Here is a 57,671-nt window from a genome sequence, read left to right as displayed (position 1 = left end):
GATATTGAGCATCCGCTTCTGGTTCTTTCTTTGGATCTCTCCGTTCCCTTCCCCTGTGTAAAATCCGAGAGTGTAAACCCCTTTTCGCGGGTATTCCACCATCACCACTTGCTTAAAAGTCGCCTTATCATGGGTGAAAGTATTTGTGATCTGTTGAACCGTCGAATAAATGTTCCGTGCCAGAGGGATCCGTGAGAAAAAAAACTCCGTAAAACGGAGCATCTGTCTTCCAATCAAACTGCGGGCCAACATCCCGATTAAAACGAGAATTCCCAGCGTGAGCAGAGTGCCCACCCCAGGAATGTGGGTTTGAAAGCGAATCCCCCAGATCACCAACGGAAACTGTACCACTCCCAACCACTGGAGAAGCTTCGCCGTCGCCACTCCTAAAGTCGGATCGATAATTGCAAAAATAAGTTTCAAAATGTAGAGTGTTGCCACTGTGGGGAGAAGGGCAATCACTCCCAGGATGAGATATGTACGGATCCGTTTCCACATCCGATTGGACCTCTCCTTTCAACTCACATCAGAAAAAAACCGGCAACAGCGATGACCACCCCTAGAATCACTCCCAGAAAGACCGCCTGCTTCCGGGTTTTCATCCGTAATCGAGTGCCCAGGAGCAGGAAGTACAACAACAACACCAGAATGATCACCAGCCAGTTCGCTGTCATCATGATCAGAGAAACCGCAATCAAACTGGCCAGTGACATGGTCATGCTAGGCTCCCATTCCGGCTTGTCACTCCGGATCAAAACCCCTTTCAAAGAAAGAGTGAGGAAAAAATCAAACACGATCAAGGCCGCCAACCCAATGTTGAGAGGGTGGGAAGCTCGCTCCAAGGAATGGAGAGAGAAGATATCCAAGTAGGGATAGAAGATGCTGAGCCCGACCACCACCGCCATTCCCGCAGACAGAAGCACGGCTCCCGCCGCTACATCCTTCGCCACCTTGGCCAGGGGATGGAAATCTCGGGTTACCAGATCGATTACCGCTTCGACAGCTGTGTTAAACAATTCGGCGACGATCACCAGCAGGATGCAAACAAAGAGAAGCAGCACCTCCACTTTGGTGAGGGGAAGCCACAAACTGAACAACAGCACACCGAGAGCCACCAGAAAATGAATCCGCATGTTTTGCTGGGTGATGAGGGTGTATTTGAGACCTTCCAGGGCGTAGCGGAAACTGGCCAACAATGAGGACTTCCGCATCTTAAATCACCCCTGCCTTGTCAATCCGACGCGGGACAGGATGGCCTCCTGTCGGGAAAACATCTCCTCTTCTTCTTCATCTGTGCCGTGATCATATCCGAGCAGGTGCAAAAAACCGTGTACCGCCAGGAAGCCCAGTTCCCGTTCCAATGAGTGACCATACTCTTCAGCTTGTTCTTTCGCCTGGGGAAGCGAGATGACAATATCTCCGAGAGGAAGGGGTTCCCCTTCCGGGGATTCCCAAGCTTCCCCCGGTTCCCACTGGGGAAAAGAAAGTACATCCGTCGGCCGATCCACCTGTCGGAACTCCCGGTTCAGACGGTGTATCTCCTCATGATCCACAATCGTCACCGCCACCTCGGCAGGCGGCGTCTGTTCCATTTCAGCCGCCTGCATGAGACAACGCTCCACCCAAGGCAACCATCGCACTTCGGTGAGATGGGGGCGAACCACGAATTCTACACGCAAATTCATGCCGGCTTCACCCCTTTTCCTTGATCCTCCGGATACTCAATTCGGGAGTGAAAAATCCCCTGCAGGGTTTCACAGATGGAACGAGCAATCAGATCCAATTCCTTAAATGTCAGATCACATTCATCAAATTGGCCGTCTTCCAGCCGATCTTGGATAATCTTTCGCACCATGTTCTCCACCCGTTCCGGACTGGGCCGGGCCAGCGAGCGAACCGCCGCTTCCACACAATCGGCGATGCCTACAATGGCCGCCTCCTTAAACTGAGCCTTGGGACCGGGATACCGGTAGTCCGCCTCCAACACTTGAGCTCCATCACTCTGTTCCCGTGCCTTGTGATAGAAATATTTGATCAGGGTAGTCCCGTGGTGTTGGGCGGCAATATCACAGATCGGCGTGGGAATATTATGCTCCCGGAGCATCTCACAGCCATCCTTGGCATGAGAGATGATGATGCTCTTACTCAGGTTGGGAGATATTTTATCATGGGGATTCTCCGCCATCTGGTTTTCGATGAAAAACTGGGGTCGTTTAGTCTTCCCCACATCATGATAATAAGCACCCACCCGACAGAGCAGACCATTGGCCCCGACCGCTTCCGCAGCGGCTTCCGCCAGATTGCCCACAATCACCGAGTGATGATAAGTCCCCGGCGTCTCAATCAGCAATTTACGCAATAACGGATGGTTGGGATTGGACAACTCCAACAGCCGTAAGGGAGATAGCATATCAAAAACCGTTTCAAAGTGTTGTAAAAATCCAATCGTCAACACCGCGGAAAAAATTCCGCTGGCCGCTCCAAATCCGAGGGACTGAAGCAGAATCCATCCATCTCCATCCACCGGAACCAGGGCATACAATGCTGTGATGGTAAGAACACTGGCTCCTGATGAAAAAAGCCCGGCGCGAAAGATGGAAAGACGTCCCCGAACTCCGGATAAAGCAAAGGCGCCGACTGCACCGCTCACAAAAGAGACCAAACCGTAGCGGAAGTCAAACAGAACATGGCTGCCTTCGTTAAAATACATCCCCGAGAACACCCCGAACAGGATGGCACACCACAAGGCCAACTTTAAATCCATCAGGAGGGCGATCAGCATCGTCCCCAGGGCCGCCGGGGCCATATAACCTACCGTACTCCATTCCAGATTCTGCCCCAAGCTGATCATCTTCATCCCCAGCATGGTCAGCAGAAACACCGATAAAAGCATCGTGGTCTTCACATTGTCACGATATACATCTGGACGGAACCAGCGGACGAAAAAAGCGAGTAATCCCAGGATCACCGCGATCAGCAGAGCCAAGCCGAGATAGGGGACCGGATCGGTATACCTTCCCAAAAAACCGAGCTCCTCCAATTTCCGATACTGATCCTTCGTCACCACATCGCCAGCGGCGACAATGACGTCTCCTTTTCGGATCGGAATCGGCTCCACACTCTCTCGAGCTACATCCTTCAGTTTTTCGGTCCGATTTTTATCATAAATTTCATTGGGGATGATCATCTGTCGGGTCAATTCGCGCACGACGTAACGGGCCGGACTGCCCAAAGAGGAGGTGACCAAACCTCGATCCACCCGGTCCCTCTCTTTTTCCAGTTCATTTTTGCGAACCCCGTCGGCCAGGACCTCCTGCACCATTTCCCGGCTGAGGATTCTCATCTCCGTCCATTCGCCGTCTTTGACTTGGACCAACCTTTGATAAAATTCCTCGGACAAACCGTAAGGAAGCACGTCTTTGAGGTTGGCGATTTTCTCCTTGTCACTCTTGCCCTTCTCGGAGAGTTGCTTTTGTACCTCATTGAAAATCGTTTCCAACCTTTTGACTTGCCGATCCGCCAACTGTTCATCGACTCGGTATTGTTTTCCCACGGATTGAGCCGCTTTTTCCCGCACTTTCTCAGTCGCTTCCTGATCCACCTTCGTCACCGGGGAGACGATGGACTCCTTGGCCACCTTCCCGGGGGAAATATCATTATACTGTTGTGGGAGAACCTGTCCCATCAACAGAAGGTAGCAAAAGGCACCTAAGCCTAAATACAGCAAAAGCCGGATTCGCCGACTCGTCTTCCAACGCTCCGACAGACGGAAGCGTTTTAGAAGAGTAAATCCGGACTTTGGCTTTTTCTCTTCGTTCGCCATAGGATCGACTCCTCATCGTCGAATGATCATTCTGTTTCGGCGTAGGCATCGATCACCTTCTGAACCAGTGTATGACGGACCACATCCGATTGGGTCAAACGGACAAACTGAATTTCTTCCACTGGCTTCAGAACCCGCTCCGCTTCCCTCAGTCCGGATTGCTTCCCCTTGGGAAGGTCCACCTGGGTCACATCGCCGGTCACCACCATTTTGGATCCAAAACCCAACCGGGTGAGGAACATCTTCATCTGCTCATGGGTGCTGTTTTGAGCTTCATCTAGGATGACAAAGGAATCCTCCAAGGTTCTCCCCCGCATGTACGCCAGCGGAGCCACCTCAATCAGGCCCCGTTCCATCAGTTTGCCCACCTGCTCCACCCCGAGCATGGTATAGAGACTGTCATACAACGGACGCAGGTATGGATCTACCTTTTCCTGAAGATCGCCGGGCAGAAATCCCAGATTTTCCCCGGCTTCTACAGCGGGGCGGGTCAAAACAATCCGCTTGACCTGATTGGATTTCAAAGCGGTAACCGCCAACACCACCGCCAAAAAGGTTTTTCCGGTACCGGCGGGGCCAATGCCAAACACGATATCCGACTTTTGAATCGCGGTGATGTAGTGACGTTGGCCCAAGGTTTTGACCCGGACCGGCTTTCCTTTGTAAGTCACTCCGATCTGTTCGTCATAGAGTTCCAAAAGTTCATCAGCCAGTCCATCACGGGCCAAGCGCTCTGCGTAGATCAGGTCCCGCTCCGTCAATTTGATCCCGCGGCGCACCAATGTTAATAGCACGCGAAACAGGTGGCCCAACACTTCCAGCTCCTCAGGGGAGCCGGAGATCGCCACCTCTTCCCCGCGGGAAATGATCTTGGCCGGAGTCTGGTCCTGAATCATCCGCAAAAATCCATCCTGCGGCCCGAACAGTTCTAGTGCTTCATTCGCATCCTGCAACCGGATTTTGATGGTTTTCTCCTGTTGTTGCAAATGGCTTCAATCCCCTTGCAATATCGGTTGTGAAACAGCAATGTTCTCCACTACATCATAGTGTATCGTTATAATCACTTTACCATCAACCACGCGGGGGTGCAAAATTTTTTCCCCTAAAATCCGCCCATCCTCTCCCATTTTTGTTATGAGATCCTCTCGTGCTCGTTCTTTTCCAAGTGCGACCGCCTGTTTGACGCCCAGTTTTTTCCGAACCCATTTCATCTCCAAGCGCTCTTCTTCCACCCACCCGAAGGGAAGACGCCAATTGCGGATTTGAAGAGCATGAGTGGTCTGGATGGTTTCATAACTTTGGAATGATTCCGGGAACAAAAAGGGGATGCGGATCATTCGGGAGCCAACGTATGGATACCAGGCCTTCTCTCGGTTTCCAGTATACACTTTTCGTTTTTGCTGCAAGGGAACCGTCACTGTGGAGTCATACCAGACTTCTCCCATCACTTTTCCTTTGGCTCCCACCAGTTTGCCCGAATCAGGTTCCTCCGGATTTCCGTACCAACCGGAGACCAGTAGTTGCCCCTTTTTCACCGATTCATTCACTTCCACTACTGGTCGGCCCCGTTCCACATTCATATCGTAAATCATAGCGTTCCGTCGGGCTACGAGCTGGATCGGTCCTCGTTCCCCCTTTCCTTCCTCCTCATCCACCCGTTTTTTTTCCACGACGGTGACCACCACCCGGGTCCCTTCCATTCGGAATCCCACCCAGGATACTTGAGGCAGTCGGGATTGCAAACGGTATTGCATTTCCTCATGGGAAGGCACCCGGCTTTTCAACTGTCCGATGAATACCCCTTCTTCTTGTAGGATTGCAATGATTTCTTTGGAGGGTACTGTCTCGTTTCCTTCCACTTCCACAGACCAGATTATTGAAGTCAAAGAAAAAATCAGCAGGATGAACAGAAGAAATCCCCACAAGAAAAATTGTCTTCTGCGCAGGCGCATCCACCAAAAAGGAGGCCCTTTTTTTTCAAGTATCCGTGATTTGGTTCCGGTTCTCTTTAAAATGGGTTTCAACTGAAAGTAATCCCCTACAGGGAGGGTTAACCGGATGCAATCTTGGGAAACCCAAGTAATCTGGCTGATCTGAATTCCTTGGTTCAGCGCATTATTGATGAAGTTTGTAAGAGCCGGACCTGTCAACTCCACACGCAGGCTTCCCTGGATTTTTTGCGGCCATTGAATTTTTCGTTGCAAAGGTCCACTCCCCTTCAGCCCAGATACTTCACCTCTGAGATTTCCCCCTCTACCCATACTTCGTCTGAGTAAATCGCATGGATGACCAACTTTTTGCCGCGGATGGCCAACAATCCCTTCTGAGTTCGCATCCGCAGCTCCTCCTCACTGAAATGTTCCACGCCTTGATGGTTTTCCACGTGAACTCGATAGGGCCCGACCCAGGTCACCCGCGGCAGATTCCCCGCCACATCCCGGGGTAAATCCAGCCAATCTGCAGCCACTCTCTTCATCTTGCTGCCCAGTTTCCCCATGGCACATGCCCTCCATCTTCTAAAATAGCCATATGCCCGCCGAATCAAGAATATGAGACAAGTCCGAAAAAAATGGAGTCGATGAAGTTTATGAGAGATCCGCACTTGTCGTGTACGTCCTCATAAAAAAACGATGCGGCTTTCAACCGCATCATCAAGGATCACTCTGGATGATTCCTTTTTCCGATTATTCGCCTGATTGTTGCTGTTGGGCTTGACTGACCAATCGTTTCGTGATCTCTCCTCCCACAGAACCATTGGCCCGAGCTGAGGTCGATTCCCCCAGCTGAACACCAAATTCCGAGGCGATCTCTTCTTTGTACTGTTGCAACACGGCAGCCGAGCCAGGTACCAACAGTCGGTTGCTACTACGGGTGCGCCCCATTCATGCTCACCTCCTTATAAGTCCTAGTCTGTTTGGAATGGAGGAAAGCATGAGGCATACTTGTTTCCAAGGAAAGTGGAACCAAGAAGGACTGCTCGGCAGGATGTGGTTTTATCACAGGTGGGCGTGTGGATCAGCCCTATTTCAAGTGACGAGATCCTGTGCTACCACGATTCGATGCCATCCAACAAAGGAGCGTTGACTATCCTCTCCGCATCTGACCATCAGGCAAGGGGAAAAACTGACGGTAGCCACACCTGCTGAATGGGGTTCTTCTATTGTTTGATTCCCTTCGACGAACTCGTCAGTATTATACTTATTTTGGTTAATCAACACGCCTGGTTTGACGGCTGTTTCGACCATCAAGTAAAGCGCCGACATCCATTCTAGACTGTTTTGCTAGTAGCAAACAAGTTCGGGAAATCAAGCACTAATGGTGTAGAGCCTTTAAATTATCGACAGGCGTCCTGTAGTCATATTCAGCAAAGTTATTATCTTTTTGATTATGAAGATGAGGTGCTTGCCGATATCGGCAAAGCATTCGGCATCAGTAAAAAATACAGATCGCTGGGATATTAGGGGAGATCAAAATAGTCTAACTATAACCTACAACTTTTTTTACAAACAAAAACAGCCGTGGACCCCTGCCATCATGCAGGTTCACGGCTGTCATTGTTTCACACTGCATCCTAACTTGCACCCATACCACCATCGACACGATATTGACCGCCGGTGATAAACTTGCTTTCATCGGAAGCCAAGAATAACACGAGGTTAGTAATATCCTCCGTTTCACCATACCGATTTAATGGAATGGAAGCCGTCTGTTCCTCCTTGGCAGCTTCAGCATTTTCCGGATTAAAGCCTTTTTCAAGGGAGCGCATCATTCTTGTGTTTACTGGAGCCGGGTGAATAGAATTGACTCGAACATTAGTTGAGGCCGCCTCGAGAGCAGCAACTTTTGTAAGCCCCACAACGCCGTGTTTGGATGTGACGTAAGGTGCAACACCCGGGGATCCAGCGAGGCCGGCCACAGAAGAAGTGTTGATAATGCTTCCGTTTTTGTTATTCATCATGACAGGTAAAACATGTTTTAACCCTAGGAACACGCCTCGAACATTTACGTTAAGGACCTGGTCAAAGTCCTCCACCTTTTGTTCCGTGATGGGAGCTACTTTACCTTCAATCCCTGCGTTATTGAAGAACACATCGATCGTACCGAATTGATCCAACGTCTTTTGTACATAGTTTTTTACATCTGATTCGTTGGAAACGTCGGCTTTGATTGCCACTACCTCACCAAAGGATTCAAGTTCCGATTTTGCTTCGTTAAGAGCCTCCTCGTTCACATCAACGAGTGAAACCTTTGCCCCTTCTTTTAAAAATCGCTTGGCCGTTTCCTTCCCAATGCCACCACTTCCACCGGTAATCACAGCTACTTTTCCATCTAATTGTCCCATAATAAACCTCCCAATTGGCAACTTCGTCTCCATTTCAGGAACCCATAGCTTCTCTGATTCTTGCGCCACACTGCCTTACCCTTTAGTTTAGGCATGCCTTCCTTAGTAAGACTAGCCTTTTGTATCTATTTCTATTCTCCCTCTTTATCGTAAGGTCTGTCAAACATTTTAAAAATTCATAATATAATCATTATTTTTCGGCAAACAGCTTCGGTAAAGTTTTATTTTAAAGTTATTCATAAGAATAGGTAAGGGTTTGACATTATCGCCCCCTTTTCCCCCTCGTTCACACCGTACATGAGACTTTCACCTCATACGGCGTTCCAACTAATCCAATTCGGTTTAATCATCGACACTTTATGTGTCTCAATTCTTCCGTTTCAATAAGTCGGTGCCACCCATGGGTGGTGATTCGCTTTTAGTCTTACGAGAACCTTATTAACCGATAAAGAATTGCCTTACATCAGCGCTGTCGATTAGCCAAATATTTGAAGCAGAATACCCTACTTTTCGATCTTCTGCAATCCCTCTATAGCTGTGATGAATGGGCCGAGTTGGCCCGGGTTAATGAATACCAGGATGCCGCACGTAAATTTTCCTCCTATGACTTGTGGGTCGCGGCTGCCATCGGACAATGGACAGGATTCCGGTATAGCTAAAAACAACTTCCAATCTGCACCGGACTTCCTTCAGTGGATCATTCCACCTTGGCGAAGAAAGCGAGAGAAGTACCTTTTGAGATGATGCAAGAGGTCCTCCGTACCCTCATTCAGCGACCCTTTCGATTCCGTTTCCCATTGAAGCCCTCGATTCTACTACGATCACGGTCAGAAAGGGGCGACTCCCTTGGGCTTATTTTCGAAGAGATTAAGTGGGGGTGAAGTTACACGTCCGGCTCAATACAGCGGATCCATCCCTGTTACAAGCAGAGGCTTCCACGGCCCGGATACACGATTCTCTGCGGCCCAAGCCCTGTTGCAAGAGCCCCACCACGTGGTGGTTCAAGATCGAAGATACATTCATGGCAAACGGTTAGAAAAGAGGGATGACCAGCGGGTCTTCTTTGTTGTGCGTTTACGCAAAAATATGAAAATCACTCACGTACAACCCTTGACTCACCCCAACGTCCCCTGTATTTCAGGACATCGCGGCCACTCTTCAAGGGATCTCCCGTCCGTCTCGGATCGTTTCCTTTCACAATGATCAAGGAAAGGCCATCCACATCGTGACGAATCTGATCTGTGTAGATCCGAGGTGATTGCCGATCTGTACCATTCCCGCTGGCAAGTGGAGGTTTTTCCTTGTTGGCTTAAGCAACACCTGAATGTCTCGACTCTGTTTTGGACGACGGAGAATGCGGTTTATGACCAACTGTTTGGTTCCTGTATTGCCTATGTTTTGCTTCATATGTTTTATAACTGGAAGAAACCCCGTCGCTTCCAATCTGTTTCCATGCTGGATTTCATGCGTGATCTATGGAACTTTCAACTTCACCCGGAATGGGTGCTTTCCTTGTTCGATTTGTTACGAGCATCCCATCATCTTTATGGCTAATCGACAGGCTTGTTATGATGCCTTCGTACCTCTTATTTATTTCCTCCTCCTTGTATTTTCTCGCGCTGTTACAGCGATTTTGATCTAAATCCGGAACAACCATATTTCTGATAATTGGTAATCGAGTGCCTCCTCGGGAGGTTGTGAAAAAATCAGGCGTGTTGATGAGCCATATTTTAGGTTGGAAATCAGGTCGGGATGGTGGGACGGTGAAGAGCCTTTGCGTTCTTTGCAAGAGATCGTAGCCGTCCCACCATCCCTGTCCCCACAAGCGATATTTTACGATGAGGCAATGGGAGAGCGAAAGGATCATTTCGTTCCCATCATCCATTTTGTGGTTAATCAACAGCACTGTGAAAAAATACCCTTTTTTGCTCAAAAGCAGTTCATTCCAGACTCAGGCGGGTTTATTGTTGTAATGCCCTCTAACCCTTTTCCCGGCGCAACTGTTCTTCAATCAGGCCTACTTTCCGGTTGATCTCTTTCATCAACCGGAGGTGTTCAGCCATCATCTGTTTGACCGCTTCCGGAAGCATTTGTGTCTGGGCAGGCATCGGTGTCTGCATACTCCGCTGAAAATGTTGTTGAAAATAGGGATACAATCCTCTCCCCCCTCTCCAAATTGTACGGGATCAGTCTATGCAAAAAACACCTGCCGTGAGAGGGAGCATTCATAAAAAGCACAAAAAAGCCCTTTCCTTCGGGAAAGGGCTCGATCAAGTTATCTGCCGAGAGGACCTCGTCTGTTTCCCCCACGGCGGAACCGCGGGCCATCCAAAACTTCTTTCATGATGATCGCCTGCTTCATACTTCTCTGATTGATATCAGAGATGAGCGGGTGGGATGGGACGGTTTTCTTTTTGACGGGTATCGGTGGATCCGATTCTATCCGGATCGTGGGAGTGCCACTCTTCTCCTCTGGAATGAGTCGCTCCTTGGCTTCGATGATAGAAGGTCCCTTTTCCATCTGTTGCTTCCGCTTCCGAGGTTCATCTGGAGAGGTCGGAGACTCAGGTGAGCGACGGGCCTCCTCGCCTTTGTCGCCTCCTCGCCGAAACAGACGTGACAGCCCAGCCAAGACCAAGTAGATCAACAGGACGGTCACAATTCCATTGGAAAACAGGATCTCCAAAAGCTCCATCAGAACACCTCCTCCCGGTGATCACCCCAATGGCGACCGATCAATTCTCTTCCTCGTCCCCTTTGGAAATGGACTTGCGCATATCTGTGTCAGCTGCGATGTTCTGTAGATTGTAATAGTCCATCACACCCAGTTTTCCGCTTCGGAGCGCTTCAGCCATTGCCATCGGCACTTCTGCCTCCGCTTCCACCACTTTGGCACGCATCTCTTCGACCCGGGCGCTCATCTCTTGCTCTTCAGCCACGGCCATCGCCCGCCGTTCTTCAGCTTTTGCCTGAGCGATTTTCTTGTCGGCTTCCGCTTGGTCGGTTTGCAGTGTAGCCCCGATGTTTTTACCCACATCCACATCGGCGATATCGATGGACAAAATCTCGAAGGCGGTACCGGCATCCAATCCCTTCTCCAATACAGTGTTGGAGATCAAATCGGGGTTTTCCAGCACCTCTTTGTGACTGTTGGCGGAACCGTTGGTAGTGACGATCCCCTCACCCACCCGGGCGATGATCGTCTCTTCACCAGCACCCCCGACGAGACGATCGATATTAGCCCGCACGGTCACTCGGGCGATTACTTTTACTTCGATTCCGTCTTTAGCGACGGCGGACACCACCGGAGTCTCAATCACTTTCGGGTTGACGCTCATCTGAACGGCTTCCAGCACATCCCGGCCAGCCAGATCGATGGCAGCAGCCCGTTCAAACATCAGGTCGATATCCGCCCGTTGGGCAGCGATCAGAGCGTCGACGACGCGGTCCACATTCCCACCGGCTAGGTAGTGAGTTTCCAGCATCTCAATGGTGACATCCAGCCCAGCCTTACGCGCCTTGATTAGCGGGTTGACAATCCGAGAAGGGACAATACGCCGCAGACGCATCCCAATCAGGGTGGTGAGTCCCACATAAACCCCTGACGCCATCGCGGAAATCCACAACATCACCGGTACAAAGGTGAACAGGATCGAAAGAGCAACAATGGCGATCACTGCAATAAACAAGATCCCTATTAACTCCATGAACATCCTCCTTAGAACTGATTATCGGGACTCGGGCTCCGTCCCCTTTTCTGACTCAGAAAGCACCCGCACCACCACGCGATGTCCCTCAACATCCACCACTTTCACCGGCGTGTGTGGCGGGATGAATCCTCCTTCACTCACTACGTCTACCCGTGATCCTTCGATGGCTGCGGTTCCCGAGGGACGAAGGGGGCTGAGCGCTTTTCCTTGTTTGCCCATCAACTCCCGGTATCCCGGTTGGGTCACATATCCTGTAGCATTCTCCTGGACCGAGTGGAGGACGAGTCGTTTCAAGCCTCCCCTGAGACCAAAATGACGGATCGCGATGATCACCCCCACCACCGTCAACAGCAAGACAATCACGAGAGTCGCCAAACCGAATACCAGATCGGCGGCAGCGGTCACGACCGCCACGGCTAGGGACACTAAGCCAAGGATACCAAAGATACCGAACCCAGGAACAAAAATTTCAATCAATAAGAGAATGAGACCCGCAGCAAACAGGACAAAGTTTTCTACTCCGGCCAGTCCAGCTAGATAGTGACCGAAGAAATAGAGGCCAAAGGCGCTGAGCCCGATCAAGCCGGGCAGGCCAAATCCAGGGGTAAAAATTTCAATGGCCAGACCGGCCAAGCCTATCAAGAACAAGACCGGAATCACATAGGGGCTTGTAACGAATCTCGCCAATTTTTCACTCCAGGTCTGATCCACCCGAACAACATCCGATGAAGAAGCATCAACAAAACGGAGTACCTCCGCATCTCCCTTCACCATCTGATCCGCCATCTTCCATTGAACAGCCTGGTTGGCGGAGAGGCTGACCAGTTCCCCTTTTTTCTTCAACCCTTTGATCTCCAGATTCCGATCCACCATGCCGGCGGCAATCTCAGGATCCCTGCCCTGGGCTTCCGCCGCTGCACGCATATTGGAAGCCCAGAAGGACACCGCTTTGGGATCTGCCTTCTCTCCCGTGAGGGTCCGAGGCTCCGCCGCTCCCATCGCACTTCCCGGGGTCATCAAGATCTGATCCGCATTCAAGGCGATGTAAGAACCAGCGGAAATCGCCTCCCCTTTGATGTATACCGTTACCGGGATGTCGGATGAACGGAGTAGCTTTCCAATCTCCAAAGCAGCTTCCACATCCCCCCCGAGGGTATCCATCTCGAGAATGATCGCCTCTGCCCCCGCCTCATCTGCCTCCTGGAACCCTCGCTCGAGGAACCGGGCCAGCCCCTGTTCCACTTCTTGATCCAAGGGAATCCAATACACCGCCTGGCTATGACTCGGATCTGAATCGGCTTCTACTACTGGGATCACCGTAGTGAGGGTGATAAAACAGAGCAAAAGGAGCAACCCCGCCCGACTCATCTGTTCCATCCTTTCCCCCCCATCCATATCTACGGTTTAGTCAGGTAAAAGTTTCACATTTTTATTTTAACCCTGAACATGGAAAAAACACAGCGTGAAAACCGCTGTGTTTTACTGCAGTCCTTCCTGAACCAGCCGGTTGACCCACTTGCCATCGGCACGTCCCTTCACCTGGGGCATGACTGCTTTCATCACTTTTCCCATGTCGGCTTTGGAGACAGCACCGGTGGAGGCGATCGCTTCTTGAACGATCTTCTTCAGTTCTGCTTCTGTCAGCTGCTCAGGCATGTATTTTTCCAAAACCGCGATCTCATCCCTTGCTTTTTGGGCAAGATCTTCCCGTCCCGCCTGTTCAAACTCCTGAAGGGAGTCCTTCTGCTGTTTCAACTCTTTGGTCACGACGTCCAGGACTTCCTCTTCAGTCAGAGGATGCTTCAGCTCGATCTCCCGGTTCTTGATGGATGATCGAACCATCCGAATGATAGTCAGGGCGGTCTTGTCTTTGTTTTTCATCGCAGTTTTCATATCTTGATTCAACTGCTCCATCAGGTTCACCAGACCTGCACCTCACTGAATTATTTCCGTTTCCGGGCAGCGTCAGACTTCTTTTTCCGTTTGACGCTGGGCTTTTCATAGAACTTGCGCTTCTTCAGTTCCCGCATCGTCCCGTCTTTAGCGATGGACTTCTTGAAGCGGCGCAACGCTTTGTCCAGCGATTCGTTTTTACGAACGTGAACTTCCGCCATGGTTATCCCTCCCTCCGCGGGTGTAATGATTCACCCGTGGGATGAACCGCCGGGATTTAGCGTACCCATAAGCTGGATGCAAGCGAAGGCTTCCCATGCAAGGGACAACGCGCACCCTGAACTCCCCTTGCGGCGCAATAATAAAACAAACTCAAGGGCTATTATACTATACAGCCAAATTCAGTGTCAAAAAACCTTTTAACCGGGAGGCCAGCCTAGAGCTCTTCCCCCCAGCAGATGAAAATGAATATGATAAACCGTCTGACCCCCGTCTTCTCCACAGTTATTCACAATCCGGAACCCTTTGTCGGCCAAACCCAGCTCATCGGCAAGCTGGTTGACCACAGAGAAGATCCGCCCCAGAAGAGGCCCCTCCTCTTCCCCGATCTCTCGCACGGAGGAGATATGCTTTTTTGGGATGACCAATAGGTGGATCGGAGCCTGGGCGTGAAGGTCGCGAAAGGCTAACACATCCCCATCTTCGTACACTTTTTCCGCCGGGAGGCTTCCCTCCACAATTTTGCAGAAAACACACTCTGACATGGTATCACCTTCCTTCGGCTGTCCGTATTATACCAAAAAATCAGGCTTTGGAGAAACCGATAGAAGAATGAACAGGGACACCCACCTGGACATATACTGAGTTGCCGAGGATTCGAAAAACTTTTGAGGGAGGAGACTTGATGACTGGAAACCGCAGAGAGCAACTTCGACAGATGATTCGGGAAATCGTCCAAGAGGAATTGGCCCGGATCGGAGCCACTCCACCGGATGAAAAGAAAAAAAAGGCAAAAGCGCCCCAAAAACCAGCCCGTCCCAAAGATCCCCAACCTGTGCCTGGGAAGCGGGAAACCACGCCCCCTCCGCCCTGGGCTCTGTTTGGTTCTCCCCAGCCTGCCCCGGACGGGAAGAAAAAAACACCCGATTCCCATTCCCACCCTCAGCAGTTTCACCCTTTGGAACCCACTCCCCACCCGCCTCCTTTCATCTCCGGAAACTGGATGCCAGATTAAACATCCACGTTTGAACCCCTCTCCCACCGGGACAGGGGTTCAAACGTGTCTGATAAACCCACTTGATGAGGGGTCGGTATGACCGTCTTCGATCTCTTGTAAAATACGCATAGCGGGGCCGGGAACAAAGTGATCTGGGCGAGACTTGTGCGCGCCCTGTGGATGCAAAATGTCTTCACCAGATCACACAGGCCTCTCCTTCTCTTCATATCGGTATTGAACTGAAATCCCTTGCGCTTTTGGTAGATCCCCTCACTCCATTTTCACCTCGGGGTCATGCCTGTCCCCCCTCCGCCATATACATGGGAACAGGCGGAGGAGGCGGAGGGATGAAAGAGATCGTAATTCCATTTGCAACGGGACTGGCTATCTTTTTATTTGGCATGCAATTGATCCGGATCGGGCTGGAGGAACTGGCAGCCCATCGGATGAAGCATTTCCTATTGCGATTTACCAAGACACCTCTTCGCGGGTTTGGGACCGGTTTGGTGGCGACACTCTTTTTACAGAGCAGCAGTGCAGTCACTGTCCTAACCATCGGCTTTGTCAACGCCGGTTTGATAACCTTTGCCCAAACCGTTGGAATCATCCTGGGGACCAATGTGGGCACCACAGTCACTACACAAATCCTGGCTCTGAAGGTGGAGGATTTCGCCCTCCCCCTGATTCTGACCGGAGCCGCCTTCTACGCACTTCCCTGGAAAAAAACCGCCGCCCTCGGTCTAGCCATCGGAGGTTTCGGCTGTATCTTCCTCGGCATGGAGGCCATGCAATGGATCGCTGAGCCTATCAAAAATCGGGGTTGGGTAGCTGCACTGATGGAGAGTGGAGTTCAACCCGTCTTCTCCGGTATCCTCTCTGGTATCCTACTCACTTCCGTCATTCAGAGTGGAAATGCCGTGATCGCCATCACCATGGGCTTCTTTGCCACAGGACTGGTCCCCTTGCCCTTTGCCATCGCCGTCGTATTGGGAAGCAATGTGGGCACATGCGTCACCGCTTTTCTCGCCTCCATCGGTACGGAACGGGCCGCGAAACAAGTAGCTGTGGCTCATTTATTGCTCAATGTCGGGGGACTACTCCTGTTCCTGCCTTGGGTGGGAAGGATCGCTGCAGCGGCCCACTGGCTCTCCGAGGATCCCGCCACTCAGATCGCTCACATCCAAACCCTGTACAATCTAATCTGCTCCCTGGCAGTGTTGCCTTTCGCCAGCTCTTTCGCCAGAGGAGTCTCCCGAATCCTCCCGGAGCGAGATCCTTCCTGGTCCCTCAGAGGACGTCATCCCCATCCGCTTTTAAAATGGCATCAGTAGCCCTCGCCACCTCTGCCACCACCTACAATGGCCACCCCGGAGCTGGCACCGAGCCGGCTGGCCCCGGCTTCCACCATTTTTTCTGCGGTTTCCCGGTCACGGATCCCACCAGAGGCCTTCACCTCCATCTCCGGACCAACGGCTTCCCGCATCACCCGAACGGCCTCCACCGTGGCGCCACCGGCACCAAATCCGGTCGAGGTTTTCACAAAATCGGCACCTGCTGCCTTCGCTCTACCACAAGCGATCCGAATCTCCTCTTCGGTGAGCAGACCCGTCTCCAGGATCACTTTGACTGTGTTCCCTGCCGCCGCTTCCACCACCGCGGCAATATCATTCCGAATTTGATCGAGATCCCCTGATTTGAGGGCTCCGATATTGATCACCATATCCACTTCCCCGGCTCCGTCTTCGATCGCCCTCCGAGTTTCAAAAGCCTTTACTTCAGCTGGAGTGGCTCCCAGGGGGAAACCGATCACGGTGCAAACCTTTACCCCCGAACCTTTCAGCTTTTCTGCCGCCCGTCTCACCCAATAGGGATGGATGCAGACAGAGGCAAAACCGTGGGTGGCGGCTTCTTCACAAAGCTGATCGATTTGCTCCGCCGTCGCCTCCGGTTTCAATAGGGTATGGTCGATCATAGATGCCAGTTCTTTTCCGTTCACTTCGAATCCCCCTCCACTGGGTGCACTTGAATTCCAAGGCAGGCAAAGGCTTTGCGGACCACGCTCAGGTTATTCTCATATCCCTTGGTCTGTTGTTTCTCCCAGGCTTGTTGCGGACTCAGCCACGCAACGTCGGTGATTTCCGATAACTGGGGAACCGTCTTTCCTGCCCTGGCTTGGACTAAAAAATAGTGAACTTCTTTTTCCACCTCTCCGTAATCCGGATGGAAGTAACGATAAAAGATGGTTTCCAGGGGTTGTTCGATCTCCCCCTCCACACCTGTCTCCTCCAGAATTTCCCGCAAGGCAGTCTGCTCGTTGGTCTCTCCGGACTCCCTTTTTCCTTTGGGTAAAGACCAAGTAGAATAACGATCTTTTATCATCAGGATGAAGATTTCTCCCCCCTCCTGCTTATAAACGACACCACCTGCAGAGATCTCCTTCAAAAGTGATTCCCCCTTTCTCCTTTTCCTGAAGCTCATGAATCATATCAGCATCCGGGGCAGGATGAACCAGACTGCTCCCTGGTAAACCAATCCACGGCAAAATCGACCGCATCCCGCATCCTAAACAATCGGCTTTCCGCCAGTCCAACCCGGCCTACCCGAACAGGATGGGTCTGCTCAAAGGCTGCTCCGATCTTGGAAAATGAGTCCGTTTGGTGGTCCAGATCCCGATAAACCTTCCAAATCCGCCTTCCCTCTTCCATCACCGGAGCCCCTTCTTCTATTACTTTTCCTCCCGGCACCCGATATTCTGCCAAATGAAAGGATGTATTGCTCTCATAGCCCACTCCCAGCAGAAGAACATGGGCATAACGATCATACAACTTGGCCAAGGGGGAATCTTCTCCCAAACCGAAGGCCAAACCGTGACCCTCCACCATTTTCCTCGCATCATTCCCCCAGGCGGCAAGGGAGAGCTTCGGATGATCGCTACGAAAAACTCCTGGGAAAGTACGAAAGGTATCCGCGACCTTACCCATCCAGAAAGCAGGAGTGACGTGAGGATCATAGGCTGGCAAATGCTCCCGGAACACCGGCCACCACTCTTCAGGCACCGGCGGGTTTTCCCAGAAAGAAGGCTCCGACAGTTGAGGGGATTGGGTTGGCATCACCAGTGTCCCCGTGGAAGTGAGTACGTCCATCAGCGCCTGAATGACGGCTTCCGCCCCTCCCACCACATATCCGAGGGAGGAAAGGGAGGCATGGACGATCACCCTCTCCCCTTCTCCCAATCCCAATTCTTTCAGATCCGCGGCCAGACTTTCCCGCGTCAACGGCACGGAAGTTCGGCCGATTACTTCTCTTTCCCCCATTTCTTCACTTCCTCACTATATCCATCTCATCCTTTTTTCATATCGTGGACCACTGCTTCCACGGCACACTGAGGGGAGCAGCATTCTCCTTCCTGATTCTCCTCATCGAGAAAGATCCCCTCGATCCCCAGTTCCCGTCGGGCGGAATCATCCGGGTTGAAGTGATGCCCACAAACGACACATAACTTGAGGTTCGGGGTTTTTTCCAGCCGTCTTAACAAATCCTGTACTTGGGGTGGCTCCAGTTTGAATTCGTCCACAGCTTCATGCAAAAAATGTTGAGCTGTCTCAAAAAAACGGACATCCTCCTGCGCGTAGTTCTGCTCGTTCCAAAATGCCCACCTTCCATCTGCTAAGTGCGTCAGATGATATCCGTCTCCCAGAGGACAAGAAGATTCTTTTAACGCCTGGTATGTACGGAAACTGAGTTCACTAGCCAAGTGTTCCAAAAGTTCCCCATCCACTTCAGCCAACACATCATTCCAATCAAATTTGTCCAACGCGGACTCCCAATCTTCAGATGCCATCTCGCCGCCTCCTCTCGGGGATCATCTCTTCATCCCCAGTCTCTTTATCAGTATAGATCAAAATTTTGAATGTAACAGCTTTTCTCCCGCAAAAAAACCGCCCTGGAGAAGGGCGGTCAGGTGTCCAATGCACATGGAATGGAAAAACCCCCTCAGCCAGCTTTATAAGGTCGGGGAACTTCATCCATGGTCCGGACAAAGGTACCTTGGCTATACTCGGAACCGGGTTGATCCAAGCGGACGCGACACACCTGTCCCACCAGCTCTTCATTGCCGGGGAAGGCGATCTGCAGATAGTTGTCGGAATACCCCGCCAACCACCCACTGTCTGGGTCGTCTTTCAAGGGGCCTTCCGGGATCACTTCCAGTACCTCACCTGCATACTTCGAGGCGTAAGTCAAAGCGAGGTGATCCGAGAGCGCGATCAATCGTGCGACCCGATCCTGCTTCACCTCTGCCGGTACTTGATCCGTCATCCGTGCTGCCGGAGTTCCGGTCCGGGTTGAGTAAGGAAAAACATGCAACTCGGAGAAACCCAGCTCTTCAATCAGACGATATCCGTTTTCAAACTGCTCCTCGGTCTCTCCAGGAAAGCCGACAATCACGTCGCTAGTGATGGCCACCCCTGGCATCGCCCGATGAACATGCTCAATCTTGCGACGGTACTCCTCCACTGTATAACGGCGGCGCATCCGTTTCAGTACCACATCATCCCCTGCCTGCAAGGGGATATGCAGATGACGGCACATCTTATCCGATTTGTTGAGCACATCGATCACTCGGTCATCGATCTGACTGGCTTCGATGGAGCTGATTCGGATCCGTTTCAGCCCCTCTACTTGGTCCAGGTCCCAAAGCAAATCCGCCAACTTATAGTCTTCAAAGTCGTCCCCATAGCCTCCAGTGTGAATTCCAGTGAGAACGATCTCTTTATAACCTGCTTCCACCAGTTGCCGGGCTTGCCGGAGCACACTTTCCGGCTTGCGGCTTCGCAGGAGGCCACGAGCCCAGGGAATGATGCAGAAGGTGCAGAAGTTATTGCAGCCTTCCTGGATTTTGAGTGAGGCCCGGGTCCGCTCCGAAAAGGAGGGGACTTCCATTTCCTCGAATTCCCGGGTTTTCATGATGTTCCTTACTGCATTGACCGGTTGCCGTGTCTGTCGGTGCTCCTCGATATATTGAAGGAGTCGGTCCCGTCCCTGGGTCCCCACCACCACATCTACTCCGGGAATCTCCATAATATCAGCAGAAGACGTCTGGGCATAACAGCCGGTCACTGCCACCACAGCCTCTGGATTCTTCCGGACGGCTCGCCGAATCATTTGACGGCTCTTGCGATCTCCCGTATTGGTCACTGTACAGGTATTGATCACATATACATCGGCCTTCTGTTCAAAATCGACCTTTTCATATCCTTGATGCTGAAACAGCTTCCACATGGCCTCTGTCTCATATGCGTTTACTTTACAGCCCAGCGTATGGAATGCCACCGTACTCACAGTGGCTCACCTCCCATCTCACCGTAAGAATAATGAATGCAAGATAACAATGCTAAAGGTGCCGTCTCCGCTCGCAGGATTCTGGGACCCAAGTGAATGGAGACCGCACCGGCGGCGACTGCCTCATTTTTCTCTGTTTCCGTAAACCCGCCTTCAGGCCCGATCACCACTAGCATGGCATCCCCTGCTGCCGTCTCCTGCAACACTTCTCCCAGGGGACGTCCTCCTTTTTCATAGGCGAAGAGAACCCGATCATAGGCATGAAAACGCTCCAGCAAGGACCGCCAATCCATCACGGTTTCCACGCGGGGGATTTGACCCCGTTGGGACTGTTCCGCCGCTTCCTTGGCGATCCGTTGCCAGCGCTCCTTCTTCTTGCTCGCTTTTTTCCCGTCCAATTTCACTACAGTCCGGGCGGAGGTGAAAGGGAGAAAAGAAGCAGCCCCCAATTCGGTCCCTTTCTGCAATACCCACTCCCATTTGTCCCCTTTGGTGAGAGAGGCGGCAACGTCCACCCGGATCCGGGGCTCTCCACGGGAGGGCAAAGTCTCCAGTATGCGACACTGTGCTTCCCCTTCACTTACAGACTCCAGTTCAGCTAGATAGTCAGTTCCCTTGCTGTCACAACAGAGCAACCGATCTCCCGCCCGCATGCGCATCACATTTTTAATATGGTGAACATCATCGCCGCGGACCGTCAGCCAGTCCGGGCCGATCTGAGTTGAATCAACAAAATATCTTTGCATCCCGTCCGCTCCCAATACATTATCACGTTTGAGCAGTCATCGCCACCCAATCCCCTTCCTGCAACCGATCGGTCACCTGTAAACCAACCCGGCTCAGAGCCCTTACGACATCTTTCTCTTTTTGGGCGATCACACCCGAGGCGATAAACCATCCACCAGGTTGGATCACCTGGGGCAGATCATCGGTGAATTGGAGGATGATTTCCGCCAATATATTGGAAATCACCCCATCCGCCGACTCTCTCACTCCCTGGAGAAGATTTCCTTGCCGAACGGCGATCCTTTGCTCCAAACCGTTGAGACGAACATTTTGACTCGTACTCTCCACCGCCAAGGGATCCAGATCCAACGCCAATACTTCTCTTGCACCCAGGCAGGCGGCTGCGATGCTCAACACCCCGCTACCGCAACCGACATCGATCACTTTCTGCTCGGGTTGAAGCTGGCGTTCCAACAATTTCATGCTAAGGATCGTGGTGGGATGAGCCCCAGTCCCAAAAGCCATGCCAGGATCTAGTTGGATCACCTTTTCTCCGGTTGAAGCGGGTTCGTAAGTTTCCCAGTGAGGTTTGACTGTTAAGCGATCCGTCACTCGAATCGGTTTGTAATAGGCTTTCCAGGCCTCAGCCCAGGATTCCTCCGCCACCTTTTCCAAAACGACGGTTGCCGGTCCCGGATTCAAACCGAATTGTCTCAAGTGACCCATCCTCTCCACCAGTTGTTGTGGCAAGGCATCATCGAAAGAGGCTGCAGGAAAATATCCGGAGATCCAAACCCCTTCCTCCGGATATTCATGAGGAGATAAGGCGATGATTTCCCCAAAGGGCGTTTCCCACTCCTTGTGTAACACAGACGCATCCAACACCGCCGTTCCTTCGGCACCCACTTCCAGGAGCAGATGGGATACCGCCTCTTCCGCTTCAGATGTGGTATGCACACGAACTTCGATCCAATCCAACCGACTCACTCCCCCTACAAAAAAACGGGCAGTCTGCCCGTCTCACCAAAAACAGGTGGATCCGAACTCCCACTGGACCCGGATCCACCCTTCACCCTGGTTATACACCAGTATTGCCTGCAATCAATCCCCAGTAAACGCCCGTTTCATTTTATCAAAGAAACTGCCGTTCTGCTCGGAAATGTAATCTCCACTCAGATTGCCAAACTCGCGCAACAGTCGCTTCTGTTCTTCCGACAATCCGGTAGGGGTGACCACTTTGACCTGGATCTGCTGATCTCCATATCCCCTGCCGTAGAGCCGGGGAACTCCTTTGCCGCGAAGCCGGAATTCCGCTCCCGTCTGAGTCCCGGCAGGGACTTTGATCTTAGCCCGCCCCTTGAGGGTGGGAACGACAATTTCATCTCCGAGAGCGGCTTGGACAAAGGTGATCGGTAGCTCACAGGTAATATCATCCCCCTGCCGTTTGAAAAAGTCATGGGGTCTGACCTTAATCGTGATATACAGATCACCGGGAGGACCTCCGTTTTGACCCGGTTCACCCTCTCCGGACACGCGCAACTGTTTTCCTTCATCAATCCCCGACGGAATGTTGATATGGATTTTGCGCCGCTTCTTCACTTGTCCGGAACCGCTGCAGTCCTCACATTTTTCTTTGATAATCTTGCCTCGCCCACTACAATCCTGACACACTCGTTTGTTTACGATCCGGCCAAAGGGCGTATTTTGCACAGTCTCCGACTGACCCGTCCCTTGGCAACGGGAGCAGGTCTCCGGATGAGTTCCCGGTTTGGCTCCACTGCCATGACAATTTCCGCAAGTCTCCGTCCGCGGAATAGAAATATCCATCTCCCGACCGAAAACAGCATCCTTAAAGTCGATCGTCAGCCGATACTCCAGATCGGCACCTTGGCGTGGAGCATGGGGATTGCGACGGCCACCGCCACCAAAAAACATATCAAAAATGTCCCCAAATCCAAAATCACCAGCCCCAGCTCCTGGGTTGAAACCACCAAATCCACCTGCTCCCGCCCCGGCAGCACCTGGATCTGCAGTCCCAAAGCGGTCGTAATTAGCTTTCTTTTGAGGGTCCCGGAGAACTTCATAGGCTTCGGTCACTTCTTTGAACTTCTGTTCCGCATCCGGTGACTTGTTCACGTCGGGGTGATATTGTCGGGCCATTTTGCGGTAGGCCTTTCGAATATCTTCGCTGGATGCATCCCGGGCAACACCGAGGGCTTCGTAGTAGTCCTTGCTCACCGGATCACCTCCTCTGTTTCACAGGATATGTCTGCAGGCAACGAAAGGTCCTCTGTCCATTGAATAACCAGAGAAGTCAAAGCCGAGCACTCTTGTGTCGACTTTGACTTCCCATTCGGGAATCCAATTATTTCTTTTGATCTTCATCATCCACTACTTTATATTCGGCATCTACCACGTCATCATCCTTCTTTTCATCGCTGGTTTTTTCTGTTTGTTGCTGAGCCTCTTGATAAAGTTTGACAGACAGTTCCTGCACCACTTTTTCCAACTCTTCCGAGGCCTGTTTGATAGCTTCAGTATCGTCGCCTTCTAGAGTTTTTTTCAGCTTCTCTTTCGCCTCGTCCGCTTTGGACAGTTCGGCTTCATCCACCTTATCCCCCAAATCTTTCAGGGTTTTCTCGGTGAGAAAGATCATTTGATCCGCCTGGTTGCGAATCTCCACTTGTTCTTTTCGTTTCTGATCCTCTTCGGCATATCGTTCCGCGTCTTGAACCATCTGTTCGATCTCCTCATCGGAGAGACCGCTGGAAGATTTGATGGTGATGTTCTGGCTCTTCCCCGTAGCCTTGTCTTTGGCAGAAACATTGACAATCCCATTCCGGTCGATCTTAAAGGCCACCTCGATCTGTGGAATGCCCCGAGGAGCCGGAGGAATATCAGACAGTTGGAACCGACCCAGGGTTTTGTTGTCGGCGGCCATCTCCCGCTCCCCTTGTAGGACATGGATATCCACCGCAGTCTGGTTGTCGGCGGCAGTGGAGAAGATCTGGGATTTCTCTGTGGGGATCGCTGTGTTCCGTTCAATCAGTTTGGTAGTGACACCGCCCAGGGTTTCAATTCCCAGGGAGAGAGGCGTCACATCCACCAGCACCACATCTTTGACATCTTCGGAAAGGACCCCGCCCTGAATGGCAGCCCCCATAGAGACGACCTCGTCAGGGTTGACCCCTTTGCTCGGAGCTTTGCCGGTCAGGTTCTGGATCGCTTCCTGAACCGCTGGAATCCGGGTGGAACCTCCCACTAGGATCACGCGGTCGATTTCCGACGGTTCCAGCTGGGCATCCCGAAGAGCCTGGCGGGTAGGCCGCATCGTCCGTTCCACCAGTTCGGCAGAGAGTTCCTCAAATTTAGCACGGGTCAGGGTAACTTCCATGTGCTTCGGACCGGAAGAATCCGCCGTCAGGAAAGGAAGAGAGATGTTGGTGGTCAAGACACCGGACAAATCTTTCTTCGCTTTTTCGGCTGCATCTTTCAACCGTTGCAGGGCCATCCGATCGTTGGACAGATCGATGCCGTTCTCTTTCCGGAATTCATCCAGCAGATAGTCGATGATCACCTGGTCGAAATCGTCCCCTCCCAGGCGGTTATCCCCGCTGGTGGCTTTCACTTCAAACAGGCCGTCTCCGATATCCAAGATGGAAACGTCGAAAGTTCCCCCACCCAGGTCGAAAACCAGAATGGTCTGTTCCTCGTCTTTTTTGTCACTGCCGTAGGAGAGAGCGGCAGCAGTCGGCTCGTTGATAATCCGCAAAACTTCCAACCCGGCGATCTTTCCTGCATCTTTAGTAGCTTGACGTTGGCTATCGTTGAAGTAAGCCGGGACCGTGATCACGGCCTGAGTCACTTCTTCTCCCAGATACGCTTCTGCATCGGTTTTCAGCCGTTGCAGGATCATCGCTGAAATTTCCTGGGGTGTATACTCTGTGTCCCCGATTTTCTCCTTGTGTCCGGTTCCCATATGACGCTTGACAGAGCTGACCGTATTGTCCGGATTGGTGATGGCTTGCCGTTTGGCAGCTTCCCCCACCAAGCGCTCACCTGATTTAGAAAATCCCACAACGGAGGGAGTGGTCCGTCCCCCTTCCGCATTTGGAATCACCTTCGCTTCGCTTCCTTCCAAAAAAGCTACGCAAGAGTTGGTGGTTCCTAAGTCAATCCCGATCACTTTTCCCATCGAAGTTGTACCTCCTTCTCGGACTCCTGTACCAAATCAAACGGTAGATTGTTCACCGCGAATTTCAAGTGCTCACTTTCACCATCGCAGGACGGATCACCCGTTCCTTGAAACGATAGCCTTTCTGCAATTCTTCCACAACCATCCCCGATTTCACACCCTCAGCCTCCACTTGCATCACGGCATTGTGTTCGTGGGGATTAAACTCTTTTCCTTCCGCTTCAATCGGACTCAAACCATGCTCCTCAAGGGTATGTAACAGCTGTCTGGAGATCATGTCCACACCCTTGTGCAGAACTTCAGCCTCTTCACTCTTAGCCCCTGCACCCAACGCCCGCTCCAGATTGTCTATCACGGGAAGGAGAGATTCCACTAAGGGAGAAGCGGCATATTTGGCCAAGTTCTCCTGGTCTTTGCGGGTACGGCGTCGAAAGTTTTCCATGTCGGCCCGTGCTCTGAGGAGACGCTCGTAATTTTCTTCCGCTTCTTTCTTCCAGTGATTCGTTTCCTCTTTGGCTCGTTCCAGCTCTTTCTTCAATCCATTTAACACCTCTGCATCTTGAACAGGAGGCGGAGAAGTAGGATTTGATGTCTCTTCAAAAACGGGCTGTTCCGGCTTCGACACCTCATCAAGGACAGGTTTTTCCGGATTCGGCACGTCTTTTTCCGTCACTTTCTCCTCAGGTTCCCTCTCCTCGGCTTCTGTATTCTCTGTCCATCCCATCTCCTGTCGTTCCCGTGCTTCCTTGGCTTTTCTCAATTCCCTCGCGGTTACGGGACGGCGTCGGGAATCACCATCCGGGTTGAAATCATTGGAAGTCATGGTTTCACCTCATACTTTCTGCATCCACAGGTCGCATTTTCACCACAGTATGGATTCTCAGGATGGCGGTGCTGACTTCTCCGGCTACCTGCAGTGCATGATATTTTACCGGCAAGGGGTCCACAACCCCCATGTCCACCATGTCACAAACAGCGCCCCGGTCACAGTCAATTCCGAGGGAGGCGGTCTGCCGTTTCCACTGGAGGGCCTTCACCTCTTCCACTTTCTCCAGGGGATTGAAGCCGGCATTGGCCACGACTTGGGATATCGGTCTGTGAAGGGCTGCCGCCACAGCGGCCACCCCGAAAGCTTCCATTCCCTGTACAGTATCCCCGTACTTCTCCACTTCACGCGCCAATGCTAATTCCGCGGCACCTCCTCCCGGGAGAAATCCCCCGCGGATGGCTGCTTGGGCGGCAGCAGCCGCGTCTTTGGCAATCCGCTCTCGCTCCTCGACCACTTCTTCCGTGGTTGCACCCACCAGGATGGAAACAAAGGGCTTTCCGGCTCCTCCAGAGATACGAAGCCATCCCAATCTCCCTTCGTCCTCCACCTCTGCGCAAGAACCGATGAGAGGCTCTAGCTCCTCAGGTGAACGCTTCAATCCGGCCAGCTTCAGAATCCGAGCCCCGGTGTAATCCGCTACCCGGACCAATTGATCCAAAGCCACTTGCTGGGCCACGAGCACCCCGGCATCTGTCAACACTTCTTCCGCGCCGGAGTCCACCTCACCCTCCACCAAGATCAGATCCACTTCCATATCTACCAATTTGAGCAGGATTCCTTCAAACTCTTGCTTTAAACTCTCCTGCTTGGCAAAGCCCGCTTCAGTGGCCAGGGACTCCTCATCCACAGGCTCGGGGCGGAAATCCTCCGCCACCAGCAACACCTGAACCGGGCTGCCGGTGTCCGCGGTTCTCAGATTGATGCGGCCTCTAGGGACCAACAGACCGTTGAAAACCCCGTGTTCCGCCCTGGGGTGGGACACCACCGCATCGGCGAGACGGAAATCCTTTTCCAACAGCTTCTCCCGTCCCATAAGAATAGCGGCTTCCATCACCAGTTCAGTCAGATCCTCCTGCTCCCGTCCCGCAGTGTAAACGATGCGTTGGAGCCAGTCATCCTCAAGATTCCAAATCGGCTGGGCCATCACCTGCATTTTTTCCAAGGCATGCCGGACCCCGCGGCGCATTCCGGCAATCACCTTGGAAACCGAAACGCCGCGGGCCACCTGTTTTTCCCCTTCTTCCACCAAAGCGGCGGTCAGCAGGGTGGCTGTAGTTGTGCCATCCCCCACTTCTTCCTGTTGGGCTCTGGCAATACCAGCAACCATGCGGGCGGCGGGATGCCGTATATCCATCCGGTTGAGAATGGTGACACCATCATTGGTGACAACCACCTCACCGTCATCCCCCACCAGCATGGTGTCCAATCCTTTGGGACCCAAGGTCCCTCTGACCGCTTCCGCCACCCTCTGGACAGCCTCGGCATTGACTGTAAGAGCACCGGAAAAGGGTTTTCGCTCCTCCGGGGTGAGGATGGATTCATCCTGACTTTCCATGGGTCGCTCACCTTCTTATCCGTATAAGCATTAAGATAAAGGGGTTGCCCCCCCAACATCGCTCTCTCCGAACCCGGTGACGGACTCATCCGTAAATCCGTCGCAAATGTTCGGAAAAGTCCCGAGTGAGCACTTCAAGCAAACCAACCACCTTGCGGTAGTCCATTCGTGTGGGACCCAGAACCCCGATCGTTCCCAAGGAGCGACCGTCCACGGTAAAGGAAGCTGAGACAATGCTGCAGTTATTTACCGCCTCCAGATGGTTCTCCTGGCCTATCCGAATCCGGACCCCTGTACCCTCCTGATCGGACAACAGCTGGACAACCGTATCCGTTTCCTCAAAAAGCTCCATCAGAGCTTTCACTTTTTCCACATCTTTAAATTCCGGCTGGGTCAGGATGTTGGTCGTCCCACTGGTAAAGATTCGACCCTCCTGGTCAGCTACTAGCATCTGATCGATGATTTCCTGGAGGTACTCATAATGTTCAGCATGCCGGCTGAGCTCCTGATAGAGTTCTTTGTATACCGTCCGCTTTAAACGATAGAGTGGAACACCGGAAAGCTTGGCGTTCAACAAATTGACCATCTGTTCAATCCAAGAGAGGGAGACACCTTCCGGAACTGTGATCCGTCGTTGATCCACATGGCCGGTGTCCGTCACCAGAATCACCACAGCCATGCGATCGTGAAGCGGGATCACTTGTAAGTGTTTTAACTTATTATCATATAATTCCGGTCCCAGTATGATGGATGTGTAATTGGTGATCCGGGACAATATAGATACAGTCTGTTGGATCGTTTGTTCCAGAGCTTCCATTTGCGAGGCAAACAATTGTCGGATCGTGATCAGGTCCGACCGCTTCAAACGTTCAGGACCCATCAGATGATCGACATAATAGCGGTAGCCGATTTGGCTGGGTATACGGCCGGCAGATGTATGCGGCTGTTCCAGGAAACCCATCTCTTCCAGGTCGGCCATCTCGTTCCGAACCGTGGCTGCACTGAACCCGATGTCTTCCCGTTTGGCAACGGTGCGTGAACCCACCGGTTCCGCATGGACGATATATTCGTCCACTATCGCACGGAGGATCTTCTGTTGCCGCTCGCTCAGCATCTGCCTCCCCCCTTGTTAGCACTCTGATACCACGAGTGCTAAGTCTACCTCTAAAAGGTATCAAACCCCTCTCCTGTTGTCAACGCCAATCAGGCATGGTTACGCCGATTCTTCGATAAAAGCGGCGAAAACATTGTTCCCGAACAGCAGGCCCTTTTCCGTCAACCGATACCGATCTTCTTCCTGTTGGATGAGACACCTCTTTTGCAAGTCTTCCAGCACCGAACCGAACACGGCCTCCGGAGATGTCCCATACAACTTTGCAAACTGACTTTGACTCACTCCATCCCTCAGCCGCAGGCCGAGGATAAAATGGTTTTCCATCGCCTCAGCTGTGGATACCTGGTGAGTATCGGCAATGGGACGGCGGAAGTGGGAAAGGCGAATATACTCCTTCACCCCGTGAACATTTTCGTGACGGAGCCCCTCTGTATATCCGTGAGCTCCAGCTCCCAGACCGTAGTAAGACTCATTCAGCCAGTAAGTGCTGTTGTGACGGCTCTCCCGTCCGGGTCGGCTGAAATTGCTCACTTCGTATTGAGGATAGCCGGCTTCTTCCAGACGACGGCGAGTCAGCAGATACATCTCCAACTCATCATCTTCCGAAGGTAGAGGGAGCTTGCCCTGAAGCCTTCTATGATGAAAAACCGTCCCTTCCTCTACTGTGAGACTGTAAACCGAAAAGTGATCCGGACTCAGCGCCAGCCCCCGCACCAGTGCCTCCTCCATATCGGCGACACTCTGCCGGGGCAGACCGAACATCAGATCGAGGGACACATTGTCAATCCCCGCCTCCCGGGCAGCTGCGACACTATGGGCGATCTCATCCACTCCGTGATCCCGTCCGATCTCGGCCAATAGTTCCGGTCGGAAGGTTTGCGCCCCAAAACTGAGACGATTGACCCCCCCTTCCTTCAACACAGCCAGCTGATCCGGTTCTGTCGTTCCCGGATTGGCTTCCACAGTGAACTCCAGCTGATCCGACCAGTGGGGAAAATAACGTCGGATATCCTTCAACAACCGCTCCATTTGACGGGGTGTGAGCACAGTAGGTGTGCCACCCCCGATAAAAATCGTCTCAATCTTCCCCGGCGGGATCTCTTCCACCGTCTGAGCCATCTCCCTTGCCAAGGCCTCCAGGTAATCATCCACCGGTTGCCCTCCCACTACGTAGGCAGTAAAATCGCAGTAATGGCATTTGTGAGCACAAAATGGGATATGAATATAGATAGATCCTGGCGCCATGTCTGGATACCTCCCTCCCTGAAAAAACGCAAGCAGGCATCGAAGCCACCCCTCGCGATCGGATCTATTTTTTGGAGTCGGTATCCTCCATTTGGAGAACAGCCATAAATGCCTCCTGGGGGATCTCCACGTTGCCCACAGACTTCATCCGTTTTTTCCCTTCCTTCTGCTTCTCCAACAGCTTGCGCTTCCGGGAAATATCCCCGCCGTAACACTTGGCCAGCACATTTTTCCGCTGGGCCCGAATCGTCTCCCTTGCTACCACCTTGTTGCCGACGGCGGCCTGCACCGGAACCTCGAACATATGCCGAGGAATCAGTTGCCGTAACTTCTCCACCAACTGCCGGCCCCGGTGGTATGCTTTGTCTTGGTGAACGATGAAGGAGAGAGCATCCACTGACTCCCCGTTCAGCAGGATATCCATCTTTACCAGCTTAGAAGCCCGATAACCGACCATCTCATAGTCGAAAGAGGCATACCCCTTGGTACTGGATTTCAACTGGTCGAAGAAGTCATAGACGATCTCCGCCAAAGGAAGCTCATAGATGATATTGACGCGATTGGCATCCAGATATTGCATATCGGCAAATGTACCCCGTTTGTTTTGGCACAGCTCCATTACCGCCCCTACATAGTCATTGGGCACCATGATCGATGCCTTGACGTAGGGCTCCTCTACATGCTCCACTTTCTGTTGGGGGGGCATATGAGTCGGATTCTCGATCTCCAACATCGCTCCATCTGTCGTATACACACGATAAACCACGCTGGGAGCGGTAGTGATCAGAGGAATATTGTACTCCCGCTCGATCCGCTCTTGAATGATCTCCATATGCAACAGCCCGAGGAAACCAGACCGGAACCCAAAACCCAGCGCCCCGGAAGTTTCCGGTTCATAGCGCAGGGAGGCATCATTCAGTTCCAGTTTTTCAAAAGCTTCCCTCAGGTCCTCGTAATCCCCGGAATCGACGGGGTACATCCCACAAAAGACCATGGGATTGATCCTGCGGTATCCAGGCAAGGGTTCTGGCGCCGGACGATTTGCATCGGTAATGGTGTCCCCCACCCGGGTATCTTTCACATTTTTGATGGAGGCCACCATAAACCCGACCTCCCCTACGTTCAATTCATCCTGGGGGACGGGATTGGGTGTGAACACTCCCACCTCAGTCACTTCAAACTCTTTGCCGGTGGCCATCATGCGCACCTTCATCCCCTTGCGGATGGTACCATCTACCACGCGGATATAAGAGATGGCTCCCTTGTATGCATCATAAACGGAATCGTAGATCAACGCTTTTAAGGGGGCGTCAGGGTCTCCAGCTGGCGGGGGAACCTTCTCCACGATCTGTTCCAGGATCTCACGGGTTCCGATCCCCTCCTTGGCTGAAGCGAGCACCGCATCGGAGGCGTCCAGGCCGATCAGATCTTCCACTTCCAAGCGAACCCGGTCCGGCTCCGCACTGGGCAGGTCGATCTTGTTGATCACCGGCAGAATCTCCAGATCGCTATCCAAAGCAAGATACACATTAGCCAGGGTCTGAGCTTCCACCCCCTGGGCAGCGTCCACCACCAACAGTGCCCCTTCGCAAGCGGCAAGACTGCGGGACACTTCATAGGTGAAATCTACATGTCCCGGGGTATCAATCAGATTGAGAATATATTCCTTGCCGTCCTTCGCCTGAAAAGGAAGGCGGACCGATTGCAATTTGATGGTAATGCCCCGCTCCCGCTCCAAATCCATCGTATCCAAGTACTGATCCTGCTTCTCCCGTTCGGAAAGCGCCCCGGTTTGTTCCAGAAGCCGATCGGCCAGGGTGGATTTTCCATGGTCGATATGGGCGATGATCGAAAAGTTGCGGATCCTTTGTTGTTGCTGTCGTTTCGAGTCACTCATTCAGTTCCCTCCTGAACGGAAAACACGCACCATATGCATCTTATTTATTATAGCAGTCCGACTGATGGGGTACAACGGAGGGAACCTCCGACAGAGGAAATTTTTCCCGAAGATCAACTGCGACAGGATCATCATCCAACACGAAAAAGCCCGCCAAGTGACGGGCTTTTCCCAATCTTACTAGAAGTGTCACAGGGAGGGTTGGATCGTTTTTCAGCTCCTACCCTCCCTTGTACAGTTTTTCATAACGCTTCTAGGACTGCTCTAATAGCGCTTGTACATCCCCACAGAGGGAACCGTATAATCGAAGCCAAACTTCTTGTACAACCGGTCAGCAGGTACATCGGCGATCAGGCTGACATAGGCGCTATCAGGGGCATGATGATCCAGATATTCGGTGATAGCCTTCATCATCTCTTGACCGATCCCCCTCCCCTGAAATTCCGGATCCACCGCCACATCCACCACCTCAAAATTGCAACCCCCGTCTCCGACCAGACGGCCCATTCCGATCAGTTGATCTTCGGAATAAACGCAGACAGAAAACAGACTGTTTTTTAACCCGATCGTGGCTGCTTCCCGACTCCGCTCGCTCAACCCGGCAATTTTCCTCAGTCGCACATAGTCATCGACAGGAGGAAGTTCATGGCGAATATCGTAAGGTCTCAATTCTTGTTACCCCCCAGGTCCCTGTAGGATCCGATTCGGTTCAAATCTCAAAACACGAAATCAAAAAGCGGTATGTACTCGTCCCCCCCCTGCCTCAATCATATTTTTTCTTCATCATTTTAGCAAAAAGGGAAAGTCTCCATCAGACTACATGCTTATCGATATCCATTGAGTTTCTTGGGATCCGGGGTCCTCTACTGATCCTTTTCCTGAAACCAGCCCACCATCTGTTCAATCGCTTTGCGGGTGGCTTGTTTGATGCCTTCACCGGCTTGGTTGCCAGCGGTGGTCAACCAGCTGCTGGCATCGGAGGCTGTTGGAGCGGGGTTTCCTTGCGAGGATTCTTGCGAACTTTTTTCGTCTTTTTGCTCCTCTTCCTGATCCTCTTGGATCAGGACTGGACTCTCGGTCTCGTAGACGTGGCCCAGGACGGAAATCTCCACCCGTCCCTCCCGAGGGGTGATGTGAACAGCTCGGGGAGCGCCTTCGCTCCCTTGGGTGCGGTGGATATTCTGTTCCGCTGTGTCAATGCCTAGGAAGATTCCAAACAGTAGAACCATCATCAACGCCACTACTTGGATCCCTACCCGCATGTTCCATCCCCCTCCAGACGAGTTTACTACCGCGCCTTTCCGTCCACTGGTACTGCATCAAAATGGATTTCCGCCAGCGCCCGAGCCAGTGCGTCAGCCGTCCGATAGGTCTCAGCGAATGTGTTGTCCACTCCACCCACTTCCATCAGGAGACTGTTGGGGGAGAGGGATTGGTTGTATTCTCCGTTTCCCATGGCTCGGCTTTTCCGGAACACGCCTTTGGACAGACCCGGGTACAGTTCGTTCAGTTTATTGTGGAGTTTGCGAGCTAGTTGCTCGTTCTTCTCCCAATGGGGATTGGCGGTCCCGATCACCAAGGCGACCCGCGCATAATTTTTCCCATGGATCTCCTTGGTGGTCTTCCCCCGACGTTGCGAATCCCGATGGATATCGATGAAATACTGGAGATCCTTGTCCTGCTTCATCGCCGCCACCACTTTTTCCCGGGATGCCTGATAAAGTTGATTCCATTCCGCCTGGTACCCCTCGGTGTAAACTTCGGAACCGATTCCTAATTTCTCCAATGAATCCGCAAACCGCTCTCCCACTCGGCCGATATTGATCTTGTTGTCATAGGCCGTATTGGGATCCGTCCCCTTCAGTTCCGGGAGGAAGGATTCCGTGTAGTGAGTGTGGTAAATGTAAACCCTGTTTTTCTCTTGATCCGGGGTACCTGCCTTCTTTTCAGCCGAAGACTTCTTTTTCTTCTTCTCCTTCTCCTTCGGTTTAGACCCCATCTTCTTTTCCAAGTCGGAGGGGGGAGGGGATTCAATCGGAATCGAAGTGTAGTCCACATCCTCCGCTGCCACCACAATCTCAGTATCAAACAGGGCAAATCCCGGCAATTCGCTTCCGAGAAAGGTGCGGGGATCCTTGGGATCCACACTGGTAACCAGCTCAAAGAAAATACGGGAGAATCCCGGTTCTCTCAAATGATCCTCCATCGTAGTCAGGTGGGGGATCTCTCCACCCATCAGATAAAGAAAGGTTTCTGTTGAAAAATGGGAGGTGATCCGCCCCAGATCTGATGATTGGACACTCCGCTTCGCCTGAATCATCGCAAACAGTCCTGTCAACATAAAAATGAAGGCGGTTCCCAGGATTAGTATCACAAACAATTTCCGGACTTGTGGAGTGGACATATTCCAGGTGCTGAACCGATGAACCCGGTTCTTCATTCTCTTCCCTCCCCGAGCTTGTCTCTACTGGCGAATATATGAGGGGGAAAGGTAGAGTAGAACGGATTTCTGAACTTTGCTAGATTCAGAGGCTGGATTCCAACTTCGGACAGGCCGCAGAAGTGTAGTCGGTCGGGATCAGGTTTCACACGTCGGTACCCAAGTTCTAGCAATCCCAAGTCACTCCATGTGAAACCCCACCCTCCCTGTGAAGAGTTTTTTCACAACGTTTCTAGATGATATGGGCGGATACATTTTCCATCGTCACTGCTTCATGGAGGGAGCAGTTTAAACCGTCGGCCACCAGTTTCCCCATATCCCCGATAAACATGTCCACTTCCTTCGGGGTAACGATCAAATTTTGCCCCAGGGGATCGAGCACTTCGTGGATCAATTGCCGCTTCTCCTCGGAATCAAGGGTCCCCACCATCCCCATCATCTGTTGGCTAGTGTCAGAGGGAACTTCCTGATCCCGAAGCTCTTGGAGATTGGGACGGTTCAAGGGATCGAGGGGGCGGCTTGGCTGCTTCTGGTTCATTTCCCGATGGAGATAAGAGACCACCATTTCCACCGTGTCATGAGCGATGGTGGCAGCATCTACCACGGTGGGAATCCCGATCGCGATGACGGGGATGCCCAGGCTATCCCGGTTGAGAGCTTTCCGCTTATTCCCCACACCAGAGCCAGGATTAATGCCTGTGTCCGCCACTTGGATGGTAGTGTTGACCCGACTAAGGGCCCGGGAAGCCAGGGCATCAACAGCGATCACCGCATCGGGACGCGTTTTCTCCACAACCCCAAAGATAATTTCGCTGGTCTCCATTCCCGTCGTCCCCAGGACACCGGGAGCGATGGCACTGACCGGTCGATAACCCGCTTCCACCTGTTCCGGCATCAATGAAAACAGGTGACGAGTAACCATCATATGCTGCACTACAAAAGGACCCAGGGAATCAGCGGTGACATCGCGATTACCCAGACCGACAATCAGGATCTGAGCATTGGGATCGATCCCGGTTTCCTGAAGGAACTTCTCAAATTGATCGGCAAAATGGGAGGAAACCCGGCTTTGCAATTTGGAATCCTTGCTACGAAGAGAAGGAATCTCCAGTGTCAGGTACAGTCCCGGAACTTTCCCCAACGCCTCCGCCCCCTGCTCATCCTGGACCCGAATCCAACTCGTGGTAATTCCATCCTCCTCATACTCGTCCATCTGAACTCCCGGAATTCCACCTTCGTCCCCCTGGTTTTGCGCTGCCATATCCACCGCTTCCCGAGCCAGATCCGTCCGAACGGGGAAATTGGCCAAATCCAGCTGTGGATCCCTATCCCTCATCTCATCTTTTGAGGCCATGATCAAGTCCATCCCTTCTGTTCATTTCTTACCATTTATTCCATGATTGAGTCCGATTTATTCCCGCTCGATCCTGAGGATATCCACCTGTTGCCTGTCTTGCTTTTTGCTAAACCCCGTGATAAAATTTAGCGTGTTGCACGCTTAACGGGCGACTTGACCTGAAAGATTGGGAGGTGATCAGATGCCCAACATTAAATCCGCCGTCAAACGGACCCAAACAAACGAAAAACGGCGCCAGCAACGGACGGCCCAAAAATCCGCCATTCGCACCTCCGTCAAGAAATTCCTGGTGGCTGTTGAAAATAAGGAACAGGAAACAGCCGGTGAACTGTTGCGGGAAGCCAAGCGCAAGCTGGACAAAGGCGCGACCAAAGGCCTCTTCCACAAAAATGCGGTTGCTCGACAAAAATCCCGCCTCGAGAAAAAGTTCAACGCCCTGAATAGTTGACGGATTTTAAAAACGACCCTTACGGGTCGCTTTTATTTTTATTTGGAAACCAGCCCCATCGCTTGTTGCATTCGGGACAGAGTCGCCCCAGCCACCTCCTGGGCGCGTTCCGCTCCTCTGGCCAAGACGCGCTGCACTTCCCCGCTCTCCATCACATCGCGGAAACGCTCCTGCAACGGTTTCAACTCCCCAATCACTACTTCAGCGGTATCGATCTTCAGATGACCATACCCTTTGTCCCGATATCGCTCCACCAGGGAATCGACGGACTCTCCAGTCATGACACTGTGAATATCCAGCAGATTACTAACTCCTGGCTTGTTTTCCCGGTCATAGCGAATTTGGCTTCCCGAATCGGTAACCGCCCGTTTAAATTTCTTAAGAATCAGATCCGGACCATCCAAGAGCTGAATACTATTCAAGGAGCTGTCGGCGCTCTTGCTCATTTTCTTTTCAGGGTTGTCCAAGGCCATGATGCGGGCGCCGGTTTCTCCGATGTGGGGTTCCGGAATCTTGAACACTTCCCCGTAGATGCGGTTGAACCGATCCGCCAGATCCCGGGTCAGCTCCAGATGTTGTTTCTGATCCTCCCCGACAGGGACGAGATCCGCCTGATAGAGCAGGATATCCGCTGCCATCAGAACAGGATAGCTGAACAGACCAGCTGTAGCTGAATCTGATCCCTTTCCCTTGTCCTTGAACTGGGTCATGCGGCTCAATTCACCCATGCGGGTGATGCACTGCAGCAACCAAGCTCCCTCGGAGTGAGCGGGGTTGTGAGACTGAATAAACAAAGCACTCCGCTCAGGATCCAACCCCGCCGCTAGATAGAGTCCCGCCAACTCCATTGTTTTTCTCCTCAGATCTTCCGGGTCCCGAGGGACGGTCAAAGCATGTAGGTCAACCACACAGAAGAAACACTCCGCTTCTTCCTGCAATGGAATAAATCGTTTCAATGCTCCAATGTAGTTGCCCAGATGAAGATCCCCTGTTGGCTGCATTCCGGAAAAAACACGTTTCATCCTTTCAGTCACTCCTTTGCAGAAAATAAAAAAAGCCCGTCCACATCGGGACGAGGCTTCTCTCGCGGTACCACCCGGCTTCGCCACATCAGGCGCGCTCTAAAGAATAACGGCCGGATCTGAGCCGACCGGCCTCCCTTTCTCCATGCCGGGTCCAAGGAGGCAGCTCCGAAGCCCATTCACGCGGCGTTCACACCGGCTTGCACCCACCGCCGGCTCTCTGAGGTGAACTCTCCACGCTACTCTTCTTCTTCATCGCTGGTAGGTCATCAAGTATTTGTTTTATCATACTCTGGGATATATAAAAACGCAACGCTCACCTGCTTTGATTTTTTCCGGCCAACAGAGTACTATGACTATAAAAGCCTCTCAATCAAACACGGGATCATGAAGGAGTAATGTACGATGGGGCATGTGTTTCCACTCAATTTGCAACTGGTAGCCACTCTGAGCACCTTGTTCATGGCGCTGATGGTGATCTTGATCCGTCTCAGGGCCTCCAATAAACCCACCAATGCCAAAAAGATTCTGATGCCGCCGCTCGGAATGAGCACCGGCTTTCTAATGTTTGTCTTTCCGCCCTTTCGAATCCCCGTCACTTGGGGACTGGCCGCCTTCGTCACAGGAACATTTCTTTTTGCCCTACCCCTGATCCACACCTCCCGGTTTGAGGTGGGGGAGGGCGGCCAGGTTTATCTTAAACGCTCCAAAGCTTTCATCCTCATCCTGTTCGCGTTGTTAATCATCCGGATGGGAGCTCATGAGTATATAGAGCAATTTATCACTCTGGGACAAACCGCCGGTCTCTTTTTCACCTTGGCCTTCGGCATGCTCCTCCCCTGGAGAATCATGATGTATTGGAAGTATAAAAAACTGAAGGAAAATGCGCTCGTGACGGAGACAAAGTGACTCTATGTACTGGCTAGAATTCAGGCGACAGCCGGGTGGGACTCCGCCCGGCTGTTTTATTCCCCTACATCGATGGCTTTGATCCGCTCCACCTGTTCCCGTAAGATGTATTTCGTAATCAAACCCAGACTGTTTCTAGGAAGCATGTCCACAAAGGCGACTTCCATCAACTGATGTTCCACAAGGCGCTCCCGGCCGTAGCGAAGAACATCCTCTTCAGTCACGGGGGAATTTTCTTCTTTGACCACATACGCACGGGGAACCTCTCCCTTCTCTGAATCCTTCACACCGATCACAGCCACTTCCTCCACACCTTCCATCCCCGCTAGGACCTTCTCCACCTCGGAGGGCAACACTAGTTCCTCATTGCAATAAATCAGGTCACTACTGCGATCCATCACATAAAGGAGTCCGTCTTCCTCCAGCCTGCCGATATCTCCGGTATGAAACCAGCCGTCTTGAATCACCCTCTCCGTTTCCTCCGGATCCTTCCAATATCCCGGTGTCACTTGTGGGCCCCGATACAAAATCTCTCCGATTTCCCCCGGCGATACATCCTCGCCGGATTTTGGATCCACCACTTTGATCTCGCCGAGGAGCTTCTTTCCTGCAGAGTGACTGGTGGAAATCCCCATACTCGGGTTCCAGAAAGTGATTCCACCCGCCACTTCACTTGCACCATACATCTGGACAATCGGAAATCCCAGAGAGGTATATTGCCGGATCACTTCTTCTGTCACCGGACCCCCACAGATAAAATCCCGCATCGAACCTGTATCCCAATCCCTGTTCATCGCGCCGGGAAGCATATAGCTCAACATTCCAGGCAGGCTCAACAAGTGATTAATCCGCTCCCGCTCCACCACTTCCCAGGCTCTAACGGGATGGAAATCCGGCATGAATACCACGGTCCCTCCGAGCAAAAGGGCATTGACCATGGCTGACAACCCGTTGGTTCGGAAAAGCGGGGTGGAGATCAGAAAACGGTCGCCCCTCCGCACATCCAGAGTCAAACTGGCGGCCACCCCGAAGGCGTGGAAATTGGCATGGGTCGTGATCACCCCCTTGGGCTTGCCAGTGGTACCAGAAGTATAGGTAAGGGCCAGTGGATCTTCCGGATCCACTGGCAGATCTGGCTCCGTATCCGGATATTCCAGAAGAGCTTCTGCAAAGGGAGGATTCAGTTTCTGGTCAATGCTGACCCGAACCATCCTTTCCAGAAATTCGCAGGATTCCAACTCATCGGCGGTTTCGGAAAACTCTTCGTCAAAGAAGAGAAGTTTGGGCTCACTATGTTCCATTCCCTGCCGAAGTTCTTCTAAACTGAGCCGCCAATTGAGGGGAACCGCCACCACCCCCAGTTTGGCTGCCGCCAGTAATACCGTGGCAAAGGGGTGATTGGTACTGCAAAGGATGGCGATCCGATCCCCTTTTTGCACATCCAATTCCATCATAAAATGGGCCAACCGGTTCACCCGCCGGTTCAATTCCCAATAGGTCACGCGCTCGTCTTCATACACAACGGCTTCCTGATGTGGCGAAAAATCGGCTCGGTTTCGCAACATCTCGCCCACAGTAAACATCACTTGCACACCCCTGTTAGAAATGTATTTATAAATGAATTAGGCCCTCATCACAGCCATTATATAACAGAAAAATAGATCTCAAAAGGAGCTTTCTTTTAAACATCGAAATATTTACAACGGAGAACACCGAGAGCCATTACATCGATCTTGACGTTTCTAGAGAAATTCCTGCAAAACGGGGAATGGTGGACCTCGGTGACCTCAGCGAATTCTACAACTCACATCGGCTCCTGTAAACCCGCACCACCTTCTCACAGCAACTGAAAGCGAATCATCCAAAAACCCGGAACCACCTCTTTTTTTCCAACCTCGGTAAAACTCAGTTATTGCCAAAAGATCTAGGATTAAACTGATAGGCCAAAAAGCTCGCCTGATCAGGCGAGCTTTTCCTTTTTCAGCATCCTTCCTTACCTTCCCATGTTTCCTCCGAAACCACACGGATGCCGTGGCGGCGGAGGAGAGCCGCTGTCACGCCCCGTCCCGCTTTCTTCGACTTGCTGAAGGTGCCGTCATAGATCCTACAGCTTCCGCAGGAGGGACTTCGCTCTTTCAAGATGGCTTCCGTGGCACCCACAGACTGAGCCATGGCCAGTGCCTCCTGGGCCCCCTCCACAAATTGTTGAGTGACATCGTTTCCTCGATTGTCGATCACCTTTGCTTTGCCTTCCAGCACATCGTCACCGTCTCCGCCGACGATCTCCGCTGGATTGCGGGGAGTGGAAAGTCCCCCCATCTGTTCGGGACAGACGGGGATGGCCTTTCCTTCCTGCACCAGCTTCCGGATCTCCTCGATCAGATTGTGTTTTTTATCATAACGGCAGTGGACCCCGGCGAAGCAGGCACTCACGATCTTCACCCCCGCCGGTCTGTTTTTATGATCCATAGATCCGCAACCTCTTTCTAAATAAAGTATCTCCGTGTGTGTTAGGGTGCCATGCCTTCCCCCTTGTCAATCTCTCATCGGACAGACAGAATTAAACGCTCCAGTGCCAAGGTCTTGTCGATCCGACCCGACTTGATATCCCGCTCCGCCTCGATGGACTGGAACAACCATTCCCGCAAAGCCCCCTCCGAACAAGTGTGGACCTGTCGCAGAGCCAGTTTCACCGGATAGGGATGAACTTTAAGTGTGGATGCTATCTCCCGCTCCGACATCCCCTTAGCAGCTAACACCTTGACTTGGAGCATCAGGCGGAATTGACGGATGATCAACGCGAGGATCCGGATCGGTTCCTCCCGGTTCTGCAACAGATCGTAAAAGAGAGCGATCCCTTCGGCAGTTTTCCGTCGGGCCACTCGATCCACCAGTTTAAATACATCCTGCTCCAAAGTACGGGGGACCATCTCCGCCACAGTCTCTGGCGTAATCCTGCCGGAGGTCCCGACATAGGTGGCCAATTTTCGGATTTCCATATCGAGAAGCTGCAGATCGCCTCCCACCTGGCGGATGAGAGCCTCTGTAGTTCGGGGATGCACCTTCACTCCAGTCTCTTTCAACTTCCCTGCCACCCAACGGGGGAGTTCCTTGGAATCCAAGGGTTGAAAAACGACTTCCCGAACCTTTCTTTTCAGATCCTTCACCACTTTTTTCCTTACATCCAACTTCTCTGCAGACACGGTAATCACCAGCACATTCCCTTCCAGGGGACGGGCAGCGTAACGGACCAACTCCTCCGGCCGATGTTCTTGTTTCTCCTTGCCCCGATTAGCAGTGAGAAACCAAGCGTTCTTCCCCACCACCAACCGGTGTCCACCAAAAAAAGAGGGAGTCTCCGCCTCCAACACCAGGTCTTGGATCGGCATCTCCTCCAAATCCATCACTGTATGATTCCATTGCCGATCTTCTCCATCCCCCAGCACCGCATCCTCCAGACGCCGGATCGCATCTTCCATGAGGAAAGTTTCCATTCCGTAAAACAGGTAGACCGGTGCGAACTGGCCGGACTCAATCTCCTTGATCCATTTATCATCCATGATGTGCGTCCCCCTTTTACGAACCGGGTCTGTCCCCGAACTTACTCAGCCGATCCTGCTTCGACGTAAAATCCCGCTTCTGTCCATCCATTGTACCATACAGAGAAGCCCCCTCCGTGGCATGAGAAGGGGCTGGGAAAAATTCTAGTGGAGGTTATGGATGGGAGGGGAGTACTTGTTTTCATACTCAATTTATGGATTTGGATCCCTGGGCGAATCCGGGTCCCCGATCGAAAAAAGCGACCGGCCCTCGTCGATCGCAAGCGGTGTGAAGTTTCAGAGAGTGTTTGGTTACTCCGAGCCAGATCCGGAGCAACCCCTGCACCCTCGCCGCTGAAATTGCATTCAATTTCTGCTCACGTTTGATCATTTGCCGGCTCCGTCACCACGGCGGTTCCATATGCGATTAGCTCCGAGGCGCCGTCCATCACTGCCGAGGTCTGCAAACGGACGGCGACGATAGCGTCGGCTCCCAACTGTTCCGCCTGCTCGCTCATCCGCTGGATGGCAACCCGGCGGGCCTCTTTGAGCAACTCCGTATAGTCATGAATCTCTCCACCAACAATATTTTTCAATCCGGCCAAGATGTCCTTGCCGATGTGTTTTGCCTGCACCGTGCTCCCTTTGACCATTCCCTTCACTTCTAGGACTCTGTGGCCGGGTACATGATCGGTTGTGACAATCAGCATGGATGAATCCCTCTTTCTGCTTTAGATTTGCCATCTTATTATATCCTGTCTAAATCCTACTGGCATCCCTGTCTCGGAAATCATCGGCTCCACTTTCACCCCCTGTGGGCGGATTCGAAGGATTATGGCTCCATGACGATCTGTCCTCCAAATACGAACTCCATGAGCTTTCAAACGGTCCACCACCTCAGGGGCCGGGTGACCAAAACGATTTTCCCTCCCAGCGGAGATGATCGCTTCCTGGGGACGGAGGGTCTCCAACCACTTCTCTCCGGTGGAGGTGCGGCTCCCATGGTGACCCACCTTTAAAACGTCGATTCGCGGCAGTTGCCAATGGTCCAAAATCTGCTGCTCCCCCCGTTCCTCCAGATCCCCGGGCAATAGGACGGAATGTCCGTAAGCTGTCAATAGAAGGACGACGGAAGCATCGTTATCCGATTCGGGTTTTGAATCTGTAAGCGGCGGATGAAGAACCTGCAAACGGATTCCCGGCTCCGGTTCCCACGATGTTCCCGGTTCCGATATGTAGACCGGGATTCCTTGTCGGAACAACCGTCCCAGCAATTTCTCTTCCAGATCGGTCCCCGGAGGCAACGGATTACGCAACACCTTCGCCACTGTCAACTCCTCCACCACTGCCTGCAACCCACCGATGTGGTCCGCATCTCCGTGAGTCATCACCATCCAATCCACCTGATGAATCCCACGATATTTCAAATAGGGGAGCAAAACTTCTCTCCCCACTTCAAACTCCTTCCGTCGCTTCTGCCAGGGTTCTTTTTGCCAAGGGAGTGTCCCGCCTCCGTCCACCAGAATCACCTGGCCACCGGGAGTTTCGATGAGAGTGGCATCCCCCTGCCCTACATCGATAAAAGTGATCCGCAGTTCCTGTTCGCCCCCGCCCCCTCCTGGAAGCGAACCGATCACCACCACGATGACGAGGATCCAGGACACTTTACCATGCCGGGCTCGCCTCAGCCCACCTCCACTCCAGGCCCAAAACAGATATAGGACAGTAGCGGTATATGCAGCCATCCACCACCCGGAAGGAGGAGACCAAGGGATGCGAAACCACGTCCAAGATGCCGGAAAGGCTAAGAAAGATTCCATCCCAGAGAGCAGCTTGGAGGCGACCCAGGCGGGCCAAAACCCGAAGTTGACATGAAGCATTCCCAGCCCGAGGGAAAGCATGCCCAGAGGAATAACCAAAGCGGTCATTACTGGAACAATGATTCCATTCACAGCAAAAGACAGCGTGGGAAACTCGTGAAAATGGTAGATTAGCAAGGGAAATGAGGCCACTTCAGCGATCAGTGTCACCGCCATCAGCTGATTGAAACGAGGCCAAGGGGTGGGAATTCGGTGGCTCAAGGGGCCTGTCGCCACCAGCAGAGCACCTGTGACCGCAAAGGAGAGTTGAAATCCCGGCTCCATCATTTGATATGGATTCCACCACAACATCACCAGTGCCGCCAGCCCGAAGAAAGACAGACTGTCCTTCCACCTGTTCAGGATCACCGCCAGCAATCCCATTCCGGCCATCACCGCCGCCCGGATCACCGGCGCACCCGCCCCGGTCAACAGCGCATAGAGAGGAAGAGACAGGAGGCAGACCCAGGAGGTCTTCTCCCTCGTCACCCCGCTCCATGTGAGGATTCCGTACAAACAACCCACGAACACCCCCACATGAAGTCCTGAAATCGCCAGCAGATGGACCAGGCCGAGGGAGCGAAAATCTTCCTCCATTTCCGGTGGAACCGCCTTTCGCTCCCCGAGAAGCATCCCCTTCATCAATCCCGCATGATTCGAAGGGTAGAGATGATCCAATCGCTCTTCCAACCGCTCCCGCAACCGATCCAATTGCCCCCGAAAGGAGAATTCCTCAGACACGATACGAAGATCTCGGAGATTTCCTTCTCCTAACAGATGAATTCCTTGTCGATGGAGATAGCCGCGATAATCAAAGGCTCCTGGATTGCGGGGAGGGTCCGGATGAGTCAACTGAGCAGGGGTCGTGATCTCCATTCCCCGCCCCAAACGGTGAGCCAGCTGTTTCTCTTGTGGATGGTGAAGGCGGAATTGAAACTGAATCCTCTCCCTTACTTTCAGCTCCTGCTGCCCCAGCCAGACCCGCTGACTGCGGACCACGAACCGTACCCGATCCCCGTCCACTGTTGCTGGACTGACTAACTTTCCCTGTACCACCCCTTGCACAGAGGAGTGGGGCGGTACAGGAAGTGGGGGGCGATGACCCTCCTCCACGCCTCGCAACTGAGCCGCCCCCAAAAAACATCCGGCCAAACAAAGAATCAGAACCCATCCCCGCATTCGCCAATAATACCAAATCCCCCCGAACAACAACACCGCCCCGCCCAGTCCTCCCCAAATCAGCCAACTCCCACCTCCCCATTGTCCCAGACCGATCCCAAGTGCCCATCCCAAAGCCAACACAAAGAAAGGCCGCTTCATCCAGTCACAACCCTTCAACATACGGATGAAGCATCATTTCTACAAAATATGACATTTTCCCTTTTTTATAGAAATTTAGGGCGTAAAAAAACCCTCGTCTCGGCGACGAGGGTTCCGTTTCATTCTCCATCTGCTGCGGGTGGGGCCTCTTCTTCACCTGGAGGAGAAGCGGGATTTTCCGCTTGTCCATTCCCGTTGTCTCCTGCATTTTCAGGAGGATCATTCTGTGGAGCTTCCCGCGACTGATTTTTCGGCTCTTCCTGTTTCCCCTTATCTTCTTTCTTCTCCTCTTTCTTTACCCGATTACATTCATAGCATTTGAAGGGATATGCCGGCTGGGAGGGGAAGCCCTCACCGCTGATCAGCTTGGGATCGGTTTTGACCGCCGCCCGGAACAGATTGATCCAGACATATCTGGCCCGTTTGTCGTCGAGAATCCTTTTGGGATAATCATAACCGGTCCAGACTCCCAAAGCCACATCCGGCGTATATCCCATAAACCAAACATCCTTGGTGGAGTTGGTCGTTCCCGTTTTCCCCGCCAGTTGGTATCCCGGAAAGTTTCTGCCAACCAAGGTACCGGTTCCTTTCCGGACCACATCCTTCAGCATATCTGTCGTCCAATAGGCCGCCTTGGGGGAGAGTACCTGCACGGGTTTGTTCTTGTGCTCATAAATCACTTTTCCATTGGGATCCTCGATCTTGCTGACCATGTACGGTTCGTTGAATTTCCCTTGATTCCCCAGCATAGCGTAGCCCGCCGTCATCCGTTGCACATCAAAGCCGTAGGTGAACCCGCCGATGGAGGAAGCTTCACCGTCATGCTCATGGACGGGGAAATTCATCTTGCGCAGATATTCAAATGCCGTCTGGGCACCGACGGAGCGAAAGGTTTTAATCGCTGGCATGTTGATGGACTTTGCCAAGGCATCACGGGCCGTCATGGCACCGTCATACCGATGAGTATAGTTTTGATACGTCTTGCCTCCCCCGGCGTTCAACGGTTCGTCGATGATGACCGAGTCAGGGGAGATCACTCCCCGGTCCAGAGCGGGACCGAAGTCTAAGAGCGGTTTAATGGACGAGCCCGGTTGCCGCTGCATGTCCAGGGCGTGGTTTTTCTGGTTCTTGTTATAATCCCGACCCCCGACAAAAGCCAAGGTACTGCCGGTCTTGACATCGAGCAGAACCGCACCCACCTCTTCTTTGCTGTCAGCGTAGGAAGTGTTCCGGGCCGCTTCGTTCATCGCTTTATACAAGTTTTCATCCAGGGTGGTGGTAATCTTATAACCGCCAGTCAACACTTTCTGTTGGTATTGATCCAGCGTATCCCGGTATTTCCCCTGTTTGCTCAGTTGGGCGGCGTCCTTGCCATCCACACTCATCAAAACCTTGGCCGCTTCTTCCTCCACCGCCATGGTGATCGCAGGATACTTGCGGAAGGCGATTGCGGTGTCATCCTTGACCTTGATCTCGCTCTTCACGTTGTAGGCGGCTGCTTTCCGGTATTCCTCTTCAGAGATCTTGCCGTTATCCTTCATATTGCGAAGAACCTGTTTCATCCGGTTCTGGCCGTTTTTCAGATTTTCATCGCCCCGGAACGGATTGTATGCATTGGGGCGCTGCACCATACCTGCAATATAAGCGGCTTGGGGTAGGTTGAGATCCTTCGCATCCACATCAAAGATTCCCTTTGCCGCTGCCTGAACTCCCAACATATTGCGGCCGCTGACGTTTTTCCCGAAGTAAACGCTGTTGAGATAAGCGTTCATAATATCTTCTTTACTAAACAATCGTTCCATCCGCATCGCCAGGAAAATTTCCTTGGCTTTACGGTCCATGGTTCGTTGTTTATAATCCAAAAACAGATTTTTGACCAACTGCTGGGTGAGCGTACTTCCCCCGGTCTGTATATCCGCTCCGGTGGCCATCTGATATCCGGCCCGGAACAGCGACTTGGGGACGACCCCTTTGTGCGTATAAAACTCCCGGTCTTCGGTGGAGATCAAAGCGTCGGTCAGGTACGGACTCACTTCTTTCGCCGTTACCACTTTCCGGTCTTCCCCCCCACTCAGCTTCCCGATGGGGGTCCCATCACGAAAAAAAGCGTGACTGGTCTGAGTCCAACTCGTAATCTTCACCTTGATATCATCTTTATCTCGAACCGGCTCATCCTTGACCAAGGACGCCACATAACCTGCGGTAGCTCCTACTGTGGCCACGCTTCCCACAACAATGATTGTGATCAGTACCAAAGATGTGAAAAGAACGCCTTTCCATACTTTTCCCATGTTTCTAGCGGGCTTGCCCGCTGATGATTGCTCCTGCTTTCTGTCCAACTGGGTTTGATCCTGCCTCGCCACCGCTCAACCCTCCTTCGATACTGAGAAATATTGTATCATATGTAGGAAATTCCGGAGAGATGGCCGTAGCAAAAATGTGAACCCAAAATGATCCAGTCACCATCCCCCCCATTTCGCCACCGGACTTTGTCTTTGTTATCCTACCATATCAATTCATAGGATAGAATCCGGCTTCAGTAGTATAATGAGGGCGAGTGGATATAACCATCGGAAAGGGTCTGATTTTTCCCTCTGTTGATTTACAGGCATCGGGAAAGGTGGATCTGTCGTTTCACCAGCCTCTGTTACCGGCGGTTGCTATAATTGTATCTCTACAGAAAAAAAGATTGCGGCAAGGGTGACTCCGGTGTTAGCATAAATAGGATATTTACGACCTCGTCGCGCAACCCGCCTGGTTTCGATCCCGAGGGGAGATTTCGGCCCGGCGGACTCCTCCGGGGTACGTGTCGGTTTAGCGGTCAGATCACCACTTGAACGAGAGGAGGCCATGCGCCTTGTTCCGCCGCCTGATCGAGATTGTCACCATCACTGTGATGTCCGCCTTGATCGGTTTTGCCTTCAATATGTTTCTGTTGCCCCAGGAAATTCTGAGCGGAGGGGTGTCCGGGATCGCCATGATCTTGGGTTTACGCACCCCTCTCAACACGGGAATCATCATTTTCCTGATCAATATCCCGATTCTCCTGCTGGGCTATTTCCGACTGGGTCAAAGGTTTATCGCCTACAGTCTGTTATCGGTGGGAGTCACCTCCATCAGCATGCAGTGGATTCCGGTGAGAGGAATCGCCGACGACCCCATTCTCTGCTCCGTTTTCGGAGGTGTCGTCGTAGGTGTAGCTACGGGTCTGATCTTTCGTTCCGGTGCCTCTACAGGCGGGTTCGACATTATCGGGATGGTGATAAACCAGAAAAAAGAATTCCCTCTCGGCGAACTGATCTTCGGCATGAATGCCGTCGTCGTCTTTATCTCCGGCTTTATTTTCGATTGGGAACGGGCTCTGTACACGATGATTTCCATCTTTGCCTCCGGTAAGTTGATCGACGCCGTCCACACCCGACATGTCAAACTGACCTTGATGATCATCAGCAGCAAGGGAGATGCCATCAAGAAAAAGCTGTTGGCCAACTTTGTCCGGGGGGTGACGGTGATCGATGCAGAAGGGGCTTATACATTGGAAAAACGGAAGGTCCTTTTCACTGTGATCACCCGCTATGAGCTAGAGGATGTGAAGCGAGTCATCCGGGGAACCGACCCCCAAGCCTTTGTCAATATCACCCAGACGATGGATGTGATGGGTTATTTCCGTCGCACATGATCCATCACGACAACAGCCCGCTGAATCTGTTCAGCGGGCTGTTTCAATATCAGGAAATAAACGGATTGGCACCGGCCTCCTCTGTCCCCAGGGAGAAGAACCTAAACCACTTGGGCTGACTGGGTAACTCTCTTTTGCTTCCAAGCGGGCAGGCGAACCGGCACGACTTCATCGGCATAGATCAGACCCATCCCGTCCGTCACATAGACCCGTTGGTTGTTGTACTGATAGCTTTCCAGGATCTTCAGCTGGCTCACCTTGCCAAATGCCCCGATTAGAGAAAGCTCATCACCTGGTTGGAGTTGATCCAGAACTTCCCCGGATTTCGTACCACCGAATACGTATTTTCCTCTGTATTTTTTCATGTTGGATGAAAACCTCCATTTGAAATAAATATTTCGAAAATTAACCCCAAAAATGTGGTGATATTTTCATCTGTTTTTATTTTAATATACATTCTCCCCTTTGCCCCGCCTTTTATTTGAATATTTATTGAACGATTGCAATATAGACACACCAAAAACGGAAGCTGATTTTCCGCACTGTATCAGCTTCCGTTTAATTCTTTTCCAGCTTCAGATCCGCGGCAGGGTGATGCCACTCTGATTTTGATATTTTCCCTGTTTCGCCTTGTAGGAGACTTCACAGGTTTCATCACTTTCGAAGAACAGCACCTGGCACAACCCCTCATTGGCATAGATTTTGGCCGGTAGCGGGGTAGTATTGGAAATCTCCAGGGTGACATGCCCTTCCCAGCCCGGCTCAAAGGGGGTCACATTGGTAATGATCCCACAGCGCGCATAGGTGGATTTGCCCACGCAAACCGCCAGCACATTCTCCGGAATGCGGAAATATTCGACAGAGGTAGCCAAAGCGAAGGAGTTGGGTGGAATGATACAGACATCCCCTTTATAGTCCACAAAGGAATCGGCACTGATCTCCTTTGGGTCGATCACAGGCATCAGGGCATTGTGAAAAATCTTGAATTCATCTCCCACGCGCAGGTCATAACCGTAACTGGACAAGCCGAAGCTGATCGCTTCCCCTTTTCCCACATTCCTATCGATAAAGGGCTCGATCATCTCCGCCTCGGTTGCCATTTTGCGAATCCATTTATCGGATTTAATCGTCATGAGTACGGATGCTCCCTTTCCTATTCTGATTCCCCTCTATTTTACATGATTTTGGAACAGACCAAAACCGCCCGGATCCGATTTGGATGGGCGGTAATTTCAGGGCAGGGATACGGCCTCTCTTATCCCGCTTTATCAACGGCCTGGATGTCAGGAAGAGTTACTGAATGGAAGCTCGCCATTCCATCCCCACGGAAGCAATCCGCCCTCCGCGAATGGCTTGATCCAGGTCCTCCAGCAGATCGCTGGGGTCTTCCAGCCCCACAGATAAGCGAAGCAGACCATCGGTAACTCCTCGCTTCAACCTTTCTTCTCGTGATATGGCGGCATGGGACATCTGAGCCGGCCAAGAGAGAATGCTTTCCACCGCTCCCAGACTGACCGCGACCAACGGCAACTGAACACGTGATAAAACCCTTCGCACCAATCCTTCGCTCCCCAAGTCGAAGGACAGGACTGCTCCATGGCCGTCAGCCTGCGCCGCCTGCAAGCAATGTCCCGGATGATTTTCCAACCCGGTGTAATAAACGCGGCGTATCTCTGGAATCCTCTCCAGCTCCCGGGCGATCCGGTCCGCAGCGGTTTGTGCCGCCATCATCCGCGCAGTCAGTGTTTTCAGTCCGCGCAGGGTGAGCCAGGAATCCTGCACTCCCAGGATCGAACCCAGGGTATTTTGCAGAAATGCGATATGTTCAGCCACTTCTTTCTCTTTTACCACCACCGCCCCTGCAACCACATCACTGTGTCCAGAGATAAACTTCGTGGCACTGTGGATGACCAGATCCGCCCCCCATTCCAGCGGACGCTGGAGGCAAGGCGTCAGAAAGGTGTTATCCACCAGGGTCAGTAACCCATGGGCCTTGGCCAAGCGAGTGACTCTGCCGAGATCAGTCACTTTGAGGGTGGGGTTGGAAGGGGTTTCGATGTAGATTCCCCGAGTATCGGGCCGGATCGCCGCCTCCACCTGATCCAGATCGGTGGTATCCACAAAATCCGCCCGGATGCCCAGCCGGGGGAGCACCTCGGTCAGTAAGCGATAGGTTCCCCCATACAAGTCTTGGGAGACGATCAAGCGGTCCCCTTTGGAAAACAGAAGAAGAGCCGTGGAGATGGCAGCCATTCCCGAGGCGAAGGCAAACCCTTGACACCCTCCCTCCAATTCCGCCAAGGTCTTTTCCAAGGCATAACGGGTGGGATTTCCGGAGCGTCCGTAATCATAAGGACCCGGATGATCTAAATCGGATTGATGGAATGTGGACGCTTGATATAGAGGAATGCTGGCCGCCCCGGTGCTGGGGTCGACTTCATTTCCATTGTGCAGAAGCCGGGTTGCAAATTTCATCCCACTCTCCTCCTCTCATTCCGTTCATACTACCGCTCGGGCGTAATTTAAAGCATGGGACAGATCTCCGATGAGATCTTCCAAATGTTCGATTCCGACAGACATCCTCAACAGACGATCGCAAACCCCTGTCCGTTTCCGCATCTCCTCCGGCAAGTCGGCGTGGGTCTGAGTAATGGGATAGGTGATCAGACTTTCCACTCCGCCGAGACTCTCGGCATAGGCGACCAACTCCAGATGGGACAGGAATGGGGACACCATTTCCTGTTGTTGCACGCGGAAGGAGAGCATCCCCCCATACCCTGTGGCCTGCTTTTCCTGCACCTGCCGCTCCTGAGGCGAGAAGGCCGGATAATAGACCCGGTCCACGGCAGGATGGGTAGACAGATACTGGGCAACGGCCAACGCATTTTCCTGATGTTTTTCCATCCGCAGCGCCAAGGTTTTCATTCCCCGCATCAACAGCCACGCTTCCTGTGGACCGAGCACCGCTCCTAGGGTATTCATCAGCTCATCCACACGCCCCGACAACTCAGGGCTGGCGGTAACAATCAGTCCCGCCAACACATCGTTATGACCCCCGAGATATTTGGTGGCACTGTGGACCACTACATCCGCACCCTTCAACAGCGGTTGTTGACCATATGGGGTCATAAAGGTGTTATCCACAATGGAGAGCCAACCTTGGTCTTGTGCCATTTGGCAGAGAGCCGCTAAATCCGTCACTCTCATCAAGGGGTTAGTCGGCGTCTCGATGAAGATACCCCGGGTTTGCGGGGTCACCGCCGCTTCCACCGCCTGTAAGTCCCGCAGATCCACATAGCTGAAGGAGAGGCCCAGATGCCTCCACACCCGCTCAAGCAAGCGATAAGTCCCACCGTACAAATCGAGGGAGACAATCAGGTGATCCCCCGGAGAAAACAACCCCATCACCGTCTGAACCGCCGCCATCCCCGAACTGCAGGCGAAGCCCGCATCTCCTCCCTCCAGTTCGGCAATCGCCTCTTCCAGCACCGACCGGGTGGGATTGGTGGTTCGAGTATAATCAAATCCAGTACTTCGCCCCGGTCCGGGATGTCGATAGGCTGTGGAGTGGTACACCGGAAAGCTGATCGCTCCCGTCTCCCGCTCCTGCTGGTTTCCAATCTGTGCGAGAATGGTCTCCTTGTGCATCCTTGATCCTCCCTTGCCACTACCGTTACAGATGAGAAGGAGTCTCCTTACACCTGTACAGGCTGCTGACTCTTTTTCAGGGCCTGCTCCAGATCGGCGATCAAGTCTTCCACGGCCTCAATGCCGACGGAAAGGCGGATTAATTCCGGATTGACTCCAGATACCCGCTGCTCCTCTTCTGTCAACTGCTGGTGAGTCGTGCTACCGGGATGAATCACAAGGGACTTGGCATCCCCCACATTGGCCAGATGGGAGAAGAGTTTCAAGCTTTCGATCAGACGACGCCCCGCTTCCACTCCCCCCTTGATGCCAAATGTAAATATGGCACCTTGACCCTTGGGCAGATATTTCTTCGCTTTTTCATAATCCGGATGCTTCGGCAGACCGGGATGACTCACCCACTCCACGGCCTCTTGATCCTGTAGCCAGCGAGCCAGTTGGAGGGCATTGGCACTGTGCCGCTCCATCCGCAAGTGGAGGGTCTCCAAACCTTGGAGCAACAGGAATGAATTAAAGGGGGAGAGTGAGGCTCCCAGATCCCGCAACAGCTGAACCCGAGCTTTGACGATGTAGGCCTGTTCCCCCAGAGCCTCTGTATAGGAGACCCCATGATAACTGGGATCCGGTTCCACCAATCCCGGGAATTTTCCGTTGCTCCAGTCGAATCGACCAGAATCGACGATCACGCCGCCGATCGATGTTCCATGCCCGCCGATAAATTTGGTGGCCGAATGAACGACGATATCCGCACCGAATTGGATCGGTTGCAACAGGTGGGGCGTGGCGAAAGTATTGTCGACAATCAATGGTACCCCTGCTTCATGAGCCACCTTTGCCACAGCCTCCAGGTCCAGTACATCTCCCTTGGGGTTTCCGATGGTTTCCCCAAAGATCGCTTTCGTCCGCTCCGTGATCGCCTGTTTGAAATTTTCCGGCTTCGATGGATCGACAAAATGTACTTGGATGCCTAATTTGGGTAAGGTGTGGTGAAATAGATTATAGGTCCCACCATACAGACTGCTAGACGCTACTACTTCATCCCCGGATCCGGCGATGTTCAGGATGGAATAGGTGATCGCCGCTTGACCGGAGCTGACTGCCAATGCCCCGACGCCCCCTTCCAGCGCTGCCACCCGCTGTTCAAACACATCCTGGGTCGGATTCATGATCCGTGTGTAGATATTTCCTGTTTCCGCCAGCGAAAAGAGATTGGCTGCATGCTCGGTGCTGTCAAAGGTGTACGAGGTGGTCTGGTAGATCGGCACTGCCCGGGCATGGGTGACAGGATCCGGCTCCTGTCCTGCATGGACCGCCAAGGTTTCAGGACGAAATGATTGCTCTTTTTCACTCATAACAATCGCCTCCTCAGGAAATTAAAAAACCTCTTCCCAGTCAGAGAAGAGGTTTTGTTCATACACAAAACAGACCCTTCTCTTATCTCTCAGCAGCCTCTGGGGCTCTGCAAGAATTGGCACCTTCCGGTCTGGGTGACTGGGGTTGCCGGGCTTCATCGGGCTCGTCCCTCCGCCTCTCTTGATAAGAGCGTCTTGCAAACATATGAGGTTATTCCAGTCTGAAAACTTGTGTTTTATTATACTGGGGGTTTCCCGGATCGTCAACAGCCAATTTCCATTTGTGAACGACGCCCTGTCCCCAAGCTCCGAAACCTGAGGATTTTGTACCGATTGGGTCAGTGAAGACCCTTTTCATCTCCCACTTCCATGGGGAGCTATGCATGATTACCAACGCCGGCCAATGTTTATCCGTTTTGCCGGAAAACCTTCTTCTCTCGGGGTCTTGATGATACACTAATATGGATCCCCGCCGCCCGGCACGGCGGCGAATTGAGTGTAGCCAAAGGAGGATTCCGATGTCGCGTAACCAGGAATTGATCCATCTCACTGACAAATACGGAGCCCGAAACTACCATCCGCTCCCCATCGTCATCTCCGAAGGGGAAGGGGTATGGGTGAAAGATGCCGACGGGAAGCGTTATATGGATATGCTGAGCGCCTATTCCGCCCTGAATCACGGTCACCGCCACCCCAGACTGATCCAGGCATTAAAGGATCAAGCGGACCAGGTGACGCTCACCTCACGTGCATTCCACAATGACCAACTGGGATTGTTTTATGAAAAAGTAGCCCGACTCACAGGCAAAGAGCGGGTCTTGCCGATGAATACCGGTGCGGAGGCTGTTGAAACCGCTGTCAAGGCTGTCCGTCGCTGGGCCTACGATGTAAAGAAGGTGCCTGAAAACCAGGCGGAAATCATCGCCTGCGAGGAAAACTTTCACGGCCGCACCATGACTGCCGTCTCCCTGTCCTCCAGTGAGGAATATCAACGGGGTTTCGGACCGATGCTGCCGGGGATCAAGATCGTCCCCTATGGCGACACCGAAGCCCTGAGACAAGCGATCACTCCCAACACCGCCGCCTTTTTGGTGGAGCCGATCCAAGGGGAGGCCGGCGTGATCGTGCCCCCGGAGAACTATCTCAAGGAAGCCGCCGCTCTCTGTCAAGAGAACAACGTCCTCTTCGTCGCCGACGAGATCCAGACCGGCTTTGGACGGACGGGTCAGCTCTTCGCCTGTGACTGGGAAGAGGTGAAACCGGACATGTACATTCTGGGGAAAGCCCTCGGCGGGGGCGTCATGCCCATCTCCGCCGTCGCCGCCGATGAGAAGATCCTCGGCCTGTTTGAACCCGGATCCCATGGTTCCACCTTCGGCGGAAACCCCTTGGCCTGCGCCGTCTCCGTGGCCGCCATGGATGTCCTGGAAGAGGAGAACCTGGTCCAACGCTCCCGAGAATGGGGAGAGTATTTCATGGCTGAACTGAAAAGGATTCAAAATTCGGCCATCAAAGAAGTGCGGGGCAAAGGACTTTTCATCGGAATGGAATTGTATGAGTCCGCCCGTCCTTACTGCGAACGGCTGGCGGAAGCTGGCCTTCTCTGCAAAGAGACCCACGAGAATACCATCCGTTTTGCCCCGCCGCTGACGATCACGCAAGAGGAGCTGGACTGGGCCCTCGGTCACATCCGCTCCGTTCTCGCGAAGACCTCCTGATCCATCCAAGCCCCGCCGGGGGCTTTTTTTATATTTGGAAAATCAGAAAGATCCAGGTCATCCCCAGAACGATTCCATTCAATACCCGGTTGAAGACCGCCCTCCTCTTCGACCCGGTGAGATCCAGTGCCCAATGTCGCCTGGACATCCGGGACGCCAAGGCTAAGCTCCCGGTTGGCAACATGCGGGAGAAACCGTAGAGGGCTCCCATCAGGATTCCTGTGAGGGGATCTAGGAAAAACCCGGTGAAAAGGTATAAGATATAAAAACTGATATGGGGAATATAAGTGAAAATTCCCGCCCCTAGGATCCAGCCCCACACCATCAAATCCCGTCCGTCCCCGCGATTAACCCAGGTGGAGGGAATTTGCCAGTGATGCTGTGGAACTTTCAGCGAGATGACTCCCCCTTCATGCAGAGTGTAAAGAAGGACTAGACTGGAGAGGATCATCGTTTTTAAAGGTATAGGTAAAAGAGATCCGAGCAGAAAGAAAAAAATCGTATACAAAAAACCGAACACAGCACCTGAACCCATCAGCGAAGCAGTGTAAATCAGGATTTTTTTGCTGAAGACACCGATGGAATCCCTCCCACCGGGAGGTTGGACCGCCAGGGTCACGTTCCTCCCTCAAGCGGTGGACCAAGTGGTGATTCCGGCGATCCACGCCAGGGAGGCCGCCACTCCTCCCGCGGTGAGCCACTGGGAAAAATCCATCATCCTTTCACCTCCTATAAATTTACTGCATACCGTTGGGGACAGCCCAACTGCAACCACAATCCGTGGGATGCTGAATCGAAGGGTCACTTTCCGCAGTGCAATCGCAACAGACCAGGGTCACTGTGGAAGAAGTCTCGCACCAACAACCGGTTTGATTCCACCAAGCATAGGAGACTTGATACCCTGCCGGACACTTGCTATTACCGCTAGCATCGGGGCAACCCCCACAAAAACGGCCGTAGGGGGGATGGCAACGATCTCCCGGTCGGCTGACTTCACACCAACGAGGGGAGACCGCCAAGGTATAAAAGGGCCACATGGAAAATTTCATTAAGGACTGAAAAGCACTCGCCGTCATCACTTTCCACTCTTCTTTTCCGCTCACAGATCTGGCGATTTTCTCTGCCAATCTACGAACTTTTTCCCCTCTTTGCACCCTCTTCTCTCCCTTCTTTACACGGCCACCGATTCACTCTCCAGATAAGAGATCAAGTGGTCAATATGTCCCGTGTCATTACAGAGCCCTTTGCCCCGTACCACACCCCCTTCATCCATGATTAAGGCGAAAGGAGTCACCCGCACCCGATATTCCCCCAGGATGCCTTGATCCTCATCAAAGAGCACCTCTCCTTCCAAAGCCTGTTCCTGCAAAATTTTCTCCGATGAGGGTCGGTCCCCGACGAGGATGGCACGAAAATGGATTGCTCGGTGTTGATGAACCGCCTGATTCCAATCCGGAATTAAATCGATACAAACCTTGCAGGCCGGGCTGAGAAAGGCCAGGAGCACCGGCTTGGCTCCCTGGGAGAGGACCGGTTGCCCGTTCCAAGTTTTGCGATGAGAGAGAGAGGGGGCTCGTTCCCCGATGGCAATTCCATCCCGGGCGATGCTTTCTCCCGTACTTAAATAGACTTCACCAAATTGGCGGAAAATGATGAACAGGGTAAACCCGATTAACAACACCGCTAACCACAACAAAATGTTGGAATACAACAACACTTCATTCACGGTCTTTCTCCTTTCTGCGGGTGTCGAAGTCTGGCCAGACTGTTTTGGTAAGAAATCCATATTTTTTGCGCCAACAGGGACAAAAGAAAAAGAATCGCACCACTGGTGAGCGGAAGGGCCCGAAGATCGATGCCCGCACCTGAGATTTGTCCCCCTAGCAGTACCATGCAGACCACCCCGAGAGACGCGATCTTGAGGAGCGTAAACCGATCCGCCTGGGCATCCATCCATTTCCCATAGCAACCGCAGGTGATTACTCGCCCGGAATGAATCACCGACCCTACAGCCCAGGCGAAAACCGACAACAATCCCACCAGGATCCATACTCCCCACACATGGGTTTGCCGGAACAGCAGAAAAACGACCGCCCCCATTTCCAAAAACGGCAACAGACAGGCGAAGATTCGGTCCCAGGGAGAGGACAGAACTTCATAGGCCTGGGTCACTTCTACGAAAGATCCCATGTGGCGCAACTTGGCGATCGCTGAAAACAAAAAAGTTAAAGCCAAATAAACCGTCAAGACACTATAAACCATGGCACCATCTTCCCCTGACTTATTGGAACTCGATCTCCAGGGTGTGGTAAATCCGGATCTGTGACGAGCCGGTCGGGACAGATCTGGCCTATCCCGGAGGGTACCGTCTTTTCTTAAATACTTGAATCCAGGGTGTTGATTAATCAAAATAGGCGGCGAAGGGAGTCGTGTGCTGCTATAGCGAGATCTGGGAGCGGTAGTGACCCTGGCGAGACTTGCGCCTTATGGGTGCA

At 52.6% G+C, this 57,671-nt stretch carries 58 protein-coding genes, 1 riboswitch and 1 other annotated feature (1 of these 60 only partly in view); of the genes, 7 read left to right on the top strand and 51 right to left on the bottom strand.

Features of this window, described 5'->3' with window-relative positions; all coding sequences use genetic code 11:
* The 9 genes from JOD24_RS01585 to JOD24_RS01545 form a co-directional block, all read right to left on the bottom strand.
* Positions 1-498, bottom strand: the 5' portion of a protein-coding gene (locus JOD24_RS01585; protein WP_380162574.1) for a DUF502 domain-containing protein. It extends 204 nt beyond the left edge of the window; the window shows 498 of its 702 coding nt (coding positions 1-498); it begins with the start codon at positions 496-498; its stop codon lies beyond the left edge, outside the window.
* 23 nt (positions 499-521) lie between these two features.
* Entirely contained in the window at positions 522-1,211 is a 690-nt protein-coding gene (locus JOD24_RS01580) for a diacylglycerol kinase family protein (protein WP_380162573.1), read from the bottom strand.
* A gap of 6 nt (positions 1,212-1,217) precedes the next feature.
* Positions 1,218-1,685, bottom strand: a complete 468-nt coding sequence (gene ybeY / locus JOD24_RS01575) for an rRNA maturation RNase YbeY (RefSeq protein WP_429246185.1) — start codon at positions 1,683-1,685, stop codon at positions 1,218-1,220.
* Positions 1,682-3,823 carry an HD family phosphohydrolase gene (locus JOD24_RS01570; protein WP_429246184.1) on the bottom strand — a complete coding sequence of 714 codons (2,142 nt, stop codon included), beginning with the start codon at positions 3,821-3,823 and terminating at the stop codon, positions 1,682-1,684. Before JOD24_RS01570 ends, ybeY begins: the two co-directional genes overlap by 4 nt.
* Positions 3,824-3,849: 26 nt before the next feature.
* A complete protein-coding gene (locus JOD24_RS01565; RefSeq protein ID WP_380162570.1) occupies positions 3,850-4,809 on the bottom strand; it encodes a PhoH family protein in 960 nt (319 codons plus the stop codon).
* 6 nt (positions 4,810-4,815) lie between these two features.
* A complete protein-coding gene (gene yqfD, locus JOD24_RS01560) occupies positions 4,816-6,027 on the bottom strand; it encodes a sporulation protein YqfD (protein WP_380162569.1) in 1,212 nt (403 codons plus the stop codon).
* 14 nt (positions 6,028-6,041) lie between these two features.
* Positions 6,042-6,320, bottom strand: coding sequence for a sporulation protein YqfC (gene yqfC / locus JOD24_RS01555; RefSeq protein WP_380162568.1), 279 nt, complete (start codon positions 6,318-6,320; stop codon positions 6,042-6,044).
* Positions 6,321-6,507: 187 nt separating this feature from the next.
* Positions 6,508-6,705 (bottom strand): alpha/beta-type small acid-soluble spore protein, encoded by a 198-nt coding sequence (locus JOD24_RS01550; protein WP_380162567.1) that lies wholly within the window; start codon positions 6,703-6,705, stop codon positions 6,508-6,510.
* Between the two features lie 689 nt (positions 6,706-7,394).
* Positions 7,395-8,165, bottom strand: coding sequence for an SDR family NAD(P)-dependent oxidoreductase (locus JOD24_RS01545; RefSeq protein ID WP_380162566.1), 771 nt, complete (start codon positions 8,163-8,165; stop codon positions 7,395-7,397).
* Positions 8,166-9,404: 1,239 nt separating this feature from the next.
* On the opposite strand from JOD24_RS01545, the gene JOD24_RS01540 reads away from it, so the two are divergent.
* Positions 9,405-9,719 (top strand): transposase, encoded by a 315-nt coding sequence (locus JOD24_RS01540; RefSeq protein ID WP_380162642.1) that lies wholly within the window; start codon positions 9,405-9,407, stop codon positions 9,717-9,719.
* Here the strand turns inward: JOD24_RS01540 and JOD24_RS01535 are convergent.
* The 8 genes from JOD24_RS01535 to JOD24_RS01500 form a co-directional block, all read right to left on the bottom strand.
* Complete coding sequence (locus JOD24_RS01535) at positions 9,628-10,098, bottom strand: hypothetical protein (RefSeq protein ID WP_429246183.1); 471 nt, start codon at positions 10,096-10,098, stop codon at positions 9,628-9,630. The genes JOD24_RS01540 and JOD24_RS01535 overlap by 92 nt on opposite strands.
* Positions 10,099-10,144: 46 nt before the next feature.
* On the bottom strand, positions 10,145-10,321 hold the full coding sequence (locus JOD24_RS01530; protein WP_380162564.1) for a hypothetical protein: 177 nt from the start codon (positions 10,319-10,321) through the stop codon (positions 10,145-10,147).
* 119 nt (positions 10,322-10,440) lie between these two features.
* Positions 10,441-10,860 carry a hypothetical protein gene (locus tag JOD24_RS01525; RefSeq protein WP_380162563.1) on the bottom strand — a complete coding sequence of 140 codons (420 nt, stop codon included), beginning with the start codon at positions 10,858-10,860 and terminating at the stop codon, positions 10,441-10,443.
* 40 nt (positions 10,861-10,900) lie between these two features.
* Positions 10,901-11,878 (bottom strand): flotillin-like protein FloA, encoded by a 978-nt coding sequence (gene floA, locus JOD24_RS01520; RefSeq protein ID WP_380162562.1) that lies wholly within the window; start codon positions 11,876-11,878, stop codon positions 10,901-10,903.
* Between the two features lie 15 nt (positions 11,879-11,893).
* Complete coding sequence (locus JOD24_RS01515; protein ID WP_380162561.1) at positions 11,894-13,252, bottom strand: NfeD family protein; 1,359 nt, start codon at positions 13,250-13,252, stop codon at positions 11,894-11,896.
* A 102-nt stretch (positions 13,253-13,354) separates the two neighbouring features.
* Entirely contained in the window at positions 13,355-13,798 is a 444-nt protein-coding gene (locus JOD24_RS01510) for a GatB/YqeY domain-containing protein (RefSeq protein WP_380162560.1), read from the bottom strand.
* 20 nt (positions 13,799-13,818) lie between these two features.
* On the bottom strand, positions 13,819-13,989 hold the full coding sequence (rpsU, locus tag JOD24_RS01505) for a 30S ribosomal protein S21 (protein WP_040387298.1): 171 nt from the start codon (positions 13,987-13,989) through the stop codon (positions 13,819-13,821).
* A 198-nt stretch (positions 13,990-14,187) separates the two neighbouring features.
* Positions 14,188-14,532 (bottom strand): histidine triad nucleotide-binding protein, encoded by a 345-nt coding sequence (locus JOD24_RS01500; protein WP_380162559.1) that lies wholly within the window; start codon positions 14,530-14,532, stop codon positions 14,188-14,190.
* A gap of 140 nt (positions 14,533-14,672) precedes the next feature.
* Between JOD24_RS01500 and JOD24_RS01495 the strand changes: the two genes are divergently transcribed.
* Positions 14,673-15,002, top strand: coding sequence for a hypothetical protein (locus JOD24_RS01495; RefSeq protein ID WP_380162558.1), 330 nt, complete (start codon positions 14,673-14,675; stop codon positions 15,000-15,002).
* A gap of 329 nt (positions 15,003-15,331) precedes the next feature.
* Complete coding sequence (locus tag JOD24_RS01490) at positions 15,332-16,315, top strand: Na/Pi cotransporter family protein (RefSeq protein ID WP_380162557.1); 984 nt, start codon at positions 15,332-15,334, stop codon at positions 16,313-16,315.
* Here the strand turns inward: JOD24_RS01490 and deoC are convergent.
* The 18 genes from deoC to gpr all read right to left on the bottom strand — a co-directional run bounded on the left by deoC (position 16,309) and on the right by gpr (position 35,679).
* On the bottom strand, positions 16,309-16,956 hold the full coding sequence (deoC, locus tag JOD24_RS01485) for a deoxyribose-phosphate aldolase (protein WP_380162640.1): 648 nt from the start codon (positions 16,954-16,956) through the stop codon (positions 16,309-16,311). The two genes, JOD24_RS01490 and deoC, sit on opposite strands and share 7 nt — an antisense overlap.
* A 20-nt stretch (positions 16,957-16,976) precedes the next feature.
* Positions 16,977-17,426 (bottom strand): NUDIX hydrolase, encoded by a 450-nt coding sequence (locus tag JOD24_RS01480; RefSeq protein ID WP_380162556.1) that lies wholly within the window; start codon positions 17,424-17,426, stop codon positions 16,977-16,979.
* A gap of 44 nt (positions 17,427-17,470) precedes the next feature.
* Entirely contained in the window at positions 17,471-18,298 is an 828-nt protein-coding gene (locus JOD24_RS01475; RefSeq protein ID WP_380162555.1) for an AAC(3) family N-acetyltransferase, read from the bottom strand.
* Between the two features lie 26 nt (positions 18,299-18,324).
* Complete coding sequence (locus JOD24_RS01470; protein WP_380162554.1) at positions 18,325-18,825, bottom strand: hypothetical protein; 501 nt, start codon at positions 18,823-18,825, stop codon at positions 18,325-18,327.
* Positions 18,826-18,977: 152 nt separating this feature from the next.
* On the bottom strand, positions 18,978-20,324 hold the full coding sequence (gene mtaB, locus JOD24_RS01465; protein ID WP_380162553.1) for a tRNA (N(6)-L-threonylcarbamoyladenosine(37)-C(2))-methylthiotransferase MtaB: 1,347 nt from the start codon (positions 20,322-20,324) through the stop codon (positions 18,978-18,980).
* Positions 20,321-21,070, bottom strand: coding sequence for a 16S rRNA (uracil(1498)-N(3))-methyltransferase (locus tag JOD24_RS01460; RefSeq protein WP_380162552.1), 750 nt, complete (start codon positions 21,068-21,070; stop codon positions 20,321-20,323). Before JOD24_RS01460 ends, mtaB begins: the two co-directional genes overlap by 4 nt.
* A 22-nt stretch (positions 21,071-21,092) precedes the next feature.
* Complete coding sequence (gene prmA / locus JOD24_RS01455; protein WP_429246182.1) at positions 21,093-22,028, bottom strand: 50S ribosomal protein L11 methyltransferase; 936 nt, start codon at positions 22,026-22,028, stop codon at positions 21,093-21,095.
* Between the two features lie 123 nt (positions 22,029-22,151).
* The gene (dnaJ, locus tag JOD24_RS01450; RefSeq protein ID WP_380162550.1) at positions 22,152-23,288 is read right to left on the bottom strand and encodes a molecular chaperone DnaJ; all 1,137 of its coding nucleotides are present in this window, start codon (positions 23,286-23,288) and stop codon (positions 22,152-22,154) included.
* 127 nt (positions 23,289-23,415) lie between these two features.
* Positions 23,416-25,245, bottom strand: a complete 1,830-nt coding sequence (gene dnaK, locus JOD24_RS01445; RefSeq protein WP_380162549.1) for a molecular chaperone DnaK — start codon at positions 25,243-25,245, stop codon at positions 23,416-23,418.
* Positions 25,246-25,309: 64 nt separating this feature from the next.
* Complete coding sequence (gene grpE / locus JOD24_RS01440) at positions 25,310-26,068, bottom strand: nucleotide exchange factor GrpE (protein ID WP_380162548.1); 759 nt, start codon at positions 26,066-26,068, stop codon at positions 25,310-25,312.
* Positions 26,069-26,072: 4 nt separating this feature from the next.
* Complete coding sequence (locus JOD24_RS01435; protein ID WP_429246181.1) at positions 26,073-27,629, bottom strand: TCP-1/cpn60 chaperonin family protein; 1,557 nt, start codon at positions 27,627-27,629, stop codon at positions 26,073-26,075.
* Between the two features lie 85 nt (positions 27,630-27,714).
* Complete coding sequence (hrcA, locus tag JOD24_RS01430; RefSeq protein ID WP_380162546.1) at positions 27,715-28,743, bottom strand: heat-inducible transcriptional repressor HrcA; 1,029 nt, start codon at positions 28,741-28,743, stop codon at positions 27,715-27,717.
* 99 nt (positions 28,744-28,842) lie between these two features.
* Entirely contained in the window at positions 28,843-29,988 is a 1,146-nt protein-coding gene (gene hemW, locus JOD24_RS01425; protein ID WP_429246180.1) for a radical SAM family heme chaperone HemW, read from the bottom strand.
* A gap of 64 nt (positions 29,989-30,052) precedes the next feature.
* A complete protein-coding gene (lepA, locus tag JOD24_RS01420; protein ID WP_380162544.1) occupies positions 30,053-31,885 on the bottom strand; it encodes a translation elongation factor 4 in 1,833 nt (610 codons plus the stop codon).
* Between the two features lie 264 nt (positions 31,886-32,149).
* Positions 32,150-32,554: a GNAT family N-acetyltransferase gene (locus JOD24_RS01415; protein WP_380162543.1), complete on the bottom strand. Its 405-nt coding sequence runs from the start codon at positions 32,552-32,554 to the stop codon at positions 32,150-32,152.
* 194 nt (positions 32,555-32,748) lie between these two features.
* Positions 32,749-33,147 carry a DUF3679 domain-containing protein gene (locus JOD24_RS01410; protein WP_380162542.1) on the bottom strand — a complete coding sequence of 133 codons (399 nt, stop codon included), beginning with the start codon at positions 33,145-33,147 and terminating at the stop codon, positions 32,749-32,751.
* Positions 33,148-33,173: 26 nt separating this feature from the next.
* Positions 33,174-34,325 carry a stage II sporulation protein P gene (spoIIP, locus tag JOD24_RS01405; protein ID WP_380162541.1) on the bottom strand — a complete coding sequence of 384 codons (1,152 nt, stop codon included), beginning with the start codon at positions 34,323-34,325 and terminating at the stop codon, positions 33,174-33,176.
* Positions 34,326-34,557: 232 nt separating this feature from the next.
* Positions 34,558-35,679, bottom strand: a complete 1,122-nt coding sequence (gene gpr / locus JOD24_RS01400) for a GPR endopeptidase (RefSeq protein WP_429246179.1) — start codon at positions 35,677-35,679, stop codon at positions 34,558-34,560.
* 184 nt (positions 35,680-35,863) lie between these two features.
* Here gpr and rpsT point away from each other — a divergent pair, with 184 nt between their 5' ends.
* Entirely contained in the window at positions 35,864-36,130 is a 267-nt protein-coding gene (gene rpsT / locus JOD24_RS01395; protein ID WP_380162539.1) for a 30S ribosomal protein S20, read from the top strand.
* A gap of 38 nt (positions 36,131-36,168) precedes the next feature.
* Here the strand turns inward: rpsT and trpS are convergent, their stop codons facing one another.
* On the bottom strand, positions 36,169-37,152 hold the full coding sequence (gene trpS, locus JOD24_RS01390; RefSeq protein WP_380162538.1) for a tryptophan--tRNA ligase: 984 nt from the start codon (positions 37,150-37,152) through the stop codon (positions 36,169-36,171).
* Positions 37,153-37,195: 43 nt separating this feature from the next.
* Positions 37,196-37,417 (bottom strand) — a binding site (T-box leader).
* 140 nt (positions 37,418-37,557) lie between these two features.
* Here trpS and JOD24_RS01385 point away from each other — a divergent pair.
* The gene (locus JOD24_RS01385; protein ID WP_380162537.1) at positions 37,558-38,061 is read left to right on the top strand and encodes a CcdC family protein; all 504 of its coding nucleotides are present in this window, start codon (positions 37,558-37,560) and stop codon (positions 38,059-38,061) included.
* A gap of 56 nt (positions 38,062-38,117) precedes the next feature.
* Here JOD24_RS01385 and JOD24_RS01380 read toward each other — a convergent pair whose 3' ends face one another.
* The 6 genes from JOD24_RS01380 to JOD24_RS01355 form a co-directional block, all read right to left on the bottom strand.
* Positions 38,118-39,644 carry a class I adenylate-forming enzyme family protein gene (locus tag JOD24_RS01380; protein WP_380162536.1) on the bottom strand — a complete coding sequence of 509 codons (1,527 nt, stop codon included), beginning with the start codon at positions 39,642-39,644 and terminating at the stop codon, positions 38,118-38,120.
* A gap of 397 nt (positions 39,645-40,041) precedes the next feature.
* The gene (locus JOD24_RS01375; RefSeq protein WP_380162638.1) at positions 40,042-40,503 is read right to left on the bottom strand and encodes a 2-thiouracil desulfurase family protein; all 462 of its coding nucleotides are present in this window, start codon (positions 40,501-40,503) and stop codon (positions 40,042-40,044) included.
* Between the two features lie 101 nt (positions 40,504-40,604).
* The gene (holA, locus tag JOD24_RS01370) at positions 40,605-41,621 is read right to left on the bottom strand and encodes a DNA polymerase III subunit delta (protein WP_429246178.1); all 1,017 of its coding nucleotides are present in this window, start codon (positions 41,619-41,621) and stop codon (positions 40,605-40,607) included.
* Between the two features lie 356 nt (positions 41,622-41,977).
* Complete coding sequence (locus JOD24_RS01365; RefSeq protein ID WP_380162532.1) at positions 41,978-42,310, bottom strand: YbjQ family protein; 333 nt, start codon at positions 42,308-42,310, stop codon at positions 41,978-41,980.
* Between the two features lie 21 nt (positions 42,311-42,331).
* Entirely contained in the window at positions 42,332-44,779 is a 2,448-nt protein-coding gene (locus JOD24_RS01360; RefSeq protein ID WP_429246177.1) for a DNA internalization-related competence protein ComEC/Rec2, read from the bottom strand.
* A gap of 119 nt (positions 44,780-44,898) precedes the next feature.
* Positions 44,899-47,142: a transglycosylase domain-containing protein gene (locus JOD24_RS01355; RefSeq protein WP_429246176.1), complete on the bottom strand. Its 2,244-nt coding sequence runs from the start codon at positions 47,140-47,142 to the stop codon at positions 44,899-44,901.
* A gap of 506 nt (positions 47,143-47,648) precedes the next feature.
* Between JOD24_RS01355 and JOD24_RS01350 the strand changes: the two genes are divergently transcribed.
* Positions 47,649-48,458, top strand: coding sequence for a YitT family protein (locus JOD24_RS01350; protein WP_380162636.1), 810 nt, complete (start codon positions 47,649-47,651; stop codon positions 48,456-48,458).
* Positions 48,459-48,559: 101 nt separating this feature from the next.
* Here the strand turns inward: JOD24_RS01350 and JOD24_RS01345 are convergent, their stop codons facing one another.
* The 5 genes from JOD24_RS01345 to JOD24_RS01325 all read right to left on the bottom strand — a co-directional run bounded on the left by JOD24_RS01345 (position 48,560) and on the right by JOD24_RS01325 (position 53,458).
* A complete protein-coding gene (locus JOD24_RS01345) occupies positions 48,560-48,823 on the bottom strand; it encodes a hypothetical protein (protein WP_380162527.1) in 264 nt (87 codons plus the stop codon).
* A 210-nt stretch (positions 48,824-49,033) separates the two neighbouring features.
* On the bottom strand, positions 49,034-49,591 hold the full coding sequence (gene dcd / locus JOD24_RS01340; protein ID WP_380162525.1) for a dCTP deaminase: 558 nt from the start codon (positions 49,589-49,591) through the stop codon (positions 49,034-49,036).
* A 160-nt stretch (positions 49,592-49,751) separates the two neighbouring features.
* Positions 49,752-50,933, bottom strand: coding sequence for an aminotransferase class I/II-fold pyridoxal phosphate-dependent enzyme (locus JOD24_RS01335; RefSeq protein ID WP_380162523.1), 1,182 nt, complete (start codon positions 50,931-50,933; stop codon positions 49,752-49,754).
* Between the two features lie 24 nt (positions 50,934-50,957).
* Entirely contained in the window at positions 50,958-52,106 is a 1,149-nt protein-coding gene (locus tag JOD24_RS01330; RefSeq protein ID WP_429246175.1) for an aminotransferase class I/II-fold pyridoxal phosphate-dependent enzyme, read from the bottom strand.
* Between the two features lie 47 nt (positions 52,107-52,153).
* Positions 52,154-53,458: a homocysteine synthase gene (locus JOD24_RS01325; protein ID WP_429246174.1), complete on the bottom strand. Its 1,305-nt coding sequence runs from the start codon at positions 53,456-53,458 to the stop codon at positions 52,154-52,156.
* 79 nt (positions 53,459-53,537) lie between these two features.
* Positions 53,538-53,649: riboswitch (SAM riboswitch) on the bottom strand.
* 327 nt (positions 53,650-53,976) lie between these two features.
* Between JOD24_RS01325 and JOD24_RS01320 the strand changes: the two genes are divergently transcribed.
* The gene (locus JOD24_RS01320) at positions 53,977-55,176 is read left to right on the top strand and encodes an ornithine--oxo-acid transaminase (protein WP_429246173.1); all 1,200 of its coding nucleotides are present in this window, start codon (positions 53,977-53,979) and stop codon (positions 55,174-55,176) included.
* Between the two features lie 28 nt (positions 55,177-55,204).
* Here the strand turns inward: JOD24_RS01320 and JOD24_RS01315 are convergent, their stop codons facing one another.
* The 4 genes from JOD24_RS01315 to JOD24_RS01300 form a co-directional block, all read right to left on the bottom strand.
* Positions 55,205-55,795: a hypothetical protein gene (locus JOD24_RS01315; RefSeq protein WP_380162515.1), complete on the bottom strand. Its 591-nt coding sequence runs from the start codon at positions 55,793-55,795 to the stop codon at positions 55,205-55,207.
* 118 nt (positions 55,796-55,913) lie between these two features.
* Positions 55,914-56,330, bottom strand: a complete 417-nt coding sequence (locus JOD24_RS01310) for a hypothetical protein (RefSeq protein WP_380162513.1) — start codon at positions 56,328-56,330, stop codon at positions 55,914-55,916.
* A gap of 17 nt (positions 56,331-56,347) precedes the next feature.
* Positions 56,348-56,902, bottom strand: coding sequence for a TlpA family protein disulfide reductase (locus tag JOD24_RS01305; RefSeq protein WP_380162511.1), 555 nt, complete (start codon positions 56,900-56,902; stop codon positions 56,348-56,350).
* Positions 56,899-57,438 (bottom strand): MauE/DoxX family redox-associated membrane protein, encoded by a 540-nt coding sequence (locus JOD24_RS01300; RefSeq protein ID WP_380162509.1) that lies wholly within the window; start codon positions 57,436-57,438, stop codon positions 56,899-56,901. The genes JOD24_RS01305 and JOD24_RS01300 overlap by 4 nt, the downstream gene beginning before the upstream one ends.
* Between the last annotated feature and the right edge of the window lie 233 nt (positions 57,439-57,671).

Origin of the sequence: Kroppenstedtia sanguinis (assembly GCF_050433445.1) — a bacterium.
In the GTDB taxonomy this organism is placed as follows: Bacteria; Bacillota; Bacilli; order Thermoactinomycetales; family DSM-45169; genus Kroppenstedtia; species Kroppenstedtia sanguinis.
Note: the sequence above shows the minus strand (reverse complement) of the source record. Positions and strands in the feature narration are given on the sequence as shown.

Excerpts from the sequence above, each read along its gene's own strand:
- JOD24_RS01475 (WP_380162555.1), bottom strand. The coding sequence starts at position 18,298 with ATGGGGGAAAGAGAAGTAATCGGCCGAACTTCCGTGCCGTTGACGCGG.
- JOD24_RS01385 (WP_380162537.1), top strand. The coding sequence starts at position 37,558 with ATGGGGCATGTGTTTCCACTCAATTTGCAACTGGTAGCCACTCTGAGC.
- rpsU (WP_040387298.1), bottom strand. The coding sequence starts at position 13,989 with ATGGCGGAAGTTCACGTTCGTAAAAACGAATCGCTGGACAAAGCGTTG.
- JOD24_RS01345 (WP_380162527.1), bottom strand. The coding sequence starts at position 48,823 with ATGAAAAAATACAGAGGAAAATACGTATTCGGTGGTACGAAATCCGGG.
- JOD24_RS01335 (WP_380162523.1), bottom strand. The coding sequence starts at position 50,933 with ATGAAATTTGCAACCCGGCTTCTGCACAATGGAAATGAAGTCGACCCC.
- JOD24_RS01490 (WP_380162557.1), top strand. The coding sequence starts at position 15,332 with ATGAAAGAGATCGTAATTCCATTTGCAACGGGACTGGCTATCTTTTTA.
- JOD24_RS01515 (WP_380162561.1), bottom strand. The coding sequence starts at position 13,252 with ATGGAACAGATGAGTCGGGCGGGGTTGCTCCTTTTGCTCTGTTTTATC.
- JOD24_RS01550 (WP_380162567.1), bottom strand. The coding sequence starts at position 6,705 with ATGGGGCGCACCCGTAGTAGCAACCGACTGTTGGTACCTGGCTCGGCT.
- floA (WP_380162562.1), bottom strand. The coding sequence starts at position 11,878 with ATGTTCATGGAGTTAATAGGGATCTTGTTTATTGCAGTGATCGCCATT.
- JOD24_RS01500 (WP_380162559.1), bottom strand. The coding sequence starts at position 14,532 with ATGTCAGAGTGTGTTTTCTGCAAAATTGTGGAGGGAAGCCTCCCGGCG.
- lepA (WP_380162544.1), bottom strand. The coding sequence starts at position 31,885 with ATGAGTGACTCGAAACGACAGCAACAACAAAGGATCCGCAACTTTTCG.
- JOD24_RS01410 (WP_380162542.1), bottom strand. The coding sequence starts at position 33,147 with ATGCGGGTAGGGATCCAAGTAGTGGCGTTGATGATGGTTCTACTGTTT.
- JOD24_RS01320 (WP_429246173.1), top strand. The coding sequence starts at position 53,977 with ATGTCGCGTAACCAGGAATTGATCCATCTCACTGACAAATACGGAGCC.
- JOD24_RS01470 (WP_380162554.1), bottom strand. The coding sequence starts at position 18,825 with ATGGCATCTGAAGATTGGGAGTCCGCGTTGGACAAATTTGATTGGAAT.
- JOD24_RS01525 (WP_380162563.1), bottom strand. The coding sequence starts at position 10,860 with ATGGAGCTTTTGGAGATCCTGTTTTCCAATGGAATTGTGACCGTCCTG.
- holA (WP_429246178.1), bottom strand. The coding sequence starts at position 41,621 with ATGGATGATAAATGGATCAAGGAGATTGAGTCCGGCCAGTTCGCACCG.
- dnaK (WP_380162549.1), bottom strand. The coding sequence starts at position 25,245 with ATGGGAAAAGTGATCGGGATTGACTTAGGAACCACCAACTCTTGCGTA.
- JOD24_RS01360 (WP_429246177.1), bottom strand. The coding sequence starts at position 44,779 with ATGAAGCGGCCTTTCTTTGTGTTGGCTTTGGGATGGGCACTTGGGATC.
- JOD24_RS01580 (WP_380162573.1), bottom strand. The coding sequence starts at position 1,211 with ATGCGGAAGTCCTCATTGTTGGCCAGTTTCCGCTACGCCCTGGAAGGT.
- JOD24_RS01545 (WP_380162566.1), bottom strand. The coding sequence starts at position 8,165 with ATGGGACAATTAGATGGAAAAGTAGCTGTGATTACCGGTGGAAGTGGT.
- JOD24_RS01460 (WP_380162552.1), bottom strand. The coding sequence starts at position 21,070 with ATGCAAAGATATTTTGTTGATTCAACTCAGATCGGCCCGGACTGGCTG.
- JOD24_RS01435 (WP_429246181.1), bottom strand. The coding sequence starts at position 27,629 with ATGGAAAGTCAGGATGAATCCATCCTCACCCCGGAGGAGCGAAAACCC.
- JOD24_RS01495 (WP_380162558.1), top strand. The coding sequence starts at position 14,673 with ATGACTGGAAACCGCAGAGAGCAACTTCGACAGATGATTCGGGAAATC.
- grpE (WP_380162548.1), bottom strand. The coding sequence starts at position 26,068 with ATGACTTCCAATGATTTCAACCCGGATGGTGATTCCCGACGCCGTCCC.
- JOD24_RS01300 (WP_380162509.1), bottom strand. The coding sequence starts at position 57,438 with ATGGTTTATAGTGTCTTGACGGTTTATTTGGCTTTAACTTTTTTGTTT.
- spoIIP (WP_380162541.1), bottom strand. The coding sequence starts at position 34,325 with ATGAAGAACCGGGTTCATCGGTTCAGCACCTGGAATATGTCCACTCCA.
- trpS (WP_380162538.1), bottom strand. The coding sequence starts at position 37,152 with ATGAAACGTGTTTTTTCCGGAATGCAGCCAACAGGGGATCTTCATCTG.
- hemW (WP_429246180.1), bottom strand. The coding sequence starts at position 29,988 with ATGGCGCCAGGATCTATCTATATTCATATCCCATTTTGTGCTCACAAA.
- JOD24_RS01365 (WP_380162532.1), bottom strand. The coding sequence starts at position 42,310 with ATGCTGATTGTCACAACCGATCATGTACCCGGCCACAGAGTCCTAGAA.
- rpsT (WP_380162539.1), top strand. The coding sequence starts at position 35,864 with ATGCCCAACATTAAATCCGCCGTCAAACGGACCCAAACAAACGAAAAA.
- deoC (WP_380162640.1), bottom strand. The coding sequence starts at position 16,956 with ATGATCGACCATACCCTATTGAAACCGGAGGCGACGGCGGAGCAAATC.
- dcd (WP_380162525.1), bottom strand. The coding sequence starts at position 49,591 with ATGACGATTAAATCCGATAAATGGATTCGCAAAATGGCAACCGAGGCG.
- JOD24_RS01570 (WP_429246184.1), bottom strand. The coding sequence starts at position 3,823 with ATGGCGAACGAAGAGAAAAAGCCAAAGTCCGGATTTACTCTTCTAAAA.
- JOD24_RS01380 (WP_380162536.1), bottom strand. The coding sequence starts at position 39,644 with ATGTTTACTGTGGGCGAGATGTTGCGAAACCGAGCCGATTTTTCGCCA.
- ybeY (WP_429246185.1), bottom strand. The coding sequence starts at position 1,685 with ATGAATTTGCGTGTAGAATTCGTGGTTCGCCCCCATCTCACCGAAGTG.
- JOD24_RS01330 (WP_429246175.1), bottom strand. The coding sequence starts at position 52,106 with ATGCACAAGGAGACCATTCTCGCACAGATTGGAAACCAGCAGGAGCGG.
- hrcA (WP_380162546.1), bottom strand. The coding sequence starts at position 28,743 with ATGCTGAGCGAGCGGCAACAGAAGATCCTCCGTGCGATAGTGGACGAA.
- gpr (WP_429246179.1), bottom strand. The coding sequence starts at position 35,679 with ATGGCCTCAAAAGATGAGATGAGGGATAGGGATCCACAGCTGGATTTG.
- yqfC (WP_380162568.1), bottom strand. The coding sequence starts at position 6,320 with ATGGGGAAACTGGGCAGCAAGATGAAGAGAGTGGCTGCAGATTGGCTG.
- JOD24_RS01325 (WP_429246174.1), bottom strand. The coding sequence starts at position 53,458 with ATGAGTGAAAAAGAGCAATCATTTCGTCCTGAAACCTTGGCGGTCCAT.